This is a genomic window from Ensifer adhaerens (assembly GCF_028993555.1).
GTDB lineage: Bacteria > Pseudomonadota > Alphaproteobacteria > Rhizobiales > Rhizobiaceae > Ensifer > Ensifer adhaerens_I.
In genome coordinates this window covers 1066480-1124150 of record NZ_CP118611.1, presented here as the reverse complement: position 1 = coordinate 1124150, position 57671 = coordinate 1066480, and the positions used below count along the sequence as shown (strand labels likewise).

The 57671-nt window shown below is 60.5% G+C and carries 46 protein-coding genes (2 of these 46 only partly in view); 18 read left to right on the top strand and 28 right to left on the bottom strand.

Features of this window, described 5'->3' with window-relative positions:
* Window positions 1–108 carry the 3' end of a transglutaminase-like cysteine peptidase gene (locus PWG15_RS25360; RefSeq protein WP_275026865.1) on the top strand. The gene continues 819 nt to the left of window position 1, outside the view, so 108 of the gene's 927 nt are visible here — the last part of the coding sequence; the start codon falls outside the window, past its left edge; its stop codon occupies window positions 106–108.
* A gap of 90 nt (window positions 109–198) precedes the next feature.
* On the opposite strand, the gene PWG15_RS25355 is transcribed toward PWG15_RS25360, so the two are convergent.
* The 5 genes from PWG15_RS25355 to PWG15_RS25335 form a co-directional block, all read right to left on the bottom strand.
* On the bottom strand, window positions 199–807 hold the full coding sequence (locus PWG15_RS25355) for a ribbon-helix-helix domain-containing protein (protein ID WP_275026864.1): 609 nt from the start codon (window positions 805–807) through the stop codon (window positions 199–201).
* A gap of 3 nt (window positions 808–810) precedes the next feature.
* A complete protein-coding gene (locus PWG15_RS25350; RefSeq protein WP_275026862.1) occupies window positions 811–2091 on the bottom strand; it encodes an HlyD family type I secretion periplasmic adaptor subunit in 1281 nt (426 codons plus the stop codon).
* Between the two features lie 61 nt (window positions 2092–2152).
* Window positions 2153–4336, bottom strand: coding sequence for a type I secretion system permease/ATPase (locus PWG15_RS25345; RefSeq protein WP_425536815.1), 2184 nt, complete (start codon window positions 4334–4336; stop codon window positions 2153–2155).
* A gap of 27 nt (window positions 4337–4363) precedes the next feature.
* Window positions 4364–5815, bottom strand: coding sequence for a TolC family outer membrane protein (locus PWG15_RS25340; protein WP_425536814.1), 1452 nt, complete (start codon window positions 5813–5815; stop codon window positions 4364–4366).
* A gap of 355 nt (window positions 5816–6170) precedes the next feature.
* Window positions 6171–6932: a GGDEF domain-containing protein gene (locus tag PWG15_RS25335; protein WP_275026861.1), complete on the bottom strand. Its 762-nt coding sequence runs from the start codon at window positions 6930–6932 to the stop codon at window positions 6171–6173.
* Window positions 6933–7824: 892 nt separating this feature from the next.
* On the opposite strand from PWG15_RS25335, the gene PWG15_RS25330 reads away from it, so the two are divergent.
* Entirely contained in the window at window positions 7825–8031 is a 207-nt protein-coding gene (locus PWG15_RS25330) for a hypothetical protein (protein ID WP_275026859.1), read from the top strand.
* 209 nt (window positions 8032–8240) lie between these two features.
* Here PWG15_RS25330 and PWG15_RS25325 read toward each other — a convergent pair whose 3' ends face one another.
* Window positions 8241–8861, bottom strand: a complete 621-nt coding sequence (locus PWG15_RS25325; protein ID WP_275026858.1) for a pentapeptide repeat-containing protein — start codon at window positions 8859–8861, stop codon at window positions 8241–8243.
* A 188-nt stretch (window positions 8862–9049) separates the two neighbouring features.
* Window positions 9050–9259, bottom strand: a complete 210-nt coding sequence (locus tag PWG15_RS25320) for a dodecin (protein ID WP_057249612.1) — start codon at window positions 9257–9259, stop codon at window positions 9050–9052.
* A gap of 332 nt (window positions 9260–9591) precedes the next feature.
* On the opposite strand from PWG15_RS25320, the gene PWG15_RS25315 reads away from it, so the two are divergent.
* The gene (locus tag PWG15_RS25315) at window positions 9592–9921 is read left to right on the top strand and encodes a hypothetical protein (protein ID WP_275026854.1); all 330 of its coding nucleotides are present in this window, start codon (window positions 9592–9594) and stop codon (window positions 9919–9921) included.
* Here PWG15_RS25315 and PWG15_RS25310 read toward each other — a convergent pair.
* The gene (locus PWG15_RS25310) at window positions 9882–10538 is read right to left on the bottom strand and encodes a 5-formyltetrahydrofolate cyclo-ligase (RefSeq protein WP_275026852.1); all 657 of its coding nucleotides are present in this window, start codon (window positions 10536–10538) and stop codon (window positions 9882–9884) included. The genes PWG15_RS25315 and PWG15_RS25310 overlap by 40 nt on opposite strands.
* A 174-nt stretch (window positions 10539–10712) precedes the next feature.
* Between PWG15_RS25310 and PWG15_RS25305 the strand changes: the two genes are divergently transcribed.
* Together PWG15_RS25305 and PWG15_RS25300 are read left to right on the top strand one after the other, a co-directional pair.
* On the top strand, window positions 10713–11624 hold the full coding sequence (locus PWG15_RS25305; RefSeq protein ID WP_275026851.1) for a LysR family transcriptional regulator: 912 nt from the start codon (window positions 10713–10715) through the stop codon (window positions 11622–11624).
* Window positions 11625–11628: 4 nt separating this feature from the next.
* Window positions 11629–12750, top strand: a complete 1122-nt coding sequence (locus PWG15_RS25300; protein WP_275026850.1) for an HPP family protein — start codon at window positions 11629–11631, stop codon at window positions 12748–12750.
* Between the two features lie 68 nt (window positions 12751–12818).
* Here PWG15_RS25300 and PWG15_RS25295 read toward each other — a convergent pair whose 3' ends face one another.
* A complete protein-coding gene (locus PWG15_RS25295; RefSeq protein ID WP_275026849.1) occupies window positions 12819–13076 on the bottom strand; it encodes a DUF6894 family protein in 258 nt (85 codons plus the stop codon).
* A gap of 488 nt (window positions 13077–13564) precedes the next feature.
* Between PWG15_RS25295 and ric the strand changes: the two genes are divergently transcribed.
* The 3 genes from ric (at window position 13565) to PWG15_RS25280 (ending at window position 17877) form a co-directional block, all read left to right on the top strand.
* Complete coding sequence (gene ric, locus PWG15_RS25290) at window positions 13565–14236, top strand: iron-sulfur cluster repair di-iron protein (protein WP_275026848.1); 672 nt, start codon at window positions 13565–13567, stop codon at window positions 14234–14236.
* A 5-nt stretch (window positions 14237–14241) separates the two neighbouring features.
* On the top strand, window positions 14242–15420 hold the full coding sequence (locus PWG15_RS25285) for an NnrS family protein (protein ID WP_275026847.1): 1179 nt from the start codon (window positions 14242–14244) through the stop codon (window positions 15418–15420).
* A gap of 144 nt (window positions 15421–15564) precedes the next feature.
* Window positions 15565–17877 carry a PBP1A family penicillin-binding protein gene (locus PWG15_RS25280; protein ID WP_275026845.1) on the top strand — a complete coding sequence of 771 codons (2313 nt, stop codon included), beginning with the start codon at window positions 15565–15567 and terminating at the stop codon, window positions 17875–17877.
* A gap of 124 nt (window positions 17878–18001) precedes the next feature.
* Here the strand turns inward: PWG15_RS25280 and PWG15_RS25275 are convergent, their stop codons facing one another.
* Together PWG15_RS25275 and PWG15_RS25270 are read right to left on the bottom strand one after the other, a co-directional pair.
* On the bottom strand, window positions 18002–21178 hold the full coding sequence (locus tag PWG15_RS25275; RefSeq protein ID WP_275026844.1) for an efflux RND transporter permease subunit: 3177 nt from the start codon (window positions 21176–21178) through the stop codon (window positions 18002–18004).
* A gap of 29 nt (window positions 21179–21207) precedes the next feature.
* Window positions 21208–22371 (bottom strand): efflux RND transporter periplasmic adaptor subunit, encoded by a 1164-nt coding sequence (locus PWG15_RS25270; protein WP_275026843.1) that lies wholly within the window; start codon window positions 22369–22371, stop codon window positions 21208–21210.
* Window positions 22372–23431: 1060 nt separating this feature from the next.
* On the opposite strand from PWG15_RS25270, the gene PWG15_RS25265 reads away from it, so the two are divergent.
* Window positions 23432–23719, top strand: coding sequence for a hypothetical protein (locus PWG15_RS25265; protein WP_275026842.1), 288 nt, complete (start codon window positions 23432–23434; stop codon window positions 23717–23719).
* 18 nt (window positions 23720–23737) lie between these two features.
* On the top strand, window positions 23738–24028 hold the full coding sequence (locus PWG15_RS25260) for a hypothetical protein (RefSeq protein ID WP_275026841.1): 291 nt from the start codon (window positions 23738–23740) through the stop codon (window positions 24026–24028).
* Window positions 24029–24095: 67 nt separating this feature from the next.
* Here the strand turns inward: PWG15_RS25260 and PWG15_RS25255 are convergent, their stop codons facing one another.
* On the bottom strand, window positions 24096–24551 hold the full coding sequence (locus PWG15_RS25255) for a hypothetical protein (RefSeq protein ID WP_275026840.1): 456 nt from the start codon (window positions 24549–24551) through the stop codon (window positions 24096–24098).
* Window positions 24552–24933: 382 nt separating this feature from the next.
* Here PWG15_RS25255 and PWG15_RS25250 point away from each other — a divergent pair, with 382 nt between their 5' ends.
* From PWG15_RS25250 to PWG15_RS25220, 7 genes are all read left to right on the top strand, one after another.
* A complete protein-coding gene (locus tag PWG15_RS25250; protein ID WP_275026839.1) occupies window positions 24934–25248 on the top strand; it encodes a hypothetical protein in 315 nt (104 codons plus the stop codon).
* Between the two features lie 660 nt (window positions 25249–25908).
* Window positions 25909–26373 (top strand): hypothetical protein, encoded by a 465-nt coding sequence (locus PWG15_RS25245; RefSeq protein WP_275026838.1) that lies wholly within the window; start codon window positions 25909–25911, stop codon window positions 26371–26373.
* A gap of 757 nt (window positions 26374–27130) precedes the next feature.
* Complete coding sequence (locus tag PWG15_RS25240) at window positions 27131–27613, top strand: hypothetical protein (protein ID WP_275026837.1); 483 nt, start codon at window positions 27131–27133, stop codon at window positions 27611–27613.
* 155 nt (window positions 27614–27768) lie between these two features.
* Window positions 27769–27984 carry a P-loop NTPase family protein gene (locus PWG15_RS25235; protein ID WP_275026836.1) on the top strand — a complete coding sequence of 72 codons (216 nt, stop codon included), beginning with the start codon at window positions 27769–27771 and terminating at the stop codon, window positions 27982–27984.
* A gap of 336 nt (window positions 27985–28320) precedes the next feature.
* The gene (locus tag PWG15_RS25230) at window positions 28321–29862 is read left to right on the top strand and encodes a sensor histidine kinase (protein ID WP_275026835.1); all 1542 of its coding nucleotides are present in this window, start codon (window positions 28321–28323) and stop codon (window positions 29860–29862) included.
* Window positions 29859–30467, top strand: a complete 609-nt coding sequence (locus PWG15_RS25225; protein ID WP_275026834.1) for a response regulator transcription factor — start codon at window positions 29859–29861, stop codon at window positions 30465–30467. Before PWG15_RS25230 ends, PWG15_RS25225 begins: the two co-directional genes overlap by 4 nt.
* 87 nt (window positions 30468–30554) lie before the next feature.
* Complete coding sequence (locus PWG15_RS25220) at window positions 30555–31037, top strand: GlcG/HbpS family heme-binding protein (RefSeq protein WP_275026833.1); 483 nt, start codon at window positions 30555–30557, stop codon at window positions 31035–31037.
* Between the two features lie 114 nt (window positions 31038–31151).
* On the opposite strand, the gene PWG15_RS25215 is transcribed toward PWG15_RS25220, so the two are convergent.
* From PWG15_RS25215 to cyoA, 6 genes are all read right to left on the bottom strand, one after another.
* Window positions 31152–31691: an autotransporter outer membrane beta-barrel domain-containing protein gene (locus PWG15_RS25215; RefSeq protein ID WP_275026832.1), complete on the bottom strand. Its 540-nt coding sequence runs from the start codon at window positions 31689–31691 to the stop codon at window positions 31152–31154.
* Window positions 31692–32004: 313 nt separating this feature from the next.
* Window positions 32005–32754 (bottom strand): SURF1 family protein, encoded by a 750-nt coding sequence (locus PWG15_RS25210; RefSeq protein WP_425536813.1) that lies wholly within the window; start codon window positions 32752–32754, stop codon window positions 32005–32007.
* 28 nt (window positions 32755–32782) lie between these two features.
* Window positions 32783–33184, bottom strand: a complete 402-nt coding sequence (gene cyoD / locus PWG15_RS25205; protein WP_275026831.1) for a cytochrome o ubiquinol oxidase subunit IV — start codon at window positions 33182–33184, stop codon at window positions 32783–32785.
* Entirely contained in the window at window positions 33181–33801 is a 621-nt protein-coding gene (gene cyoC, locus PWG15_RS25200; protein WP_275026830.1) for a cytochrome o ubiquinol oxidase subunit III, read from the bottom strand. Before cyoC ends, cyoD begins: the two co-directional genes overlap by 4 nt.
* A gap of 4 nt (window positions 33802–33805) precedes the next feature.
* A complete protein-coding gene (gene cyoB / locus PWG15_RS25195) occupies window positions 33806–35809 on the bottom strand; it encodes a cytochrome o ubiquinol oxidase subunit I (protein ID WP_275026829.1) in 2004 nt (667 codons plus the stop codon).
* 79 nt (window positions 35810–35888) lie between these two features.
* Window positions 35889–36974, bottom strand: a complete 1086-nt coding sequence (cyoA, locus tag PWG15_RS25190; protein ID WP_275027205.1) for a ubiquinol oxidase subunit II — start codon at window positions 36972–36974, stop codon at window positions 35889–35891.
* Window positions 36975–37300: 326 nt separating this feature from the next.
* Between cyoA and PWG15_RS25185 the strand changes: the two genes are divergently transcribed.
* Window positions 37301–38626: an MFS transporter gene (locus PWG15_RS25185; protein ID WP_275026827.1), complete on the top strand. Its 1326-nt coding sequence runs from the start codon at window positions 37301–37303 to the stop codon at window positions 38624–38626.
* 36 nt (window positions 38627–38662) lie between these two features.
* Here the strand turns inward: PWG15_RS25185 and PWG15_RS25180 are convergent, their stop codons facing one another.
* The 10 genes from PWG15_RS25180 to PWG15_RS25135 all read right to left on the bottom strand — a co-directional run.
* Window positions 38663–39979, bottom strand: coding sequence for a sensor histidine kinase (locus PWG15_RS25180; protein WP_275026824.1), 1317 nt, complete (start codon window positions 39977–39979; stop codon window positions 38663–38665).
* Between the two features lie 4 nt (window positions 39980–39983).
* On the bottom strand, window positions 39984–40637 hold the full coding sequence (locus PWG15_RS25175) for a response regulator transcription factor (protein ID WP_275026823.1): 654 nt from the start codon (window positions 40635–40637) through the stop codon (window positions 39984–39986).
* A gap of 146 nt (window positions 40638–40783) precedes the next feature.
* Window positions 40784–41518: a methyltransferase family protein gene (locus tag PWG15_RS25170; RefSeq protein ID WP_275026822.1), complete on the bottom strand. Its 735-nt coding sequence runs from the start codon at window positions 41516–41518 to the stop codon at window positions 40784–40786.
* Window positions 41519–41530: 12 nt separating this feature from the next.
* Window positions 41531–42298, bottom strand: coding sequence for a carboxy-S-adenosyl-L-methionine synthase CmoA (gene cmoA, locus PWG15_RS25165; protein ID WP_275026821.1), 768 nt, complete (start codon window positions 42296–42298; stop codon window positions 41531–41533).
* 176 nt (window positions 42299–42474) lie between these two features.
* The gene (locus tag PWG15_RS25160) at window positions 42475–43338 is read right to left on the bottom strand and encodes an efflux RND transporter periplasmic adaptor subunit (protein WP_275026820.1); all 864 of its coding nucleotides are present in this window, start codon (window positions 43336–43338) and stop codon (window positions 42475–42477) included.
* A 4-nt stretch (window positions 43339–43342) separates the two neighbouring features.
* Window positions 43343–45319, bottom strand: coding sequence for a preprotein translocase subunit SecA (locus PWG15_RS25155; protein WP_425536812.1), 1977 nt, complete (start codon window positions 45317–45319; stop codon window positions 43343–43345).
* Between the two features lie 21 nt (window positions 45320–45340).
* On the bottom strand, window positions 45341–46162 hold the full coding sequence (locus PWG15_RS25150) for a SapC family protein (protein WP_275026819.1): 822 nt from the start codon (window positions 46160–46162) through the stop codon (window positions 45341–45343).
* 110 nt (window positions 46163–46272) lie between these two features.
* The gene (locus tag PWG15_RS25145; protein ID WP_275026818.1) at window positions 46273–48420 is read right to left on the bottom strand and encodes an efflux RND transporter periplasmic adaptor subunit; all 2148 of its coding nucleotides are present in this window, start codon (window positions 48418–48420) and stop codon (window positions 46273–46275) included.
* A 10-nt stretch (window positions 48421–48430) separates the two neighbouring features.
* Window positions 48431–50176, bottom strand: a complete 1746-nt coding sequence (locus PWG15_RS25140; RefSeq protein WP_275026817.1) for a GAF domain-containing protein — start codon at window positions 50174–50176, stop codon at window positions 48431–48433.
* Window positions 50177–50340: 164 nt separating this feature from the next.
* Window positions 50341–57671: the end of an LEPR-XLL domain-containing protein gene (locus tag PWG15_RS25135; RefSeq protein WP_275026816.1), read on the bottom strand. 19648 nt of this gene lie beyond the right edge of the window; the window shows 7331 of its 26979 coding nt (coding positions 19649–26979); its start codon lies beyond the right edge, outside the window; the stop codon is at window positions 50341–50343.

Genomic DNA, 57671 nt, shown 5'->3' with positions numbered 1-57671 from the left:
AGCGCCGATCGGTCCTGGATCCATGGCATCAAGACAACCGGTGACAAGGTCGCGTCTGCCGCACCTTTCGCTGATGTCATGCCCGGCGAAGGCATTGCTGTTCGCTGAACGTCGGCTCCAACTGAGACGTCTCAACCGATCAGGCCTATTCACCGGCGCCGCCCTGCCGCCATCGCGGGGGGCGGCGCGTCTGTACGTTCACCCCAGGATAAAGCCGATGATCACGTCCTGGTCGGCAAGCGGAGCCAGTGCGGCGTTAAGCTTGCCGCGCGTCACCTGCCCCTGCACGCCGATCGTGAAGCCCGCAGGCTGCGGCTCGCCTGGAGCGGCCTTCAAGCGGCGAACAAGATCGACGAACTGAACATCGAATGCGAGCCTCAGGCCGCGCGCTGGCTGCGATTGCTGCGACGGCAGCACCCGCGACTGAACAAAGGAGAGGAACGCTGGGTTGAAGGCGACGATGTTCTTGTTTCCGGTGAGCGCAAAGGCAGGCGTCGGGCTGGCGCGAACCTGGCCGGCGACGATCGCCAGATTGCTGCGTTGCCCGGCAATCATAAGCTCGTCGCGCATGTAGCGCGTTGCGACATAGCGCAAGCGCGCCGTGAGATTGCCTTCGCCTTCAAGCTCCCTTTCGCAGGCCGCAACGATGTCGGCAATTTTTTGCCCCTGCCGTGCGGCAAGTTCACCAAGACACTGCCAGTAGATTTCTTCGAGCTTGATCCCGCGACGCTGGCCACCGACGCTGACGACGCGGAACCGCAGCGCGCTCAAGTCCTCAGCGGACGGTGGAAGCTGCGTATCGTTCATCCATCAGCGCTCCCGCAGAGCTTCCTCACGCGCCTTGTTGATCGGCTTCATCAGATAGGTAAGGATCGTCTTCTTGCCCGTCATGATGTCGACAGATGCGATCATGCCCGGCATGATCGCAAATTCCCGTCCGTCCTTCACAAGCGCAGCCGTGTCGGTTTTGACGCGCACGAGATAATAGGTCTCGCCATTGTTCTGGTCGACGAGACTGTCGGCGCTGACGGTTTCGACAATCCCGCCCAGGCCACCATAGATCGAGAAGTCATAGGCGGAGATCTTGATCAAAGCCGGTTGGCCCGCGCGCACGAAGGCGACGTCTCGCGGTGAAAGCCGCGCCTCGACAAGCAGTGTCTCCGATGTCGGCACGACGCCGCCAATCACCGCGCCCGGCGTCACATAGGCGCCGACCGTGTTGACATCCAGCGTGTTGATGATGCCGTCGACCGGAGAACGGATATCGGTGTTGGCGACCCGGCTGCTCGCCCCGCGGATCGTTTCCTCGATCACGGAAAGCTGTGAGAGCGCCTCGGTCTTTTCTGCGAGTGCTTCCTGTTTCAATTGCAAGGAGAGTTCGGTCACCTGCAGCGACGCTTCCTTGAGCGCTGCCTCAAGCTTGCCGACGGACTCCTTCCAGAGTGCGAGCTGGCCCCGCGTGTCGGTCAGTTCCTTTTCGACCCGCAGCAGCTCCGTCTGGGCGATAAGCTTGCGCTTGGCCATCGGCTCAATGAGCCCCTGTTCCCGTTCGGTGACCTTGAGGCTCTCGCTCAGCCGGGTGATGTTGGCCTGCGCTTCCGCCAGTTCCTTCTGGCGCTGGCCTTCGCGTGCCTGCATGACCGAGAGTTTGTTGTTGAAGTTGCCGGCCTTCGCCTGAAGCAGTTGCTCTTCGTTGGCGCAGATTTCAGGTGCGGCCTTGGCGATGTCTTCGGGACAATTGTATTTTGCGTCGTAGGCCCCGGTCTCTTCCAGTTCCAGGCGCGCGATCTGCGCCTGCAGTGACCGTGCTTTGGCCTCGAGTTCGCCCAGCGAGGAACCACTGGCCGTATCGTCTAGCCGCAGGATCAGATCGCCACGGCGGACGACCTGACCGGGCTGCACCGCGATCTCGCGTACGATTCCGGGCTCGCTCGACTGGATAATCTGCGTCTTTGAGACCGGAATGACCTTGCCTTCGCCGCGTGCGATCTCATCGACCTCGGCAATCGCTGCCCAGGCGACGAAGCAGCTGATCAGCAAGCCGATGACAAGCAGCCCAGCGCGCGCAGCAAGCGGCGGTTTCTCAGTCATGCTGGCCCCTCCCCACCGCTTGCGCACCGATATTGCTTCGCCGTCATGTCGAGAGCATGGATCATAGCCCCGCTCCCTCCGCCGGTCCGGTGGGCCCGGAGCGTCGTTGCAACTGTTCGATGACGGCGGCCTTCGGGCCATCGGCGACGAGGCGCCCGCGGTCGAGAACAAGCAGGCGATCGACAAGGCTCAGCATGCTGTGGCGGTGCGTCGAGATCAAAAGGGTTACGTCGCTGCTGAAGACATTGGAGAGCTTGTTGATCAGCTCACGCTCGCTGGCGAGATCCATGGCCCCGGACGGTTCGTCGAGGAACACCACCTTCGGCTTGCGCAACAACAGCCGGGCTATGGCAACCGCCTGTCGTTGCCCGCCCGAAAGCTGGGACCCGCGCTCGCCGACCGGCATGTCGTAGCCGCGCGGATGATGGGAGACGAAGTCGTCGACGCCGGCAAGTCGCGCTGCCGCGACCACCTCTTCATCGCTGGCGGTCGGGTTCGCCATCAGCAGGTTTTCCTTGATGGTGCCGGAAAACAGGTCGGAATTCTGCGATACGAAGGAGACCGCCGAGCGGACGACGGAGGGGTGCAACTGCCGGATGTCGACGCCATCGAGCAGAATACGTCCGGCGCTTGGCGCATAGAGGCCTGCGAGGAGCCGTCCGATCGTGGTCTTGCCCGAACCGATGCGGCCAATGATGCCAACACGCTCGCCCGCTTTTATCGTTACATTCATGCCGCTGACGACTTTGTGGTCGGTCCCCGGATAGGCGAAGTCGAGATTGGTGAAAGTGATGCTGCCGTTGCGGATCTCGCGGTTGACGAAACCGATCGTGTCCGGCCGGTCCTCGGGCTGCTCCATGACCGCATTCAGGATTTTGAGCGACAGAATAGCCTGACGCAGTCGGGCCAGCGTCATTGCGATCTGCCCTAACGGTGCGACGGCCCGGCCGGCAAGCATGCTGGCTGCAATGATCGCACCCGAGGAGATGTTGCCCTCAGTGAATTCGTAGGCGCCGGCGACGACAATGCAGACCGTCACCAATTGCTGCACGAACTGGGTCGCGTGTGAGGCCCAGGAGGAGATTTCCTTGATCTGCTCGGCCGTGTTCGAAGAATGCTTGGCCAGTTCGTTCCAGCGGCGCAAGAGCTGCTTTTCCGAATGCAGCGTCTTCACCGTCTCGATGGCGCTGATCGTCTCGACCAATAGCGCCTGACGCTGGGCAGATTCATTTGAGGCAGCGGCAACTCGGTTGCCGATCTTGTATTGCGCGACGTAACCGATCAGGAGGCTCAAGAGGAACGCAACCGCCGGGATAAGCGCGATCCAGCCTGCGACCGCGTAGACCGCCGCGATGAAAACGAAGACGAAAAGGCTATCGATGAGGGTGCTCAGGGTATTCGACGTGAAGAACTCGCGAACGAATTCATACTGCATCGCTCTGTTGGCGTACTCGCCGGTAGAAGCTGGCCGCGATGCCATCGTCGCATGCAGGATCTTCTCGAACAGCATGTAGGAGAGCTTCAGATCGGCCTTCCGTCCGGCAAAATCGATCAGTGCGGCACGAACCGTCTTCAGCAGGAAGTCAAATAGAATGGCGGTGCTGATGCCGAGCGCCAGCACCCAAAGCGTGGCGATCGCCTTGTTCGGGAGAATCCGGTCGTAGACATTCATCGTAAAGAGCGGAGCGGCCAGCGCCAGCACATTGATGAAAAAGGCGGCGATCGCCACCTGCACATAGGCCTGCCAGAAGGGCTTGACCGTGGCTGTCAGCCAATGCCTGCGGTCGATGTTGCGGGCCTCGCCGACGCCACGGCCGGAAGCCGTATTGAGATAGGTAGCCGAGAAGGACACAGCATAGGCGAGATTGCCGAGCTGCAGTTCAGACAGTCTCACCGCCGCATCGCCGAGTGCCGCGGCTCTGTTCGAAAGGCTCAACGTCCCGTCAGGCGCCTCTTCCAAAAGCGCCATGGCGCTGCCGTCGCGGAAGACGAGCAGCAGCGGGTACACGAAATCACGGTTGCCGATCTCGCGCCCGGAAACGATTTCCGTTTCCAGGCCAACCCGCTCCGCAATGCGTGAAACGTCTTCGGCGCTCGGCAACCGCGCGTCGAAAGGAACGTCGGAATAGAGTACGCTATCCGACGACGGGCGGTTCAAGAAGATGCAGATCTCCTTGAACGCCTCGGAAAAGCCAGTCAAAGACGGGCCGATCTGGAAATGCCTGTCAATGCTTTGCACTACCACCGATTGTGTCCACCCTGACGAGGACTATCATTTCTGCCGGATCGGCGCCAACAAATCGAGCGGCAAGTCGTTCGTCTGGCGCGACGGTACACGGCGATAGGTCTCCGTGGGCGGCGTATCCGGGACATTGAACTCGTTGCGGGCATAGGCTTCGGCCTGGGCCGGCGCCTTGATCTGCATCGTCGACAGGAGCTGGCCGGTCGCCGCAAGCAGGCGGTACTCGGCAAACAGAGCGGCGTACTGCGAGGTTTTCGCCAGAACGCTGACATTGAAACGCGAATTCTGCGCACCGAGCACGTCAAGCAGTGAACGCTGTCCGACCTTGAGCTGTTCACGATAGGATTCGACGAGCTGTACGTTCATCTGCGCCTGCGCGTTCAGCGTACGGGAGATCTCGTACTGGCTGTTGCGGCGTTCCCAGGAAATGCGGACGGCTTCCTCGACTTCGCGATGCGCCTGGTGGAAGACCAGCCGCTGCTCGCTTGCACGGCGCATCTGCTCCTGCTCGTTGGCGATGTCGATACCGCCACGATAGAGGTTCCACTTCGCCACGATCCGCGCCTGAGCATCCCAGCTGTTGCCGGTCTCGCCGCCGATATCGTTGCCCGTGCGCACGCGCCCTTCCGCGAAGACTTCCGGAAGCATGTTCGAGCGCGCAGCCTTCACCTGCGAGTCGGCAGCGCTGATGTCGGAATCGGCGGCCTTGATGCGCGGGTTGTTGCCGCGGGCAATACCGATTGCCGTCTCCAGCGTCTTTGGCAGGACGCCGGCCACCGACTTCGGCATGGACGGCTTCGTGATCGGCTGGCCGACCAGGCGGTTGAAGCTGATCTTGACGGTTTCGAGCGCTTCCTCCGCTTCCTGCAGACGCGCCTTGGCCGACAACAGGCGTTCACTCGCCTGTTGTCGGTCGGCATCGGTCAGCGCGCCGCCTGAGATCAGCGAACTGATATCCGACAGGATCGACTGGTGCACGCCGACGTTCTTGCGTGCTTCGGCGACGATTTGCTGCTGGAGAATATACTCGAAATATTCGCGGACGATCTGCAGACCGATCGTTTCTGACCGTTCGAGAACGCGGAAGGAGGCGCTGTCGACGCGCGCCGCCTGACGCTCCAGCTCAGCGCGACGACCACCGCCGTCGAACAGCTTCTGCGTGATGGTCAGGCCGACGTCGGAAGGATAGAGCGGATCATTCTCGATTGAACCAAGGCGGCGGGCCTCGTCCTCGAGATGTTGAACACCCGTCGAAGCTTCGACGTCGATGCTCGGCAGATAGAGACCGCGCGCCTGCCGCAGTTCAAATTCGATTGCCTCGCGATTCTCGATCGACTGCCCGATTTCCGGATTCGATTCCATCGCAATCTGAAGCGCTTCCCTCAGCGTCATCGCTTCCGCGGCGCCACTTGCAAATACGGTTGTCGCGAGCAGAACGGAAAAAAGCCCGCCCTTAAAATTCTTCCCCACTTTCAATGCCATCCCCCTCGCAATCAGTACGTCATGCTGGTTAATCCGAGCGTGCGCTAGAACTGCCTAAATTTATTGATAGATAATACAGAGGTAATATATGGCGGTCACCAATTTTGGGGTGGTTCCGTAGCGTCCCAAGCTTTCGCACGGCTATGTTGCAAAAATGGAACATCCGTACGCCAGTCAACGAAACCGTAACCTATTGAAATAAATAAATCGGCGGCAAGTGCTCTGGGCCGCAAGAAGTATCAGGCGACTGCAACGTTGCCGACGACTCAACGTCTGCGCGATACAATAGTTTAGCCTCAGCCGCTGCGAGCGGAGATTACCCGTCTTTTCGGCACTGACCCTGGCGCCCGCCAAATCAGGCGGAGGGGAGCCGGACGAAATCGACGGTTTGGGTTCCCTCGCCGGCAACCAGGACAGTCTCGGATGCTGCCGCACGGCGCAACCGTTCGAGGTCGACGCTGCCGTCGAACAATGCGCCGCCGACGCTGAGGGCCAGATCGACCTTGCTGCCGTCTGCCGAGAAGTGTGCCGAAGCCAAAGCCTTCGTCAGGCGGATGGAGACCTGCTCGGCATCTTGTTCGCTGGCGCCGACCAAAAGGACGTCGAAGCTCGCAGGGCCGGTTCGCGCAACGATGTCGTCGCGCCGCACCGAGGTGCTGATCGTGGACGCGACGAACTGGAGCAGTTCCTCGCTCCAGGCCGGGCCGAAAGCCGCACCGACATCATCGAGGTTGTTGATCCTGAGATGGATGAGTGCTCCGTGGAGCTCTTCGCCGGCGCGTTGCCGGCGGCGCTCGAGGCCGTTGACCTGCTGGACCAGCCCGCGGCCGGTTACGCAGCCCGTCGTGGCGTCGTGGGCGACGACATGATTGATCTGGTTGCGAAGGCGCTGTGCCCGGCGAAACTGGGTCGCCGCCACGACGATCAGCGGCACGCCCATCAACAGGGAGATCAACGCGGCGCCAACTACGGCGGCGGCATAGGGCCGATCAACGAGAGCGACGAGGCTGAGATAGACCAAAACCTGGGCGAGTACGGCGAAACCAATAATGCCACCGATGACATATTGCGCGATTCGCCAGTCCCTTTGCCCGTTGAATTGCACTTCTCTTCGCATCCACCGCTCCCGATTCACCAATGTCGATCGGTCTAGCGCGAGTTTATGGATATTCCATTTCCTGGGTACCTACAACTTTATGCAGTGGACGAGCTTTCCAAGAAAAATGCTCCAAATCGGGATAGCCGGTTCGCCGACAGCAGCTTTCCGGTCCATCTCGTGGCCATCAGCGCGCCGCCAACAACCGCCGCCGAAAAGAAGCGATTCGATACCGGATGTCACCCTGTCGATGAGACACACGCGCAGCAGCGCTTCCCAAGCAGTCGCCGGCGCTGATTGATCCTTTGGTCCTCAACAGACGAAAGCAAGGCCGACCTGATGGGGCGCGGCCGGTCTCGAGTGCCCGATGGCCCCCTGTTTCCGTTCAATTACGGCGGGTCGGGAACCCTCCCCGTCGTTCGGCGTTCCTACTGCGCGGGGCGCCATCGCCCGATGCTGAAGCGCCATGAAAGGAACCGATGATGTATGACAGGGAGCGTTGGCCGGAACAAAGGGCATCAACCGGACTGCCGGTCGGAATCATGCTCCTTTCAGCCTTAGCCTTAACCGCCTATCTCGCCGTCGGGGGCGCATTTTCGGACGGTGGTGATCGGGTTGTCGTTTACATCCCACAGGCAATCGGAAAGTGACGCACGCGGCCGGGTGGCGAACCCCTCAACTTGGGCTAGGCGGTGCTGATCTCGGTGTCGCAGTTTGTGCCTATTGGTTGGTTGTGCGATCGCCCGTTCTCCGTCCTTGAGACGACGGAGTGCCGACTGCCCTGCTTCTTCTCGGCCGAAATGATCACGTCGTGGCGAGACGGATGTGGATCTTTCGAACCGGCCCCTGCGCGCGGCCCCAATGTTTGCTAGATCGGCTATAAGTCATTCACTCAATCCAATCAGGAGAAATCATGGAAACCGTCGAGATCAGCGGTCGCAGCGACTTCGCACTCTGGGCAATCCAGCGCGCCCAGGAAATTGTTACGGCCGAGGGCGCCGCCTTTGCTATGGCAGCGCGCGACATGAATGAGCAAACGCTCGGCGAAACGGCGGCCGCGCTCGGCAAAGCGATTAGCGATGCCATGCTCGAAGTTTTTGACGGCCTGACCGAGGAGTGACCTGAGCCGCCGGGGTGCTGCCGGTTTCGCGAGAACGGCGTGCGCCGCATATTTAAATGAAGGGTGATTGCTCGCGATCCGCCGCAGATCTGGCATGTGGTTCGCGGCCTGAAGGGCCCACCTTACGCCTGCCACAAATCGGCCTTCACGTCGGCCTGAACGCAAGTGTTCGCACCAGTCCTCCATCAACGCATCCAGTGTTGGCAGGCTCATTTCCTTCGCACGTCGAGGCCCAATGCTTCGGCGATGGTGATGGTTTGGTCGATTGTGATGATCGCGCCTTTGAGGTGCACGTTCTCCGGTTCGATCGCACTGAGGTCGCTGCCCCTGAGGTCACAGGCTGAAAAATCGACACCGTGCAGCCACGCGCCGGAGAGATCGGCGTCTCTCAGCGAGCCACCCTTGCAGGAGGCACCGGTTAGGTCTGCCTCCCGCAAGCGGGTTTCCTTGAAGGATGCGCGGCCGAGACCGGCGCCGGGCAAACCCACGAAAGACCAGTCGCCGCCTGACACCTGCATCTGGTCGAGGTCGCATGCATCGAACATGCTGCCGACGAACTTGCACTCGGTAAACCGGCTGTCGAAGAATTTGCAGGACACGAAGGTGCAGTTTACGAAGGCCCCCGCCTGATGCGACGAGGCATTGAAACGCGCCCGCCGGAAAGTGCATTCTTGAAAGACGATGCCAACGGTCTGCGCTTCGGTCAGGTCAAGATCGACGAACAGAGTGTTCTGATGACGCTCGCGATCGATCTGCCGGCCGTACCAGTCCGCACCGGCAATCGTAATCTCTGTCTTCGGCGGCGCTTCGCCGTATCGTCGTTCAGCCATCTTCATCCATCCATGGAGCGCGTTTGACCGCGGACGGCTTCCATTCCGTCATCCTGTTCGACCGGGCAACAATTCACGACACCGGCACGACCTCGTTTCGGGCGAGCGCCAACGCGTTGTCCGACCCGATTAGCAGAGTCGACAGATCCAAGTAACTGGCAAGCGCCGCAGACCAGCCCGGTCGTGGGTCAGTCGTCGATCCGGAAACCGACCTTCATGACCACCTGGTAGTGGGCCACTTCGCCATCCTTGATGTGGCCCCGGATCTGATCGACCTCGAACCATTCGAGATTTCTCATGGTTTTCGAAGCCCGCGCGATCGCCGTTTCGATCGCCTCCGTGACGGAAGACTTTGAACTGCCGACAAGTTCCACCTTCTTGTAGACATGGTCACTCATGACACCCTCCCGGTTGCCTCTAGAAGCGAACCACAAGCCTACACGCAAAACACGAAAACAGCACCTGACCCTTGCATCGAGCGCGACGCTGAACTGCAGGTATCGCCACGACTTGCTTCGCATGTCCGTCTGACGGCAAGGCGGGCGTGACCAAAAGCGGATCATGTCCGGACCGCCGCGCCAGCTTGATTTGCACAACGAACGTGCAGTTTGCCTGGGAATGCCCGGTCTTTGCCGCAGATCGGGCGCGCGGTCGCGCAAATGCAACGCCATTTCAGATGGCCCAACTCTTGCTTCACATCGTCTGAAACATCCAACCAGGGGAATGTCGAATGATGTTGAGTGGGGTGCTGCTATCGCTGCTGCTGAGCGTTTCAATGGCCTTCAGCCTGACGGAGCTGAGTTTCGCGCGCATTGACCGCAGCCAGCAATCGGGCGGCGATGCGGTGCGAATGACGCTCGCGATGTCAGCTGGATTGACCGCTCTAGGATTGGCTTTCAGTCATCAGGGGCCATCGCTCGGTGCAATGGCAGTCATTGTCGGCATAGCGCTCTCATGGCTGGCGGCGCGGTTCGCCTCACGAAGCGTTGCGCTTGCCGTCGCTATCCTTTCGCTCGGCATCTATCTGCAGTTCGCAGAACTCGCACCGTCGGGCGTTTGAGCTCGGGCGCATGAAACCGTTCGTCCTTCGGTCACGATCGCATCCATCGCGATGTCGTGCCATTGCGGTCTGATGCTCTCCATTCTTTGCTGTTCGAAGCCGACACCGATCACGAACGGCTTCGGCTGAAGGACGGCGAGTGTGCGATCGTAATAGCCGCCGCCATAACCCAAGCGATAACCGCTTTCATCGAAACCGACGACGGGTGCGATGACGATCGTTGGCCGAACATCCCGCCCCTTCGACGGAAAGGGGATCCCCCAAACCCCTCGCTCAATCGCTTCGCCCGCGCGCCAGGATCTAAAGCCGAGAGGCTTGCCCTTGGCGAGGACCAGCGGCAACGCGCAGTCAGCGCCCCGGGCAATAAGCGTGTTCATCCAGGCGCGTAGATCCGGCTCCCCACGGAACGGCCAGTATAGCGAGATCGTTTCGCCTCGAACGTTGGCCAGAAGTTGGTCGAGCGCAGAGACGATCGCGTCTGTCCGTGCGGACCGTTCTACACTCGGAATGCCCTGTCGCGCGGGTATCAATCTCTTTCTTTCCTGCTCCCGCCACTGCGCGATCGAGAGCGCCTCCGGAAACGCCAGCCCCATATAGGCTGGATCCACCTCGTGCATCAGGCACGGCGGTGACGAAAAGCGTGGGGGAATATCATCCTCATCAGACGTGCACATGGTCGATGGCCCTTCTCCGTTTCGGGAAATGTTTCGAACGCAGTTTCACGACCTCACCTTGATTATCATTTCCTATTCGAGAACAATAACGCAGCTTCATTCCCTATAGTAGATGAAATGGACTTCACGAGCCTTGAGATCTTCCTGCTGGTAGCCGAGCGCACCAGCGTGACCCATACCGCCGCCGAAATTGGCCGTGCGCCGTCCAACGTCACCAACCGTATTCGCGCACTTGAGGAAGAACTGGGCGTCGGCCTGTTCAACCGCGACGGCAAGAAGATGACGCTGACGCGCGAGGGACGTGTTTTCCGCTCCTATGCCACCCGGCTGGTGGCGCTCCGTGACGAAGCCTGCAACGCGCTGAAGCCGACGACGGTGCCTGAAGCCTTGCGGCTTGGCAGCATGGAGAGTACCGCTGCCAGCCGCCTTCCGCCGGTCCTGCAGACGATCAATCGAACGCACCCGGAATTGGCGCTGAGGCTCACCATAGGTTCGACGGCGGAACTGACCCGGGCAGTGCTTGCGGAGGAGATCGACTGTGCGCTGATCGCTCGTTTGCCAAGCGATCTTGCGATCCCGCGACCCGAGCTGGTCGCCGACCTCGATGGCGAAGCGATTTACCGCGAAGACATATTGATCGTCTTGCCCGCGTCGCATCCGCCGATCACAACGGCACTGGACGTGCGCGTGAACTGGCTAGCGGCGCTTGAACCTGGATGCACCTATCGTCGTGTCGCGGAACAGTGGGCTCGTCCTTCGCCAACGATTGCGACCAAAGAGGTTTCCTCCTATCACGCCATACTGGCGAGCGTTGCCGCGGGTGATGCAATCGGTGTAGTGCCACGCTCCGTGTTCGAACTGATGGACTGGCCAGGCTCCCCCCAAACCCATTCGTTGGGTGAAATTCAGACACTGCTCATCTATCGTAGGGCGGCCAGCTCCCCTGCGATCGAAATCCTGCGCCACGCATTGCTCGCTGACGCCGGGTCCACTGAGAATTCTAAGCTACGCACTGCCAAGCACAGGTGACTGCATGACCAATTCGCCCAATCAGCCGCCGCCGCAACCGACGGGCCGTCGTTTCTTCGCGCCGATCCTGGCTGGTGCGACATTGAGGGAGCGCCTGATTGCGTGTCTCGGTGCATTGGTTGGTATCCTCCTGACCGGCATGATCAGCGGTAGCATCTTTGGCGGCGGTCCCAGCCTCCCCTTGATCGTCGCGCCGATGGGCGCGTCCGCGGTTTTACTATTTGCTGTTCCCGCAAGCCCGCTCGCCCAGCCGTGGTCAATCGTCGGCGGCAATACGATCTCCGCTTTCGTGGGTGTGCTTTCAGCGATGTTCGTACCGGATCCGCTGATCGCAACCGGTATCGCCGTGGGGCTGGCGATTGCGGCGATGTCTTTCACCCGCTGTCTGCATCCGCCCGGCGGCGCTGCTGCGTTGACGGCAGTGCTGGGCGGCCCGGTCGTGGCGAGTTGGGGCCTGCTCTTCCCGCTGGTACCCGTCGCACTCAATTCATGCCTGCTGGTGGCCCTCGGGATCCTTTTTCACAAGCTCGCGAGACGCAACTACCCTCACGTCGTCGCTCCGCCCGCAAACACGCACGCGACCATTGATCCGCCCGCCAGTCGTCGGGTCGGCTTTACTGGCGCGGATGTCGATGCTGCGCTCGAGGCGTTGGATGAAACGTTCGATATCAGCCGGGAGGATCTTGATCGCGTGCTGCGCCAGGTGGAATTGCAGGCCGCAATACGGGCGACACCCCACATCCTGTGCCGGGATATCATGTCGCGCGACGTCATCTGCGTCCATCAGGACGACAGCAGCGAGGTCGCGCGCGCCTTGCTTCTCAAGCACAATATCCGGACCATACCTGTAAAGGATGGGAACGAGAGGCTTGTCGGTACTGTCGGCCTGAGGGAGTTGACTGAACCCGGCGCCACCGTCGGGGGCGACGTTGCGACGCCAGTGGTTGCGCGCCAAGACGACCGGGCGATGAGCCTGCTCCCGGCGCTGACCAGCGGATCAATTCACGCAGTCATCATTGTCGACGACGATGATCGCGTTCTGGGGCTGATTTCGCAAACGGATCTGCTGGCCGCGGCAGCACGGACGTTGTTCGATCACAACTCAGGCCGCGAACAGGCTGCGTAAGCTCTACTTCGCCCCACCCGGGATCAAGCCACGGTGTCCGTCCCGGGGACGAAAAGATCAGCGCTGGCTCAATGCAGCGAAACCTGTCGCGTCGGTTGCCCCACATGATACACGAGCGGTGCTTCGCTCGAGATCAGTCGCGCAACCAGACGCCCCGACGCCGTGATCACATCGATGACGGCGTCGCGATAATCGTCGTCCTTGGTCAGTTCGTCGACGATCCTTTGACCATAGGCAACTGCGGGTCCGTCTGATGGGTATTTCCGGCCAACTTCGTCGCGGCTAACGACGCCTGCTGCATAGATATTGAACAGATAGCGGCGCATGATATTCCACTCCATACGGGATGCCGTGTCGGCGCTGGCCATGCTGAAGGAAGCGAAGGCGCTGTGAGCGGCATTGCAGGGTTTGAAATGACCCTGCAGCCTAGCGCGACCTCGTCTGCTTGTCGCGTGACCCGAGCGTGACAGTTGCTCTATGTTAAGCATCATCACTGTTCACCGCGCTGGTGCCAACCAGACAGACACGATTTCGACCTGGCTTTGCCGGCCTCGTGGATGCCTGACGCCTGCGCCTAAGAGGCAGTCAGATCACGACGGAAGCACGCGCGGTTCTGGTTGTTTGCGCAAGCACAAAGACCAAAATCCTCCCCTCGCCTAGTCAAGAAAGATCCCAGCACTGCACGGCAGTCCGGAGGTCGCCGGCGCCGGGGCGACCGTCATGCGTTGCGCTCAATTCTAGTCGGTTCAATGCGTCCGACTTTTTCCAGGCGCCGCGTGGATCCCGTCTGCAAGCATCCAACAAGGAACAGATGATGACCAACCTCAGCCTCGAAAGCACAGTCGCAACGATCGCAGCCGAATTGCCGGGAGCCGCGGAACTCTTCCGCCGCTACGGCATCAGCTTCTGTTGCGGCGGCAAGATGTTGCTGTCGGAAGCCGCGCTCAAGGCTGGCATCGTCCCTTCGGCCTTGTTGACAGAACTGGAAACGCTGGAGCGGGCCGCAAGTCGAGATGCACCCGAGGAGACTGCCGACCTTATCGCCCATCTCCTCCACAGGTACCACCAGACGCACCGTGCCGAACTCACATGGTTGATCCCGCTGGCTCAGAAGGTGGAACGTGTGCACGGCGGCCATCCGTCGGCGCCGGTTGGGCTTTCTCAAGCCCTGGAAGCGCTCCGGGAGGAGCTCGAAAGCCACATGCTGAAGGAAGAGCTTGTGCTGTTCCCGATGATGCAGCGCGGCGACGACGCGACGATTTCCTATCCGATCGCGCAGATGCGCCGGGAGCACGACGACGAGGTGGAACATCTGAGAAAGATCGAGCATCTCACCCACGGACTTTCCTTGCCCGAAGGCGCCTGCGGTTCGTGGACAGCACTCTATACCGGGTTGCGTAAGCTCACCGACGACCTTGTCACTCATATGCATCTTGAAAATGCCGTATTGTTTCCGCGCTTCGAGGCCGGCCTCCAGACGGTTTGACGATCGTGGCGCCAAAGGCCTGGGCAGCAATCTGGGAGGCGCCGCATCGACCTCTGTTCTTTCTGGCGGGCCTATGGGCACTGGTTGCGCCTGCTGTCTGGTTTCTGCCCGAGGGCATGGGGCCGGGCAAAATTGCCTGGCATCGCCATGAGCTTCTGTTCGGCATGGCCGGGGCGGCTGCAGGAGGGTACCTGCTGACCGCCCTGCCCGCCTGGACAAAGAAGGGCCCGGTCTCTCCTGATGTCACCATGTTCGCGACCGCTCTGTGGTGTTTGGCCCGGTTGACGACGGCAATTTCGACGCGCCTGCCGCTCGCCGCTGCCGCGATCGGGATGTCCGCCTATTTCGTGTTCATCGCGGTTGTTCTTGCCCATGGGGTTGCGTCAAGCAGAGCGGGACGCCGCCTGTGGGCACCGCTTGCCATGGCGCTGATCGGCATGCTCAGCCTCTCGTGGCTACGCGGAGAGACGGGCTACGCCGACGAAGCGCCGCGGGTCTTCCTCGTCCTGATTACCCTGATCGGCGGGCGTGCCGTGCCCGCTTTCACACGCTCCTGGCTCGAACGAACTGGTGACGCCGATTTCGTTCGGGACCGGCCCGGGTTTTCCTACCTGGCGATCGCTGGCATGGTTGCAGCCGCCTGGTTTAACGCTTCCGAACAATCGAATGCAGAGGGTCTCGCCCTCGTAGTGTCCGGCTTGGCCCTTGTGCTACAACTGAGAGGCTGGCAATGCCTCAGGGCCCATCGCTACCCGGCGCTCGTCATTCTGCATCTCGCTTATTTCTGGACGCCGGCGGCTCTCCTGCTCATCGGCTTCGCGACCATGTCTCCAGACCATCTGTCACCTGCGACGGCCGTGCATGCAGCGACCATGGGGGCAATGGGAACAATGATGGCCGCGCTCATGATGCGCGCGGCGATGGCCCGCGACGAAGGCCTGCTCGTACTCGGCCGGATCATGGCATGCGCCTTTGCGCTCATCTGTCTCGCAGCAATGATCCGCATTCTGGCCGAATGGCTCGCTAACACATATTTCGATCCGATCGTTGCCGCAGCGACGTGCTGGATGTCGGCATGGGCACTGTTTCTCATCGCCTACATACCAGCACTACGCGGCCCTGTTCCCAGACCGGTCCTGAGTGCCGACAGGGCACGATTGGCGCTGAACGAACATAAGCTTTAGTCTTTTCGCGCGCGGTAGACTTCAATCAGGCGCCGAAGGCGATTTCTGTTGGTAAGTGCGCGCCGGTCACTAGGCAATGACTCATGAACATTTTCAGGTCACAAGGTCGCGCTAGCTTCTGGAAGATCCTTTTAGCGGTAGCCGATGCCACGCCCTCCCAAGACCTCGCCTCACAATGCCAACACCTCCAGTCATGGGGCCAATCTCCCGGAATTTGCGGGATCGGCTGCCGAGCCCCAGGCGTCCGCTTCGGACCCGTCGGAAGGGGCTGGACAATCCACGGAGCCACCACCGTCCCAAAGGCTGTTCGGCAAAAGCAGACAGGCAGCTCGCCATCTGCTGCAGGCGCTCGGTCACGATCTGACAGCAGGTTTCACCTTAGCTCGCATCAGAGCCAAGCATGCTGCATCTCACCTGAAAACGAAACTTAGGCCCTCGAATGAAGGCGACGGTACGTCAACTGTCGACCATCTCCGTGGGCGGTCCGTCGCCGCTTTCACCAAAGTCGGAGGCCGCCTTCGCGCTCTGCGTAAGACGCCCGCCGAAGATCACGAGCGCACGTTCACAAGGCCAGGCTGGTGGAAGTTTGCCATAGGGGTGGCGCTCCTCGCCTGCGTCCTTCTACCGGGCAGCGTACTCGTGTGGGCGCTGAAGGATGTCCCCTGGAGCGAGATCCGCGACGGAACGCTGAAGCCTATCGTGGTGTTGGAAACGGCAGACGGAGGACCGCTGGTAAGGCAGGGCCCCTATCAAGGGCCTTACGCGCAGTACGACCAATTTCCGCCGCAGCTGATCGATGCCGTGTTGTCGATCGAAGACCGCCGTTTCATGGACCATTTCGGCGTCGATGTCAGAGGGATCGGACGGGCGCTCGTGCGCAACTTCGAGGCCGGTTCGGTGGTCGAGGGCGGCAGCACCATCACCCAGCAGCTGATCAAGCTGCAATATCTCGACAGCGACCGAACGATAAAGCGAAAGATCCAGGAATTCGTGATCGCCCTGTGGCTGGAGTGGAAGCTCGGCAAGCAGGAAATACTGACGCGTTACCTCAACAGCGCCTATCTCGGCGCCGGCGCAACCGGTATGCCGGCAGCCGCGCGGATCTATTTCAACAAGGACATCGGCGCACTCAACCTGCAGGAATCGGCTATGCTGGCGGGGTCGCTGCGGGCGCCGAGCCAGTGGAACCCGATCGACAATTTTGAAGGTGCGCGGCAACGCACGTCGGTCGTCCTCGACACGATGGTAGCCAATGGCAAGATCACCGCGCCAGAGGCCGCACAAGTCAAGGCGAGCTTCGCGAAGCTCCACCCGACGACGCCGACGCCCAGGTCCGGAAGCTGGTTCGCCGACTGGATCTCGCCGCAGGCGAGTGAAATCGCCGGCGCATCCCCGGGTTCGACCACGGTTCGCACGACACTTTCCCCACAGCTGCAACAGATCGCTGAACGGGTTGTGAGGAATGCCCTGGACACTGAAGGAAAGAAGGTAGGCGCTTCCCAGGCTGCCTTGGTTGCGATGACGCCGGATGGCGCAGTCGTCGCCATGGTCGGCGGTCGCGATTACAAGCAAAGCCAGTTCAACCGCGCGGTCACGGCGAAGCGGCAACCGGGCTCCACTTTCAAGCTGTTCGTCTACTATGCGGCCCTGAAGGCCGGGCTCAACCTGAACGACCAGGTCCTGGACGCGCCGATCGATATAGACGGCTGGTCGCCGGAGAACTCCAGCGGCGGCTATCGCGGCTGGGTCACACTTGCGGAAGCCTTCGCCCGATCGCTGAATGCGCCGACGGTGGCGCTTGCCCAGGAGGTCGGGCTCGACAATGTGATCGCCGCTGCGCGCGAACTGGGCATAAACGCGCCGCTAGCCAATACGCCTTCCCTGGCCCTTGGCACTTCGGAGGTCAACTTGCTTGACCTCACCAGCGCCTATGCCTCCGTCCATTTCGGCAAGGCGCCCGTCGAGCCCTGGGGCATCATCGATTTTCAGGCAGCCGGGCAGTCGGAGGCGTTTCGGGTTGGCTCTCAAGCCGCGCCGACCGTCGATCTTTCAGCCTATCAGCAGGATCTTGTTGGCCTTCTGCAGTTGGTGGTCGAGCGCGGAACCGGACGCGGGGCTGCTCCCGGCGCATTTGCGGCCGGCAAGACGGGAACCAGCCAAAACAATCGTGATGCCTGGTTCGTCGGTTTCACAGAGCCGCTCGTCGCCGGCGTATGGGTGGGCAATGACGACGACACGCCGATGAAGGGGGTCACCGGCGGTGCGTTGCCAGCACATATTTGGCGGGACTTCATGCGGGAAGCGATGGCGGCGCCTGCGGCAGGGACGCTTGTTGAAAGCCCGGCCGCGCCGCAGTCCTGCAATATCACGGCCTGCTCGCGCAGCTATCGCTCCTTCCGACCGTCGGACTGCACCTATCAGCCCCACTTCGGCGGACGGCGGCTTTGCGAAAAGTGAACTCGGTTTGAGCCAAGCCAGCTGTGCGGCGTCAACCAACAACCGCAAGGCTCGCATTTGGCCCGACACCGCCACCTTCGAAACACCGGGACCGATGCCTGATTGCCGGAACGCGTTCGAGCGGTCATTTGTCTGTCCGGGAAACCGCAGGATCAGCGACAGCTTGGCGGACGCTAGTCGGCGGTTCTTCATGTCTCGTTGCCAGCAACCCGCCGCGAACCAGATTTGAGACCCACCGCCTCAGGTCCTCCATGTAGAGATAGATCACAGGCGTCACGAAGAGTGTGACGATCTGCGATACCAGCAGGCCACCGACCACCGCGATACCAAGCGGCTGCCGCAATTCCGCGCTCGCGCCACTGCCGACCGCGATCGGCAATGTGCTCATGATCGCCGCCGCGGACGTCATCATGATCGGGCGGAAACGCATCAGGCACGCCCTTTCGATTGCCTCTCGGGCCGAGCTGCCGGAGCGCTGCAGCGCGAGTGCCACATCGATCATCATGATCGCGTTTTTCTTGACGATGCCGATCAGCATCAGCACGCCGACGATAGCGATGACGGAGAGATCGAAGCCGCAGAAATAGATCGCGAGAAGCGCCCCGGAAATGGCCGACGGCAGACCGGAGAGCACGGTCAGCGGATGGATGAGGCTTTCGTAGAGCACGCCGAGCACGAGATAGATCGTCACGATCGCCGCAAGGACAAGCAGCCCCTGGTTGGCGGCGGCATCCTCGAAGAGCTGCGTGGTGCCGTAGTTTCGTGTAGTGATCTGCGAGGGCATCCCGATCTCCGTCTTGAGGCGAGCGGCCTCCGCAAGTGCGTTGCCAAGAGCGACCTGGGCCGGCAGGTTGAAGGAAATGGTGACTGCGGGCAGTTGGCCCAGCTGATTGATGGTGAGTGGCCCTGACACCGTTTCGACGCGGGCGAAGGCACCGAGGGGCACGAGCGCGCCATTCGCGCCGCCGACGCGCAGTTCCGAGAACCTATCGGCAGACCACTCGATGCTCTGGTCGAGCTCCATGATGACCTCGTAGCTGTCGCCCGCCGTGTAGATCGTGGAGATCTGCTCTGCGCCAAAGCCGCCATAGAGTGTCGTCCGCACTTGACTGGCATCGACCCCCAGTGTCGCGGCCTTGTCGAGATCGACGACCAGGCGCGTTTGGGGCGCGTTGATCTGAAGGTCGCTGTTGACGTCGGTGAAGAAGGCGCGATCGGAGCTCATCGCATCGCTGAGCTTTTGTGCCCACTCGTTCATCATCGGCTGATCGAGGCTCTGGAGCACCAGCTGATACTGACTGGCGGAGGCGCGCGACCCGACGGAAAGGTTCTGGATCGGCGACATATACGCCTGGATGCCGGGAACGGCCGCAAGTTCCCGCCGGAGTTCGGCAAGAACCGTTTCAAGCGGCGGGCGGTCGCGCTTGGGCTTGAGCTCCACGAAGAGACGCCCGGTGTTGAGCGCGGTCGATGCGCCGCCCGAACCGATCGTGCTTGCCACGTGAGCAACATAGGGCGATTTGGCAAAGACCGCCTCCACCTTGTTCTGAAGCTCCGACATCGCGGCAAAGGAGATATCTTCGCGCGCCTGGGTGGTGATTTGGAGCTGGCTGATATCCTCCTGAGGGAAGAAGCCCTTCGGGATCGTCGTGATCTGATAGGCCGTGATCGCGATGGTGAGCACGAAGAGAAGAAGCACCAGGCGACGCTGCCGGATACAGACCGAAAGCAGCCGTTCATATGCATTCAGGACGCTAGCGAAGCCGCGCTCGAACGCAAGGTCCAGCCGCGCCAGCACGCCGTCGCCTGGCGCGTCGTCCCTGCCGGCCGGCAGTCGCGCGGCGAGCATCGGCGTCAGTGTGAGCGAGACGAAGGCGGAGGCGAGGATCGCCACGGTGACGACCACCGCGAACTCGTGAAGGATGCGGCCGATGACGCCACCCATCAACAGAACCGGGATGAAAACTGCGACCAGCGACAGCGAGATTGCAACGATGGTGAAGCCGATTTCCTTCGAACCGGCAAGCGCGGCGGAAAAGGCGTCGATGCCCTCCTCTTCCATGTGCCGAACGATGTTTTCCAGCATCACGATCGCATCATCCACCACGAGACCGACGGACAGCGTCAGCGCCATCAGCGAGATGTTGTCGATCGAGAAGCCGAGCGGGTACATCGCGGCAAATGTGGCGATGATCGAGATCGGTACGGCCAACGCCGGAATGAGCGTTGCCCAGAGACGGCGGACGAAGACGAAGATAACGAGGATCACAAGACCGACGGTGAGCGCGAGAGTAAATTGGACATCGTGCACCGCACCGCGCACCGAAACCGAGCGATCGTTGAGTGTTTCGATGGTGGCCGACGCAGGAAGTGACTGGCGCAGCGACGGCAGGAGCGCCTGCACCCGGTCGACGACTTCTACCGTATTTGCATCCGGCTGGCGCTGGATTGCCAGGATTATGGCCCGCGACCCATCATGCCAGCTCGCCGTCTGATCGTTGGCGACGGAATCGATCACCGTCGCAACATCGCCCAGCCGCACAGGCTTGCCGTTGTCGCTCTTGATGATGATGTTTGCGAAGCTCGCAGCGTTCATCCGCTGCGTATCGGCGACGATCGCCACCTGGCGGCCTTTCGTTTGCGCGGTACCGAGCGGCGAATTGTCGTTCGCCGCAGCAACCGCTGTCTTCAGCGCGTCCACGGAGATGCCACGCGCTGTAAGCGCATCCGGATGCATCTGAATGCGCACGGCGTACTGCTGGCTGCCGAAGATGGACACTTCTGCCACCCCGTCGAGTACGGACAAGGTGGGAGAAATCACCTGTTGCGCGATCGCATCGAGGTCGGTGAGAGGCACGGTATCGCTCTTCAATGCCAGCAGCAGTACCGGTGCATCGGCCGGGTTGACCTTGCGATAGCTTGGCGGCGCCGGCATATCCTGCGGCAGGAGCCTCAGTGTCCTGGTGATCGCCGCCTGCACGTCGGCCGCGGCGGCATCGATGTTGCGCCCGAGCACGAACTCGATGGAGATCGACGTGGAACCTAGCGCGTTGGTCGTCGAGATCGTGTCGATCCCGGCAATGGTCGCGAACTGCTTGATCAGCGGCGTCGCAACCGAAGTTGCCATCGTGTCCGGTGCCGCGCCCGGCAACGAGGCCGAGACGTTGATAACAGGGAAGTCGGTGCGCGGCAGGGCCGCAATCGGCAGGACGAGATAGCTGAAGGCACCCGCAAGGATAAGCGCGACCGACAGCAGCGCGGTGGCGATCGGACGGCGAATGCTGAACTCGGACAGTGGCATCTCGTTCACTCCCGGTATATCGCGGGACATCAATCCGTCAGCGGTTGTGTGCCCGGAGGCACCGCCTTTACGGTGTCGCCCGGTTTCAGGCGGGATTGTCCCTCGACCACGACGCTATCGCCTGGCGCGAGCCCCGATGCGATCACGGCCAGTTTGCCGTCGTCGAACAGAGGCTTTACGGCCAGCGTTTCCACTGTGTTGTCATTCTTCACATGGAAGACGAAGGGTCCGTTCTGGCCCGGCTGAACGGCAACGCTCGGGATCACCGGCACCTGATGCAATTGCTCCCGTTCGATATCGATGTCGACGAACTGTCCGGGCCAGAGCTTCTGCGCGCCATTTTGGAAGGTTGCCCGCATGGCGATCGTGCCGGAGGCGGCGTCGACGGAGGAGTCGATGAAATCGAGCACGCCCTCGCCTATGGCCGTGTCCTCGCCGCTAGGCTTGGCACGCACGCGCGGCGGTTTGCCCTCATCAAGCAGTGTCTTGAACGTCTGCAATTGTTCTTCAGGCAAATGGAACGTGACCTCGATCGGGTCTATCGCCGTAATCGTCACCAGGTTGGTCGAAGTGGCTCCGGTCTCACCGACAAGATCGCCAAGCGCGACCTGAACTATGCCGAGGCGTCCATCGATCGGAGCAGTGATCCGCGTCAGGCTCAGCGCAACCTGATCGGCCTCGACGGTTGCCCGATCGGCGTCGAGGGTTGCCTGCGCCGACTGTTCGACCGAGAGGGCGGTGTCATAGGTTTGCTGCGTGCCCGTCTTGTCGTCGCGCAAGGTTTTTGCGCGCTCCAGTTCCGTTTTCGCGTCCGAAAGCTGGGCGGTGTCTTTGACAACGATGGCCGTGTCACGTGCGAGTTGTGCCTGTATCGCGCGGTCGTCCAGCGTGAAAAGCAGATCTCCCGCCCTGACCATCTGCCCGTCCTTTACGTGGATGGCAGTGATCTGGCTTGCGATACGGGCACCGACCTCCACGGTATCGGGCGCCTGGACATTGCCCAGGGCATGGACGATGACAGGCACGTCCTGAAGTGTAACCGTGGCGGTTTGAATCGATACGATGCCCCCATGCCTGCCGCTTGTGGGTTTTGCGTCGGCAGGTACCATCTTGCGCGTGATACCGAACCCCGCAACGGCAACGCCAAGTAGGACCGCAACAATCAGGATCGTGATGTTTGAGCGACGGGCCATCTGCACCTCGACAATCCTCGATCGGCACCGACCCCAGCCGGGGCGTGCATTCCGACGACTTGGAGCCAAAAGCGTGTCCACGCAGCCAGCATCATCCGTTTCCCGGAATGCGTGCGTACGGTGGAGTACCGGCCCGGTTCAATCCATTGAGGCGGCGCTGGTTCCTGGGAACGTTCGCGTCGTGCCAACGCTTCCAAAATTGGGCGTGAATCTGGCCGCTTCAATGACGCAACACGCTGGAAAACAATTAAAAATTGTTCATGTTCGAAGGCACGCGCAGTGCACCTAGCAAAACCTGGTGCTTGTTGGGACCCCTAGGCAGGCTTCGCCAAATGTCCCCGCGGTGAGGTCAGATACAGTCATCTGGCCTCGTCGCCACGACGGGGCCATTTCTTCCGAGGAATCTTCCCCAGCACACGCGCGCTGTTCTGCTCGCCAATGATCCAAAATCCCTTGGGATCAAGGTAGAGATCAATCGACATTCGGGCGGACGTAGAGCTCTTTGCAGGGCACACTCATTCTCGTGTTCTGATACTACAACTTCTAAAATATACGCGAACGAGTGCGGAACGCGCGCTGCACGAAAGAGGTCCGTACGACTTGCCTTTACCTAAGTGGGTGAGGAACAAAGGCGAACGCGGGGAAACGGCAAACCTGGGACCTAAGTCTGATGTCCATAGAAAAAGGTCTGGGTCGCATTGCCAACTTTAAACTACCTTGCCATTGCTAGTTGAGCGTCAACCGCACCATTGACGCTAGTGATCCCAGGGCGCGACCCGCCCCAAGCACTGCCGCGCTCTGGGGTCCGTTGCAAGCCTCCCAGCTAAACTGCTCCCTGTTCGACGTTTCGAGTTGGAGGTGGAAAAACCCCGGACTTAGGTCCGGTGCATAGCCGCAAAGGTCCTAGTCAGATTGTTCAATCGAACGACACCCGCCATGGTAGTTGCGCACCAATGAGCAGCGGACAGCCCTCCGTCATTGGCGCTAGTGACCCCAGAGCGCACGCCCCAGTCCCATCGACTCGCGCTCTGGGGTCCACCCCCCCAAAAAAAAGGAGATAGTGAAGGCGATCCGCATTAATCATCGGATAGAGCGGTACGGGGCAACAGTGCCGGAAGCCGAAGTCATCGACTTACTGGCCGAGGAGCTGTGGAGCGTGCCCGTGGCGACCACGAAGGAACTCGTCGGCATTGACGCCAACAAGCGGGACGCCGCCAAACGAACGATCACCAACGTGCTGCTGGCCGCCCTCACCTCCGGATATGAATGCACTTTCTTTAGGCCCGAATACCGCGGGATGGGTCCATCATCTCATTCGCAGGACAGAAACATTGACGCTGAACGGTGACGCGATACCGTGCTCAACATGTCTCTGACCACCGCCTTCATCTCCGAGCTCGTCTGGGCGGCCAACCAAGTCGAACACCTGACCAACTTCGAAAAGCGCCGACTTCTCGAGCGCGCGGTCGTCACAATCCGCGAGATGCGCGACCTGGTTGGCATTCCTGAGAGTAAGACTGAAGCAGACACTGTCATCAATCTTCAGACCACCGCGGCCGGCATCGAACGGCGGACTGCCGACCAGATAAAGACCGCGCTTCTCGACGCGGCCGATATGATCCGGATTTTGCGGATTATTCTTGATGGGAAGGAGTGAGCGTCTCGGCACGCAGCTGCCGGCAAGCGGTGGCGCGCTCGCCGGCAGGTTTCGGCAAAAGCGCGCTTCACTCCCCCTTTTTGTCGGGGAGGAGCGCAGCGATATCAGCGGGCGGATTTGACGTTTCGAGCCACTGGCCAAATCGGGCAAAGGTGTGGGCGGGCTGGCTTGGCTGGGCTTTTTCTCTGCTCATATCAGACAGGATCGCAGCCGCGAGCGCACGTGGCGTCTCGTAAGGGATGGTGGCAACAGGGTTGCCCTCTGGGTTCCATTCTACGCTACGCACAACGGTAGCGATGAAACCCCAATCATATGGGATGCAGACTTGCTGCTCTTCGAGAGACATCGCATGCCACGCACTTAGAGCGACGTCTGCAAGGTCTATGGCAGTTCGACGCAACTCAACGCTGCTGGATTTGTTCCATGCGGCGCGCAGCGAGGGGGATGCGCCGAGGGCGTCGGCCATGTTGGCCCAAACACAGATGGCGGCGTCAGAACGTTCAATATATTCAGTCTCATGCATTAACAGGGCGCTCCTATTTGATTGCCCTCCCGGTGTCTTCTGCGCGCCCCTGATTCGTCAACATTAAGTTGCATTTTGAAGTAATTTACCAACAACCAGAAGCGTGCTCCGATATCTGCTTCAGACTTAGGTCCGGTGTGACCACGCAAAGGTCCTAGCAGCGTTGCCGAATCTGAATTGCCCCGCCATTGCTGCCTAAGCACCAACGGTTCGGAGGCCCCCGCCGTTGGCGCCAGTGATCCCAGAGCGCGACCCCAGCCCCAAGCGACCCAGCGCTCTGGGGTCCACCTCAGGGCTAGGTTCCGCAACGGTCGAGCGCGCGGCGCTTCATCTGAGGTTCACGCTTGAGGAACCAAGCTGAGACCTTGAGAGGATGCATCAAATGAAAAAGCTATTCCCCACCCTCGCAGCCATGGTCCTAGCGGCATCTTTCGCGCTACCGCTAAACGCCGCACCGATCTTCGTGCCGAAACCCGAACAAGTGCAGGCCGGCGATGTAGAGCAGGTAAAACACTGGAAGCATCGTCATGAGCACGCGGATCGCCACTGGAAACGGCAGTACGCCCACCGTCCGTGCGATTACTACGGCCGGTGCTATTCCCGGTATTACGGCTATCGCGATCGTTACCGGTACGGCTATCGTGACTATTATCGCTACGAACGGCGGCAAGGCGTAACAGTGTACTTTGGTTACTAGCCGGCAGCGCCCTGTTTGACCAGCACACTCTTTCCTAGCCCCACGTGATGGCGGGGCCATTTCTTTGTCTGGATGAAGGGGAAGAGGCTCCGGACTTAAGTCTGGCACGCTCCGGCAAAGGTCCTAGCTGCGTTGCTCAATCCGTATCTGCCCGTCATGCTGTTTGCGCGCCAAAAGAGCATCGGTCTGCCCTCCGTCATTTGGCGCTAGTGACCCCAGAGTGCACGCCCCAGTCCCACAGACTACGCGCTCTGGGGTCCACCCGCCCTCCCCAAAATCTTAGGGTGCATTTCTGCGCCTATCGGCCCGCCGCACCCTGGCCTAGCCTCCTCACTCAAAGGAGAACAGGGGTGGCCGAGTACAAGCGATGAGAGAGCCTTGTCGGTTGCGATAACGCTTTCGGTTCCGAAGTCACCATCGGCCCCGAACATGGGGAGTGAAAAGTGCCAAGCGCGATCAATCGCCGCTGTAGTGCCTGCACGTTCATAATCATGTTGCGACCTTTTGGTATGAGTAACAGTTAACCCTTTGGGCGGCGCCTGAAGGCGAAAACGCCGGTTTCCGATAAGATCGGACGCCTCACAGTGCGATTGCTCAGCTCCGGTGGCAGCTTTCAAGCACTCAGGTTCTTTCGTTCCCTCCAACATTTGAGGGCAACCGATGAAACAGCAGATATATTTTCACGTGGTCGCCTGGACGCGGCAGAGTACTGAGGATCCGATTTTTCTGTTCGGCGACCTGAGCGAGACGCAGCTCAAGCGACAATTTGTCAGGCCTTACCGTATCGGAGGAAAACTCCATCTCGGGCAGAGGGTCCTGAACGCCGCAGAACTTACGCGGGTCATGATAATCGAAACACTTGAGCCAAAGGCCGAGGTTCTCAAGGCTTTACAGGAGCGCAGTCTGAGACAGATTGAGGAGGTTAACCTCCATACAAGTTGGGAATACTGGGTTTCGACCGGCTATGGCTGGGACGATGATGACATTACATATGCCGGCAACGACGTCACTGCCCGCTATGTTAGGGGTAGGCCTGGTTCCCCTAGCCTACTGTACCAGATCGCTCATAGTCACTGGCTCCGCGTCGTGGGTGCCGGGCTTGTGCTCCTCGCGATTTCTGCCTGATCTAGCTTTGAGATCAGGGTTATCCGGGGAGTGTCATTGGGATGACGCACGCGGGCGTCGGGAGCGCGGCGTCATGCGTAGCGAAGCCCGTCAGACTTCGCAGTGTGGTTCATTTTGGTCTCCGTCAATCGCTGTCGATCAGTGAAGCTCAACCCCGCGATCTTGCGGCAGATTGAGACGTTTGCGGATAAACGAGATTTCAGGAACCTATCACGTGCAGGTGTTCTCGGCTCGTGTCGACCCGCGCCAAGGCATGTTCGAAATCGCGTTCAACGGTAAGACTCTGCGCGCGTGTGCGATTTACGAGGCCGTAGGTGAGACCGATGTTTCTAGTGGTCAGCGAAGGTTAGTGGCTGCAACTGATCCAATCTGGGTTACTGCCACAACCCCTCGGTCAGCAATTGACGCCTTCTTCCAGGCACTCATCGAGCAGTCCGAAGATGCTTGATCCAGCGTATACTTGCAACATCTTCACCGGCTGGAGCTATTCAGCGGCAATCGGTAGGTCATGATTTAGCTCATTGTTAGGACGACTAGACACCATCCAGCGTTGTGGCATGATGCCAACGGGAGGAGCATGATTGGTTATGACTGGGACGGCGCGCGCAGGCGCCGTATGAAGATTGCGCGATTTGGAACTGCAGTCGCACTAGCTGCTCTGTTGGCTTCACTAACCGCACAGGTTGTATCAAAGGCACTCTGAGCATCTACTTAAATCGTCGATTCAACTCGACTTTTTCCCCCTCTGAGACGACCGATGAAAAAAATCGAGCAGCGATACTTCCACGTCATCGCTTGGACCACGCAGAGTGGTGACGAGCCGAGATTTCTCTTGGGCGATCTCAGTGAGAACCAGCTCAAAAAGCAATTCGTCAAGCCATATCGCACTGGCGGGAAAATCCTTGCCCAACAGAAAATCCTGAACGCCACGGATCTGAAGGCGGTCAAGATCATCGAAACGCCGGTCGTAAAGGACGAAGCCCTCAAGGCTATGCAAGATCGCAGCTTGGTGCGGATCGAGGAGTTTAGGCGACAACGAAACTGGACATCCATGACCTTCGCCGGCTACGGCTGGGACGATGTGGACATTGCCTATACCGGTAACGAGGTCACCACTCACTATGTCAATGGTAAGCCTGGTTCCCCTAGCCTACTGAACCAGATCATTCATAATCATTTGCTCCGCGTCGTTGGTGCCGGACTTATACTTCTCGCGCTCCTCGCCTGGCTAACGACTTGAGGCGCCGGAAGAACGACCGCATTCCGCCTTCGGCTTCAAGCGCGATCACCCACCGGCTTCCACCATTTGTCGAATACCTGCATTTTTCCATCCGCTCATATTCTTGAGCAAATGGGGCAGCATGGGTTCTAACCTATGTGTTTCAGGGGGCATTTATGGAGCACGACGATACAACGATCAGCGCGCAGTTTTTGGGTAGCGGTGTCAGCCTGATATCGAGGGATCCGCTTTTGGGGAGCTTCGAGTTGGTCTCATCGACGGGCGCTACGATCGAAGTTTCGCTAGACCGTCCCAGTGCGGAGGCACTGCTGTCAGCGCTCGTCCAGTTCCTCTCGCAGGGGCAGGCTGCGGAATTTGATGATGGGATGTGACTGAGAATGGCCGACGCGGACGCCGCATGAAGATCGCGCGATTCTGGACCGCCGTCGCTCTGACGGCTTTGCTGGTGTCAGGCCTTCGATCGCTGCAACGATCCCGTTTCTGAGCGCACACCCAACCAATCGTGATCGGGCATGCCCGTCGCATCCTTTACTCGGTTCACGTAACGGGTGAACCGCCTGACCATGGCTTCTTCGTCCGCCATCCTTGTCGGTGCTTGCGGCTCGATGGATTGACAGAGCGCATTTCACCGGAGAGATGATCGAGGCGAACATGATCGCGGCTGGCCCAAGATCGCTTTCTGCCAAAGGAACAAGACCGCCAAACCGATGATGCACAGCAATCGCTCGATCTTCGAACGCCCCTTCTATCTGGTCATCCTTTGGTGTGTCCTCCTGCTTGTCGCAGCAGGCATGCTGGCGGGCTGGGAACGGCAGGCGCTGGTTGGTGAACTTGAGCAAGAGAGCAAGCTCCTCCATAGCCTGGCCTCCCAGCGCGTCGACCAGCACGATGCCCACCTGACCGCGCTGTCGGCCGTTGCCGTCGCATCCGAAGGACGCAGGCACGACCTGTTCCTGGAAGTCGCCCGCACGATTGCACGCTTCTTTCCACGGATCGATGAGGTTCAGCTCGTACCTCTCGATCCAAATGCGGAACCTGTCGGGACCGATCCACTCGATATCAAGTCCGCAGAGCTCATCCGGGCCGCTGCCATTGCTTCGGACGGGCGCATCGCTCTCCTGCCCCATCCGCAACGCGCCCACCACTACATCATGGTCAAGCGCAGCCCGAACACCGCCGAGGCGCGCTATGGTTTGATGCTTGGTATAGACGCGGCAAAACTGATCGGAGATGGCGGGCCATTCTGGTCTCGCCCGGGCGTCGCGGTTCGCCTATCTCTGCCGGACGGACACCTCCTGCTTCAGCCGGTCGCCCTGCCTGAGGCAATCCGTTTTTCGAAGCCACTGAGCAGCGTGTCGCAGCCGTTGCGGCTGGAAACGGGCATGGAGATCGGGTTCGCGGACATGTTCCCGCCCGTGCAGACCGGATTAGCGCTTTTGTTGGTCAGCCTCGCCTACCTCGCAGGTTTGGCCGCATTGCGCCAGCGTGCGCGTACGCGCACTGCAGAACAGCAGGCAACGCTCAGCGCGCTGGAATCGCGCCTCACGCACGCCTCGCGCGTCAATGCGCTTGGCGAAATGGCGAGCGGCATGGCACATGAACTGACCCAGCCGCTGACCGCAATCCTGGCGCAGGCGCAGGCCGGGCGGCGGCTGCTCAGTCACGGGCAAGACACAGCACTTGGTCCGGTACTCGAAGACACCGTCAGCCAGGCGCGCCGGGCATCGGCCATATTGGAAAGGTTCCGCAACTGGTCGCACCCCCATGCCGCGCCGGTTGTGACCTTCGATCTGCGTGACGCGCTCGCAAATGTTGAAGCACTCCTTCAGCCGGACGCGAGATCCCGCGGAATTCAGCTTGATTTTCAGGTTCCGGAAACGCCGGTTTCCGTCGTTGCCGATCCGGTAGAGATCGAGCAGGTCGCGTTCAATCTGGTCCGCAACGCCTTTGAGGCATTGGTCCCACAAGCAGGCGATGCCGGACGCGTGACCGTTACCTTGAACGAAGACGATAGCACAGTGGTTTTCGAGGTCACCGACAACGGTCCCGGCGTTCCGGAAACGCTTCGCCCACGGCTGTTCACGCCATTCGTGACGACCCGCGCCGGTGGTACCGGGCTCGGACTGGCGCTGAGCCAGCGACTGGTGGAACGCGCCGGCGGTGAAATCGCCCTGGTTGAGAGTGACCGTGGCGCCACCTTCCGGGTGACCCTGCCCCGTGCCCGGCGAACCGAGGAGCCGTTGCGATGACCCTCCCCGTCTATCTCGTTGACGACGATGATGCGGTGCGTCGCGCACTGAGCCTGTTGCTCTCGACGGTCGGCATCAAGGTGACGGGGTTTTCCGATCCGCAGGCATTTCTGGCCCAGGTTTCGCGCCTTGCTCCCGGATGCCTGGTGCTCGATATCCGCATGCCCGCCATCTCTGGGCTGAAGCTGCAGGAAAGACTGACGGAGCAAGGGGTAGCCTGGCCGACGATCGTCATCTCGGGTCACGGCGATATCGAGGCCTGCCGTCGTGCCTTTCACAATGGCGCAATCGACTTTCTCTCCAAGCCCGTGGACGAGCAGGATTTGATCGACGCGATCCACAAGGGTCACGAGCTGTTGGAGCGTACGTTGCGCGTGGATGCCGAGAAGGCAGAGACGCTTGCCTTGCTGGCGATGCTCACACAGCGGGAGCGCGAGGTTCTCGACCGTATCGCTGCGGGTTTCACCACCCGCCAGATCGCCGAAGGTCTTGGCCTTTCGCCGCGCACCGTCGAAAGCCACCGCGCCGCAATCGGCGCCAAGCTCGGCAGTACCTCGCAAGCGGAGATGACGCGCATCTGGCTCGATGGGACGAAGACTCCGTAGAACTACGGATCCGCGCGCAAGGCCTACGAATACCCGCGATGTCAGATGCCGGGTAACCTTTCCACATCAACAGGAAAGGAACCTATGATGATCCGCAATATCGTGCTCGCAGCCGCGCTTCTCGCTCCCGTCGCCGCCACGGCGCAGGAATTGCCGACCGCGGCCTACCTGCCGCTCGACATGGCCGTCAAGGCTGCGGAAGCCGCAGTGAAGGCTTGCGCAGCGGAAGGCCACAATGTGAGCGTTGCTGTGGTTGGCCGCGATGGCGCAACCAAGGTGCTGCTGAAGGCCGACAATTCCGGTCCGCACACCGGCAATAGCGCGCAGGGCAAGGCCTTCACCTCCGCAGCCATGGGCCGCGACACCGCTGGCCTGGGCGACTTCATTGCCTCCAAGCCGGCGAATGACGGCCTTCGCGACATGGATGCCCGCATGGTGATCCAGGCTGGCGGCGTGCCGATCAAATTCGGCAAGGCCCTGGTGGGCGGCATCGGCGTCGGCGGTGCGCCGTCGGGCGATATCGACGCGAACTGCGCGACGGCCGGCCTTCAGGCTATCGGCGCCAAGTAATCCGCTGAGCATCACGAGTGGCTCTCACAGAGGGCCACTTTCGGCTGGAGACTCTGCTGGTGCCTCAATGATCCGTAAGGCGCGAAAAAGCCCCTGCGGATCACTTTCACCCTGTCAGAAGCGGACCCGGGCGCCGACCTTGGCGCCGGCCGCCTGCGACCCGTCGCCCTCGATGTTGAACAGCAGCGAGAAGTCGAGGTCCCAGTTGTCGTTGTTCGACAGCGCCAAGCCGGCGGAGACCCGGCCGAACACACCTTCGCCATCGAGCGAAGCGAAGCCAATATCGGCGCCGACCGTCGGCGACAAAGTTAGCCCGTTCTCCAGCTCCAGCGTCCGTTCGACATCAAACCCAATACTGAAGCGCGCCTGCTCCTCGATGAAGCCCTTGAGATCGATCGCCTCGCCGAGCGCGTTCTTCACCGTGTAGTCATCGGTTTCTTCGTTGAAATAGACCGCTCTGAGCTTCGGCGTCAGAACGGTGATTTCGTCGAGTTGCCATTCACCCGTCACCTTCACGTCCGCCATCCAGCGGGTTGTGTCGAAGCTGCCCTTGAAGAGCCCCGTGTCGATGTCGTTCGATGAGCCGCCATAGAGCAGGTTCGCTTCGAGGAACACGGATTCGCTGGCCCCGCGCAGCACGAAAGCGAATTGCAACTTTTAGAAGTGCCGCAGTATCCCAAACGGTCGACTCGTCAATCAGGCAAATATGGATGCTCGAAACGGGCCCGCACCATTCCCTTGAAATTCCCGGCGGCCACTCCATCTATGGCGCATCACCCGTTTCGAGAGCTTGTCATCAGCGATGCTATCAGCATGCGATGACGGCACTCCGGGTTCGAACAGGGCGCTCCCCGGGATACGGGTCGAGCGCCTTGTGTCGTTTAGCGCGGGCGTAAGGGATGTGACGGCGATGTCCTAGATGGCCGGGATCGGCCGCCCAGAAAAAGACCGAGCCTGGTTGGCGCTATCAGTCTGCCTTTATCCGCTGCCGATAGACGAAATACGCACCGGCGGCGCTCATGGCTGCAAGTGCAAACCACGTCAGCGCATAGACCAGATGGCTGTTGCGGAAGCGGACGATCGTAAGGCCGCCGATCGGCAGCGCACCGGGATTGGGTGTTGCATCCGCATCGATAAAATAGGGCGCCACCTTGTGCAGGCCCTTGGCCGCGGCGATCGCGGCGACGTCTCGCGAAAACCACCGATCGCTTGGCGGGTCATTTGACCGCAGGAAGGCGCCGCCAGGTTCGGAGATGCGCAGAAGCCCGGTGACCATGGTGGTTACGTCGGTCTCGCTCGGAGTGCGTGTGATAGCATCGCGGCGATCGGTTGGCACGAAACCGCGGTTGACCAGCACCGTCGAGCCATCGTCGCGGCGCAGCGGGGTCAAAACCCAAAATCCGGCGCCAAGCTCCGTGACGGCCTGTACCAGCGCGGTCTTGTCGTGAGCAAACGTACCGGTGGCGGTGACGCGGCGATATTCGTCCTTCTCCCGGTTGACTGCATCCCAATCGGATTGCGGTGGCGCCGCCACCGCGGGCGCCCCGACGCGCGCCTCTACTCGTGCGATGAGATCGAGTTTCCAATAGAGCCGTTGCACCTGCCAGGTGCCAAGTGCCAGGAACACCGCGACGAGGAAGAGCAAGGCACCCGTCATCAGCAGACGGGCGCGGGAAGATGCGAGGCCCCTCCCCGTTGCCTTGTCGTCGGTATTCATCGTCCTGTCCGCCTGCCCCGTCCCACGCTCAGGGCATGTTCTTCATCATCTCGTGGGTCATCGGCATCATGTTGGTGTTGAGATGATGCATGACCCAGAGCGAACCCGCGAGCGCGATGCCGACGATGACGATCGTGAAGATCAACGCCATCAGTGTCCAGCCGCCCTCCGAGCGGGCATTCATGTGCAGGAAGAAGATGACGTGCACGACGATCTGAACGACGCCGATGCCCATGACGATGACGGCCGTCAAAAGCCTGCTGTCCAGCACACCGCCCATGACCAGCCAGAACGGAATGGCCGTGAGGATGACCGACAGGATGAAGCCCGTCATGTAGCTCTTGAACGAACCGTGACCGGCCGCATCGCCGTGATGGCTGTGCGCGTGGTGAGGTTCGAACGCGCTTTCGTGGTCGGAATGTGCGCTCATCCGAGAACTCCCAGGAGATAGACGAGGGAGAAGACGCCGATCCAGATGACGTCGAGGAAGTGCCAGAACATCGAAAGGCACATCAGACGGCGACGGTTTTCAAGGATCAGCCCGTGTTTGCTGACCTGCACCATCAGCGTGATCAGCCAAATGATGCCGAAGGTAACGTGCAGGCCGTGTGTGCCGACCAGCGTAAAGAACGACGACAGGAATGCCGATCGCGTCGGGCCGGCACCTTCGTGAATGAGGTGATAGAACTCATAGAGCTCCACTGCCAGGAAGATCGCGCCGAAGACGCCGGTGACGCCGAGCCAGAAGAGCGTTTCCATCTTGGCGTTGCGCTCCATCTGGAGCATGGCAAAGCCGTAGGTGATCGACGACAGAAGCAGCATCGCCGTGTTGAAGGCAACGAGGCCGAGGTCGAACAGGTCGGCCGGTGACGGTCCTGCCGCGTAGTTGCGGCCGACGACGCCGTAGGTGGCGAACAGCACGGCGAAGATCAGGCAGTCGCTCATCAGGTAGAGCCAGAAGCCCAGCATGGTGCTGTGCTCCGGGTGATGCTCTTCCGTGATGTAGAACTGCGGCTTCTCGTTATCTTGGACTTGCGTTTGGCTCATCGTCTCAGGTCCGTTCCGTGAGCAGCTTGGAGCGAGCATCTTCCGTCGCCGCGACAGTCTCTGCGGGGATGAAGAAATCTCGCTGATAGTTGAAGGTATGGCCAATCGCGACGGCAATCAGCGCGACGAAGGACACGGCCACCAGCCACCAGATGTACCAGATCAGCGCGAGGCCCAGCACGACGCTGATGCCGGCGAGAATGATGCCCGTGCCGGTGTTCTTCGGCATATGGATCGGCTTGAAGCCTTCGAGCGGACGCTCATAGCCGCGGCTTTTCATGTCGTACCAGCTATCATGGTCATGCACGACCGGCGTGAAGGCAAAGTTGTAGTCCGGCGGCGGCGACGACGTCGACCATTCAAGCGTGCGGCCATCCCAGGCGTCGCCGGATGTTTCGCGCAGTTGGTCGCGGCGCAGGAAGCTGACGATCAACTGGATGATGAAGGACGCGATGCCGATCGCGATCAGGACGGCCCCGAAGGCGGCGATGATGAACCAGATCTGCAGCGACGGATCTTCGAACTGGCTGACACGGCGGGTCACACCCATCAGGCCCAGCACATAGAGCGGCATGAAGGCGAAGAAGAAGCCGATCTGCCAGAACCAGAAGCTCATCTTGCCCCAGAACGGATCGAGCTTGTAGCCGAAGGCCTTCGGCCACCAGTAGACGAGCCCGGCCATCAATCCGAACAGCACGCCGCCGATGATGACGTTGTGGAAGTGGGCGATCAGGAACAGCGAGTTGTGCAGCACGAAATCGGCCGGCGGAATTGCCAGCATAACGCCGGTCATGCCGCCGATGACGAAAGTGACCATGAAGCCGATGGTCCACAGCATCGGCAGTTCGTAGCGAATGCGGCCGCGATACATGGTGAAGAGCCAGTTGAACATCTTGGCGCCCGTCGGGATCGAGATGATCATCGTGGTGATGCCGAAGAAGGCATTGACCGAGGCGCCCGACCCCATCGTGAAGAAGTGGTGCAGCCACACCAGGTATGACAGGATCATGATCACGCAGGTGGCGTAGACCATTGAGGTGTAGCCGAAGAGACGCTTTCCGCAGAAGGTCGCGACAACCTCGGAGAAGATGCCGAAGGCTGGCAGGACGAGGATGTAGACCTCCGGATGGCCCCAGATCCAGATGAGGTTGATGTACATCATCGGATTGCCGCCAAGGTCATTGGTGAAGAAGTTCATGCCGAGGTAGCGGTCAAGCGAAAGCAGCGCCAACGTGGCCGTCAGGATCGGGAAGGTTGCGACGATCAGGATGTTGGTGCAGAGCGACGTCCAGGTGAAGACCGGCATCTTCATGAAGGTCATGCCCGGAGCACGCATCTTCACGATCGTGGCGATCAGGTTGATGCCCGATAACGTAGTGCCGACGCCGGCCACCTGTAGCCCCCAGATGTAATAGTCGACCCCGACTCCGGGACTGTAGTCCGCGCCCGAGAGCGGCGGATAGGCAAGCCAGCCGGTACGCGCGAACTCGCCGACGAACAGCGACATCATGATGATGACAGCGCCGCCGGCGGTCATCCAGAAGGAGAAGTTGTTGAGGAAGGGGAAGGAGACGTCGCGTGCGCCGATCTGCAGCGGCACGACATAGTTCATGAAGCCAGTGACGAAGGGCATCGCCACGAAGAAGATCATGATCACGCCGTGGGCGGTGAAGATCTGGTCGTAGTGATGCGGGTTGAGGTAGCCCTCATTGCCGTTGAAGGCGATCGCCTGCTGCAGGCGCATCATCAGCGCATCGGCAAAGCCGCGCAAAAGCATGATGATCGCCAGAATGATGTACATGATGCCGATCTTCTTGTGATCGACGCTTGTGAACCACTCGTGCCAGAGGTAGCCCCAGAGCTTGTATTTCGTGATCAGGCCGACCACCGCCAGACCGACCACCGCCACGACCGCGAAGGTCACGACGAGGATGGGTTCATGATAGGGGATCGCTTCTAGCGTAAGCCGCCCGAAGATGAGTTGCGTGAGGCTGGTGTCACCAAACATGGGTCTTCCAATATGTCTCGAATTGCGGCCCAAGGGCCCTGGCGCTCGCTGGATGAGAGCCGGCGAGCGCGCGAAATTCCTAATGCGCTTTGTGCATGTCGTGGTTCATGGGCTCAGCCGCCGGCTGCTCTTCCTTGAGGCCCTCTGCCGGTTCCTCGCTTTTGGCGGGATTGCCGGTTTCGGGGAAGGTCGCTGCAGGTGCGGAAGCTTCCGTCGCACCGCCCGCGTGGCGGTTGTCATGCTCGAGCTTGGCGCGGTTCTCATGGCTTTCGACGCCCGCTCCGCCCATCGTGTCGATGTGCATCATGTCCTTCATGCACATCTGCCCTTCCCGGACGCACATGTTGAGCACCGCCTCAAAAAGGCCGTCCTCAACCGACGCGTAATAGCGCACCGGTTCCTTGATGCTCGGCTTTTCGAGCTTCAGATAGGCATCGCGGTTAAGCATCGTGCCGGTCTGCTTCACCCGGGCGACCCACTGGTCGAAGCCCGCCTGGTCCACGCCGTGGAACTTGAAGCGCATATGGGAGAAGCCGTCGCCGCTATAGTTGGATGAGAGCCCTTCGTATTCGCCTGCCTTGTTGATGACGGCGTGCAGCTTGGTCTGCATCCCGGGCATGGCGTAGATCATGCCGGCAAGCGCCGGAACATAGAAGGAGTTCATCACCGAGGAGGCGGTGATCTTGAAATTGATCGGTACGTCCACCGGCGCGGCCATCTCGTTGACCGTTGCGATGCCATACTCCGGATAGAAGAACAGCCATTTCCAGTCGAGCGCGACGACCTCGACCGTGATCGGTTTCATCTCTTCGGTCACTGGGCGCGCCGCATCGATCCGGTCGAGCGGTCGGTAGGGATCGAGCTTGTGTGTGCTCACCCAGGTGATCGCGCCGAGCGCGATGATGATCGCCAGCGGAGCCGACCAGATGATGACTTCGAGACCGGTGGAATGGTGCCATTCCGGATCATACCTGGCGGCCGTGTTTGACTGGCGGTAGCGCCAGGCAAAGAACAGCGTCAAGAAAATGACGGGTACGATGATCAGCAGCATCAGGACCGTCGAAATGACGATCAGATCCCTCTGCTGTGCGGCGATATCGCCGGATGGCGACATCACCACCATGTTGCATCCCGTGAGTGTCGAGAGCAACAGGACTGATATCATCGATCGTCCGGCTAGATTGAATGGCTTCGGCATTGCGGCCTCAACTTGCGTTTTGTCTAGTCGGCATTACTCGGGCATGATCGCGCATGGAAGTGAGGTCCATCGTCGCAGCGCAGCATTTTGCCGCAGTGCAGTGACGGGCATATGGCTCTATGCGCGTTTGTACGGGCGCAAAGGCTATTGTCGGTTCGACGCCAGTTGTTCCAGCGAACGTTGGGCACGAACTCAAATGAGGCATGTGCGCATGTACGTGTACGGCATTCTTGATATCAGACGCCAATTGGTCAACACTCTAGCGACAAGACGTTCGTTCGTCGGAGAAATTCATGGTTTCGGTCTCTCACCCCACATCGTCTGGTCTCGAGCGGGATGCACGTCGCATTCATGAAGACGACAAGCCTCTGTCGCCCGGAAGCATCGCCATTGGGGTGGTCATCGGACGAACCTCCGAATTCTTCGATTTCTTCGTCTACGGTCTCGGTTCGATCCTTGTCTTCCCGAAGCTGATCTTTCCGTTCGCGTCCAATGCGGTGACCGCGACGCTGATGTCATTCGCGTTGTTTCCCCTCGCCTTCCTCGCCCGCCCCGTCGGTTCCTTCGTCTTCATGTGGATCGACCGGAACTACGGGCGCGGCACGAAACTTACCATCGCCCTCATCATTCTTGGTGGCTCGACGGCATCGATCGCTTTCCTGCCTGGCTACGACACGATCGGTTACTGGGCGGTGGCGCTCTTGGCCTTGTTCCGGCTTGGGCAGGGTTTTGCCCTTGGCGGCGCCTGGGACGGCCTGGCGTCGTTGTTGAACCTCAACGCGCCACCGAACCGCCGTGGCTGGTATGCGATGATCCCGCAGCTCGGAGCCCCCATCGGCTTCGCCCTCGCCAGCATCATCTTCTGCTATTTTGTCGCCAATCTTTCCGAGGAGGATTTCCTCTCCTGGGGTTGGCGCTATCCGTTCTTCGTCGCATTCGCGATCAACGTTGTGGCGCTGTTTGCCCGCCTGCGTATCGTCGCCAGCAAGGAGTTTGGCGCGGCAATGGAAGCACAGGAGCTGCAGGCCCGGCCGGTGTTCGAGATGCTGAGCAAACATGCGCAGGACGTGGTACTCGGCGCCTTTGTGCCACTGGCGAGCTTCGCGATGTTCCATCTGGTGACGATCTTCCCGCTCAGCTGGGTCATTCTCAACGGCGGGCAGTCGGCCGCCCGGTTCCTCTTGGTACAGGTCGCAGGCGCGGCCGTCGGCGCGATCGGCATTGTCGTGTCGGGCGTGATTGCCGACCGCGTCGGGCGCCGCAACGAGCTGATGATCGGCGCGACCCTGATCGCGATCTTCAGTTTCTCCGCCCCCTTCCTTCTTGATGCCGGCGGAGCCGGGCAGGATGCCTATATCCTGATCGGCTTTGCCGTTCTTGGCCTCACCTTCGGCCAGGCCTCAGGCGCCGTATCCTCGCGCTTCACGAAGTATTACCGCTACACCGGTGCGGCGCTGACGTCGGATCTCGCCTGGCTTATCGGTGCGGCCTTCGCGCCGCTCGTCGCGCTCGGCCTTGCCACCAGCTTCGGCATCATCTTCATCGGCGGATATCTGATTTCCGGCGCAATCTGCACGATCGCCGCCCTCAGCCTGACCCGCGCGCTTCATCAGCAATAAGGGGGTGGCAAGGCGGCAACGCCTGGCCTGACACCGTCAGAGACGAATCTCTACATGGAAGCCCCGGTCCATGCCCGGGGCCGGCGAAGCAATGAGCAGTCGTCCGTGCATCTGTTCCACCAGCCGCTGTACGATCGCAAGGCCGAGGCCGGAGCCGGACGCTTCCGTCGGCCCGCGATTAAAGCGCTTGGTCAGGCCATTCAAGGTGTCCGCGTCGATGACGGCACTGTCGTTGATGACACGGACGCCCTGCGCATCGACGCTGACCCTGACCGGGCTGCCGGAAGGGCTATGGATAAGCGCATTTTCCAGGAGATTGCGCAGGACGATGGCAAAGGCATCGGGGAGAATCGGACGCACCAGTTCTGCGCCTTCGGCGACATGGACCTTGAGGCGGCTTGCGCCGAGTGATGATCGCTCCATGTCTTCGAGGACAAGAGCGACCACCGGCAACAGGTCCGTGCTTTCGTCCGAGATGGCGATCCCGGCTTCGGCGCGCGACATCTGCAACAGTTTCTCCGCCAGTCGTCCGAGGTGAAGCAGCGCGCGTTCGATCTGGCTGGTTCGCTGCCGAAAGGCCGGCGGTACTTCGCTCGCCAGCCGCTGCGTTTGCGCGAGTGCACCTGCGATCGGGGTTCTTAGTTCATGGGCGCTGTTCGACGTGAACTCCCGCTCCGCCTCGAGCGCCGCCTTCAGTCGCGTCAGCAAAAGGTTCACCGAACGGGCAATCGCGCGCAACTCTTTCGGGAGGGCTGCTTCGTCGAGCGGGGCCATGTTGCCGCTGTCCTTGGTGAGGATCTCCTCACGCAGCTGTTCGACCGGGGCAAGCGCGCGGCGCGCAACAAGAATAATGGCGATTATGCTGGCTGGAATCAGCATGAGTAGCGGCAACAGAAGCGCCGTGCCGCCCTCAAGCAGAGCCTCGGTGCGATGCTCGAAGGCGTCGGCTACCTGGACAAAGAGGGAGCCGTCGGGTGTGCCAGCCGTATAGATCCGGTGCGTTGCCGTTTGCGAGAAACCGACTTCGAGCGGAACGGCAAAAGGTTCCGGCGCTCCGTCGTCAAACAGTACCCTGCCGCCGCGATCGCGGACCTGGTAGATCAGATACTGTGAATTCAGCGCTGGCGCGATGCGGCCGACGGCAGGCTTGCCATCGGCACGGTCGCGGGCGATGTCATCGACCACGATGTGGAGCAGCCGTTCGGCCGTCTCCTGGACGCCGCTGTCGAAAATCTCGGTGAATTCGTCCTGCATGACATAAACGCCAAGGCCGAGCGCAACGAACCAGAAGATGGCAACCACGCTCGTCAGCGCGATGGTCAGTCTGCGGGTCATGCTTGCGACGCGCGACATCCGGTCACCTGATGCTGTAGCCGAGGCCCCGCACGGTCTCGATCCTGTCGGAGCCGATCTTCTTGCGCAGGCGGCTGATGTAGACCTCAACCGTATTGCTCTCGATTTCGGCGCCAAAGGCATAGAGCGCGTCGTGGAGTTGCTCTTTCGATACCAGCGCGCCGGGATGGGCGACGAGCTTGTCGAGCACGGCCCATTCCCTCGCGCTGAGGTTCTGGCTTTCACCTTCGACCAGCACCTTGCGGTGGACCTGGTCGATCTCGATGCCGGGAAGCCTGACCGTTGGCGTTGCATTGCCGACATAGCGTCTGGAAACGGCCAGCATGCGGGCACTCAATTCACCGAGATCAAACGGCTTGACCAGATAGTCGTCGGCCCCGCTGTTCAATCCTTCGATGCGATCGGAGATCTGGTCGTGCGCCGTCAGAATGATGACGGGCGTGCCGTCGCCTCGCATCCGCAGCGAGCGCAACAACGACAGTCCCGAACCGTCAGGCAATCGAAGGTCGAGCAGGATCAAACCGTAGAGAACCGTCTCGGTCGCTGCCGTGGCATCGACAATGCGCGTAAACCAATCAACGGCGTGGCCAGCCGCCGCCACGTGGTCGCGCAGCGCCTCCCCCAGAACCTGATCGTCTTCGACTAGTAGGACTCTCAAGATATCACCGGACACTTGTTCGTCCTTGCCTATGTTCGATGGGGGATGGGCGTCAAGCCCCCGAAGCGTTGCGCATCACTTGTCTGCATCGGCACGGCCGACGCAGAAGTGGTCGCGATCGCGGAACGGTGGGCGCTGGCGGGTTGTCAGGATGCGGCGCGTTCGCGAAACGCACCGCGCCTTTTCAGATAGCTGATGATCGCCGTGGCAATACCGACGAGCGCCATCAGAACGCCGAGTGCCGTGAGTGCACCGGTATTGTGTTCGATGGGGGCATTGCTCGCGAACTTGTACATTTCCGTGGCGAGGATTGCGATCATCGCGGCCGAGGCGGTCGAGTAGTCCTTGCCGATGACGCGCTTGACGTTGAACGACATTCCCTCGGTAGACTGTGCAAAGTTCCGCATTCGCAATGCCCACCGCGGCACGTCGCGGCAATAGGCCTGGTAGGCTTCGCCGAACGTTCTGTCGAGGAAGGCTTCTTCGGCATAGACGATGCACTGATACATGAAGGCGAAGAGCCCGATGCCGAAGACGACGAGGAACGGGTTGCCGTGCAACAGGAAGACACCTGAATAGAGCAGCATGTTTCCAACGTAGAGCGGGTTACGGCAGACGCCGAACATGCCTTCCGTAACGAGATCCTTGGCATAGACCTTTTTCTTCAGGCCGCCGCGCTGGATGTATTTGTAGCCGACCACGGTCGCACGCAAGGCGAGGCCGGCCAGGATAATCAGCACGGCGGCCAGGTCCTTGACGAGCGTCAGCGCCGGGCTCCCCAGCACGAGAGCCGGAGGTGGCGCCAGCAAAAACAGAACAATGATGATGGCCGGAAACAGCAGGTTGCGGAAACGGAAAAGAAAATTGCCGATCGTGATCATGGCCCGACTATCCTACTTGATCGCGATGATGCCGCAGAAATTGTACCAGCGGAAAAAGACCTCGACGCTGCGGAAGCCAGCTTCCTTGAGGAGCTGCAAGTTCTCGTCCAGACGATAGGGGATGAGCACGTTCTCCAGAGCTTCGCGCTTTTTGGCGATTTCGATATCGGAGTAGCCGTTGCGGCGTTTGTAGTCGTAGTAGTGCTCGATGAACAGGCGGTTGAAGGTCGAGTCCTCGCTGGTGAGCTTTTCGACCAAAAGCAGGGCACCGCGTTCGTTGAGCCCATTATAGATCGTGCGCATGATCCGCTCGCGATGGAGCGGACGCACGAACTGCAGCGTCAGCAGCATCATCACGACGCTAGCGTCGTGGATATCGATGCCCTGGTGAAGGTCTCCGACCCTCAGGTCGATCGATCGGTTGGTGTTGGCTTCGACGATCTTCTCTCTTGCCTTCTCGATCATGTCCGGCGCGTTGTCGATGCCAACAAAGCGGACGGAGGGATCGACCATGGTGTCGAGGCCGAGCAGTGTCGTGGCCGTTGAACAGCCGATATCGTAGAGACAGCTACCCGGTTCAGCGAAGTCTCCGGCGAGCTCGCAGGCCATGCGCTGGATCTCACCGTAATAGGGCACCGATCGGCTGACCATGTCGTCGAAGACGGCGGCAACAGTCGCATTGAACGCGAAGTCGCCGACCGGCTGGTCTGGCGCCGCGAAAACCTCGTCTCGCCTGTTGTTGTTCTCGTGCACCTGCAGGTGCGGTACCTTGCTAGCCATTCGCAGGTTCCCTTGTCCATCCAAAGTACATCCGGCACGGGGGCCGATTTGGTGGCTAGAGGGCCATCGAAACCTGACATGAACCTGAAAGGGGGCGCCAAAGAACACGTCACTTCTGGAGTGCCGGTGTAACACGCTGGTTTGATGAACTTCTATGCGGACTGTGCGAATGCCGGCTATTCGAGATCTGGTGCCACGCCCTCGAAAGTCACGGTGCAGCGATGACCGGCCGGTATGGAGTTGCCCGGATTGGGCAGCTCAATCCGCAAGCCAAATGTCCCACTTGCTGCGTCGAGAACCTGATCGATCACCTTGATCTTGCCAATGAAGCTGCCTTGGATCGGAGCATTCGGAACCACCTGCGCGTCCATTCCCACATGCATCTTTCCGAACGCGCTGACCGGGATGAAAGCTTCGACAAACAGGGGGTCGAGCTTGGCGATCGTCGCCAACTTGCCGTCCTGGTCCAGGTACTCTCCATTGAAAAGTGAACGTTCAAGGACGACGCCGCTGATCGGGCTGCGGATGGTTCTTTGTTCAAGCACCGTCTGTGCCCTTTGCAATTCCAATTCGGCGCTACGCTTGCGGGTTTCGGCGGTCGCGAGCTCTTTTTGGATGACCTCCATTTCGGCAACGGCCTCTTCGAGCTTGTCGGTCGAGGTGACATTACGCGCCAAAAGCGCCTCCGCGCGTTTCATGCGGTTTCGAGCAAGCTCCAGCCGCGCCTTTTGTGCCTCGATCTCGGAGGTGCTCGCGGCCTGCTCGGACATCAGCTCCACGGTCGCCTGCTCGGTATCGGAATGGAGCCTGGCTATGACCTGGTTTTCTTTCACACGGTCGCCGCGTGCGATCAGGACCTCTTTCAAAAGTCCGGGAACCGGGCTGCCGACGCGTACGACGATAGAAGGGTCAATGACGCAATCGAAAGCTTGCGCCGAAACCGGCAAAAGCGCGCAAGGCACAAGGAGTGCGGCAAGCTTCTGCCGCACCTTCGTGCGCCTAGCCACAATCCTGCCTTTTGTCATTGCATCAATTGTCATCGCATCACTCCGGCAGGCCCGAAAAGGCCAGTAATGTGCCCAGGCGTTGATCTTGAGCCAACAGATTCTTTCGGTCCTTGGCATGGGTGCGCTCGGCCCGCTGCTGGGCCATGTGGAAAAGCCATAGTCGGGCGCGCTTTCCGCAGCGTCCGAGCAACCGCAGCGGCTGCCAGGGAATGAGGTCGAGCAGCGGATCTTCCAGAGATAGTACCGCTTCCGTGCTTCCCGGGTCTCCCTTGCGGGCAGTTCGCCCCTCCATCTGCCTGTCGATGCGCCCAGCGTCATGGCGTTCGCTGAGCAAGACGTGAAGGCCACCCAGAGCGAGAGCCTCGGGGTCGACCGGGATGTCGACGCCACGTCCCGCCATGTTGGTGGCGACCGTCACGCGGCCGACGCCACCGGCCTTGGCAATAATGTCGGCCTCCTCCAAACTCTGTTCGGCATTAAGGACGCGATGCACAATCCCCTCCTTCTGGAGTACGGCGCTGACTGCCTCGGAGGCCGAGACCGAGCGCGTCGCGATCAGGACCGGCCGCCCGGCGGTTTGCAGTTCCTGGACCCGTTGCACGATGGTCAGCCATTTGGCGTCAAGTGTGGGACAAATCGTTGGAGGCAAGTTCGTTCGCCGCGAGGGTGCGTTGGGGGGAATACGCATGACCTGTAAACCGTAGACATGCCTAAGCTCGTCAGTGATTTCGCGGGCGGTTCCCGTCATTCCAGCCAGATGGAGATATCGGCGGAAGAACCGCTGGTAAGTCATTCGCGCCATTGTTAGCTTGCGGCTTGTGATCACACAGCCTTCTTTGCCCTCGACCAGTTGATGCAGTCCATCGCTCCAGGCGCGATCAGGCATCACGCGGCCGGTATATTCATCGATGATCTGGACCTTGCCGTCGCTGACGAGATAGTGCTCGCCCTTCCTGAAGAGCAACAGTGCGACAAGTGCTTGGCTTGCAGCCTCCTCGCGCCGGATGCGATTGCGCCAAATACCGCCGGCCACTTCGGCACGTTCTGAAAGTTTGGCCTTTCCGGCTTCCGTTAACTCGAGCCTGCGCTCGTCGACGAGCAGGCGATAATCGGTCGGCTGTTTGAAGCCGTCGATCAGCGCAAAGGTCTGTTCGACCCATTGCCGCTCGCCGTTGGCGTCCGTTTCCTGGGAAATGATGAGCGGCGTTCTTGCCTCGTCCACAAGCACGCTGTCGGCTTCATCGACGATGGCGAAGTGCAGTCCACGCATGACAAAAGGTGGCTCCTGGCCGCGGCGCTCCTCCAGAATGCGGCCCACCTTCGCATGAATAGGCCTTGGCTGGCCGTTGAATGTGATGCGGTCACGCAGATAGTCGAAGGCGATTTCCTTGTTGCTGGCATAGACGATGTCGCAGGCGTAGGCTGCCGGGCGCTCCGATTTTGGTACAGTACTGTTGACCAGACCAGTCGTCAGTCCAAGAAAATCGTAGATGGGGCGAAGTATATCTCGATCGCGTTCCGCCAAGTAATCGTTGACGGTGATGACGTGAACTGGAAGCCCTGCAAGCGCCGCGATCGACGCCGGCAGGCCGGCAGTCAAGGTCTTGCCCTCACCCGTATCCATCTCCGCCACGCGCCCTTTCAGCATCGCAAGCCCGGCGAGGATTTGAACGTCGAGGTGGCGCAATCCGATCGTGCGTTGGGAGACTTCGCGAACGATTGCAAAGCCGAGGCATATGTTGGCGTCGGTGAGGCCATGGCACCGCAAGGCCGCACGGACTTCGCTGATACGCATCGCGAGGCCCTGCCCGGTTTCGCCACGCAGGGTGGCTTCCGCCGCATTAATCCTCTGGACGAGTTCCCTCAGATGGCGCCGGTGCAAACGACCGGCAACCATCTGCGGAACGCTGGTCACAATCTTCTCGATACCGTCAAGCCAGTGTTCCTGCCGGTCCTGACGTTCGGCATATGTGACCAGCGGAGGCGGCGACCAGTGCGCAACGATCGTATTCATGGCCGCTCTGCCTTATCCGGCTTAGGCGCTTGCTTCCTCGACGTGGGCATCTTGGCCGTTCCTGTAGCCCTTCGGCTGTTTTGGTACGGCGGGCGGGGCGTCGCCTTTGCCGGCAGCATCTGCCGCTTCAGGCATGCGCTCCAGCATACTCGAGAAATGTCTGAGCGAGTGAAGATGCAAGTACGTGCATTCCAGCTCGTCATTGGTGAACATTGATTGAAGGTCTTCGTTCGCCAGCGCCTTCAGCTTTTCTCGGTTGACCGTCATGAAGCCGGAGAGCGACCGCCGTTCACCGCTGTTGAGGTTGAACTGCGCCTGCATCGGCTGCAGCAGTCCCAGTGATTTCAGCCGCTCGCAATACTGGCGGGTCCGCTGGTGCCTGGCCTGATAGTCCTGCAGGAAGCCAAGCACGCTCTTCAGATATTGGGTCTGCTGACCCTCACTGTCGAACAGGCGCTCGCCGCGCCCTTCGCGATTGAAGCCGTCGAAGCTTTCGTCGATGTGAAGGATGTATGTCTTGCCGCTGCGATCTGTTGAGAACACGAACGGATAGCGACGCACGAACGCTGGCACATATTTACCGAGCCAGGCGCCGTCGTCATCGACGAAGAGGTTTTGGGTCTGCTGGGCGCCGAGAACCACCGCCGGCGTCACCGTGTCATCCGTGCCGGCAAAGACGATCGGATATTCGGCGGCGGCCTGGGCAAACTCGATGGCCGTCACCGGAACCGAGTTCACTTCCTTCGCAAACTTGTACGAAGTTCCCGTTTTGATGGAAACATCCTTGTGGCGATCGGCCGAGACCGGATGCACGTCCTGATAGAAGAGAAGCTGCGCTGCCATGATGTTTTCCCTCTAGTATCTTGTAAGATTTACTCAGGTATTCTAGGAGACAAGCGCCGGATATGTACTCAGGCTAATTCATCGAACACTTTATTAGACTTCGTGTCCAGTCAAACTTTAAATAAACGAAGGAATATTTGCCGTGTTGAGCGATAAATTCTACTTGCCATAGGCGAGGACCCGTGTGTGAACCTCACAAAGACGCGTCCGCCTATGCGAGGCACGGTCGGGCTCTCAGTCAGCATCAGATCGAGATGCAAAAGATTGGCAAGCACGCGTCGCTGGGACGTGTCGCGTGGGTCGAGCGCAATTGTGCCGCCGCCGGCGGTACTAAGCGCGGCATTGGGCAATGTGTCGGTCAACGCCGGAACCTCACGGACAACGGCCGCCCTGTAGACCTTCGAAGTATCCTCGACGAAGCGCAGGCTTACCTCCCGTGTTTGTGAGCGGACAAGGTCGGCATCCTCCTCAGGAACGATGACGCGAATGGTCGGCCTGTCGAAGTGTGCAACGTAGGCGACTACTTTCCCACGCTGCACGAACTTGCCAGGCAGGTCGTGATCGTCGGGCAGGATCAGGGTGCCGCTCGATTGCGCCCGCACGATCAGGTTCGCTTGCCTGTGGCGTGCCAGGTCGAGATCGGCGCGAGCAAGCCGCAGTTCCTCCTTGACCATGCGCGCATGGGCAAGGTCCGACAAATCCTGCTTGGTGAGACGATGTTGGAGCTCGGCGACACGCAGTTCAAGCAGTTCGACGCGCGCCGCCAGCAACGGATCCTCCAGCCGGATCAGCGGATCGCCAGCCTTGACCTCTGAGGCGGGTACGGCAGCGATGTCATCGACCGTACCCTCGGCCTGAACATGGACGATCGCGTCGCCTGGCAACCAAACGATTCCCTGCACGACAGTTGCGTGGGGGATGGGCACCACGAAGACCACCAGCGCGATTGCGATGAGGGCCGATCCGACAACCGCGAATGCGCGGCCCCGGCTTCGTCGCAGGAGCGGGCTCGTAAACAGGAACCAGAAAGCCTTTGCAAGCGGCACCGCGAGCATCAGAATGAGTGCCCAGATGGCGAGCAGCGTGCCTATGATGAAAAACTTCTGGCTGACGAGCGCTATGATCGCGCCGGTGACCACAAGGCGGTAGAAGAACGCCGAAACGCCATAGAGGACGAACCAGAATTCCTCTCCGGGTGCCGTCGCCGGCGAGTTGATCGAGCCAACCTTGAAGGCATAACGCTGAACCAGATAGGCGAGATATTTATTGGCGCGGCTCGCGAGGTTGGGTATCTCCAGAAGGTCGCTCAAAACGTAGTACCCGTCGAAGCGCAGAAGAGGGTTGCCGTTGAAGAGCAAGGTTGACACGCCACCGATCAGCATGACGTTGAAGGCGAAGGCCCGCATAAGCCCCTCCTCCGCATTGACCCAGACAATGAGGGCGACCGCAGCGAGCGTCATTTCGACGAAAATGCCGGCAGCACCGACGAGGGCACGCTGCCACTTGCTGGCAAAGGCCAGGCTGTCTGATGCATCGACATAAGGGACAGGCATGAAGACCAGCATCATGGCGCCGACCTCGTGCACGTCGCCGCCCCATCGCTTGACTGCGTAGGCGTGGCCGAGTTCATGAAGGGTCTTGATGAGCGGATAGGCGATCAGCATCAGGAAGAGGTTCGACGTTGACAGCACACGGTCGGTCACATTGGCGATCAAAGCGTTCCAGTTCATGCCGGCAAGAACGGCGGCGTAGGCGACAAGACAGATGAAGACGAGCGCGCCGAACCATGAGAACAGCGCCCGCCCGACAACGCCGGTGGCGTTCAGAAACTCGTTCGGGTCGAGAAGGCCGAAGCGAATGGCGAGGGGGTTGCCGAAACTCATCAAAAGCTTGCGATTGCGCGCCTTCTTGCCCCGCTCGGCGATTTCATTGATGTCGGGCGGAACATTCCCGAACAGGACGTCGGCGGCGTGCAACTGCCCGAGAAGCTGGATGACCTCATCTTGGGTCACGACCTTGTCGTTGAGCTTGTCGCAGGCGATGTCCCAGATCGCCTGCATTGTCCGCTGGCCGTCCATTAGGCTGATGATGAAGTAGGTCTCGGGCGTGAAACGGTGGAAGCGGCCGGATGTCCTGTCTTGCAGCACGTACCAGAGCTGCCCGCGAAAGACCGTGCGATGGATGCGAACATGACCGCGCAGTTTTAGCCTCAGTTGGGCGACGCGGTACCAGGACGAGCTGAAATAGGACCGTTCCATCTCCGCGCCCTCACGGCATCCAACGCCACGCGGCAAGATAGGCCCATTGCACCATCTTGTCGGTGTAAACGCGGATTAGGAGTCGTTCGTCCACGGCCGTCTTGGCAATGCCCTCCATGCCAGGCCGAAGCCGATCGCTGACATGATCGAGCGCTGCTTCGACCTTGAAGAAATTGTGCCCCTCCTTCTGGGTGGAAATCGCGGTGATCTGTTCGATCCGGTAGGTGAGCGGCTCCTGCGGAAGCGCAGAAACCCGAAGAACTCCTTTGCGACCAATCTCGATATCGTCAATGTCGCTTTCATCCACTTCGATGATGACCCGGTAGGACTCAAGTGGTGCGATCGTGAAGAGCTCTTGCCCACGCTCGACCGCAGCGCCGATTGACTGGCTGAGGTCGCCATTGACCACATACCCGTCAAAGGGGGCGAGCAGCCGGGTGCGTTTGAGCTGTTCGTCGATCAAGGCGAGTTGGGCATCGGCCTGATCGATCTGCGCCTTGACGATGAGCGCTTCGGCCCGTTCGTGCTGCATCAGCGCCCGGTCGTATTCGGTCGTCTTCTGCTGCCGAGTGGTCGTTAGCCGAAGCCGTTCCAGGGTCAGATCCTGGTCGTCGAGCTGCGCGAGGATCTGGCCCTGTTTGACCACTTCGCCGGCCCTTGCCGACTGATTGGATACATAGCCGTTGAACGGAGCTACGACCGTTCGCTGAATTGTACCGCGAACGACGGCCGAGGACGTGACGGAATATTCTGTCGTGGCCATGCTGAAATAGGTCGCGAGGACGACGGCAATCAATGTCGCAAGCTTGCGACCGAAATATCCCGGGCCTAGTAGGCGCCGCAACTGGTTGCCGGCGGCCTCCCAGAGCTTCACCAAGACGTTCCGGTCGTTGCGGCGCTTTTCCTCAAGAACCGGTCCGACGACCGCTGCCACCGCATCGCACAGGTCGACGGTCGTCTCGTCGAAGGTACTGCCGCGTGGGCGCTGCAGCGTCAGAGCGCCGACGATCTGGTTCCCGGATTGCAAGGGGATGGTCAGCACCCCCCCGCACTTATGCGTCTCGACCAGTTCCTCATGTGCCCGGACGACCCGATACTCCCAGTGCTCTTGCGGCGGGTAAAGAACAATTGCGCGTTGATCGACGGCCTCGTCCATCGCCGCGCCGATGTCGCGAATGATGTTGACCTTATTGCCGAAACCTGCCGCGTGCGAGACGGTCGCGACACGGCATCGCCGCCCGCGCACGAAACCGACGCTGACTGGGTCGCAGGCAAGCCGCATCGCGAGTTCTGTCACGAGCGCTGTGGCCGCCTCGACGAAACCCTTTGCCTCAAGCACCGCGGCAAGCATATCGAAGGCGAGCCTGTTTCGTTCACTGATTTCTTCGTTTTCGACTTGCAGCTGTCGCCTGAGCAGGACCTCGATCCAGCCAGACGCCCATTGCACTTTGCGCATCACTTCGTGGATGGCAGATGGCTCGACGGAAAGCGAAAGGGCGCAGGCGCCATACAGGCGCTCGTTGACGATCAACGGCGAGGCGATGAGTTGCGCCATCCGGCTACCGGTCGCACCGGTGGAGATGCCCTGGCGTTGGCTCAGCGCCTTCTCGGCGGCTGCCGTCAGTCCATCGTCCGCAAGCTTTTCCGGCCAGAAGGCGACGGGCGCATAGGGGCCGGTGTCCGGCTCCCCGAGCATGATCATGCCGTTGGAGACGCCTGAGATCTGACGGCAGAGTATGGCGAGCCACGTCTCCATGAATTCGTCTGGCTTGCTCGCATTGCGGAACTTTTGCCAGAGCGCTTGGTCCAAAATAGCGTACTTCACCGCCCCCGAGGCTTCGATCGGGGGCGGTGGGGCATATTCCCTGGCAATGTGATCAGTCATGCCGGCACGCGATGGCCAGACAGGTTATTCCCACGCTAACGTCCTCCAAAGAGACTGACCAACCGAGAAAGCAGTCCCTTTCGGGCCTCCCACTCGATCATGCCGTTCAACACGTCCTGCTCACTTGCATCGCCATCATTCGCGCCGCCGCCTGACGTCTCGGCGGCGTGATCGCTGACCTCAGCCGTCCAGGCGGTGGGATCGACAAACATGCCGGTCGCATCGTCGAAGACCCATGCCTTCGCGCCGTTGTTTCCGACGCGCGCCATGCTATGTCCCCCACCGGTTGACGGTTGCCAGGCGGTCGCCAGAGCATCTCGCCCATTTTCGGTCCACCCGGATGCCACGGCGGCAACCTCATGAACCTCGCCAACCCCTGAGATCTGGAGATCCGAGGCGCTGATACCGGCAAGTTTCATCAGCCGTCGCTCAGTCGGGGTCACGAACATTCCCAGTTCTTCATCGAACACCTGGCCGTCGTTCCACGCTTCGGGTTGGTTTGCCGTCTGCGGCAACCGGCGCTCGCCGACGTCGAGCGCTTCGGTCATGATGTCGCCGACCGCATCGTTGGCAGAGTGTCCCAACCCGGCCTCGTGACCCATTTCATGGAGCAGCACCGAGAGTAGATCGAAGCGTCCCTCCGCTGGCCCGCCGGCGATCGCCTGCCACATGCCGTCGATCAAGCGGTACTCTTCGTTATCTTGAGGCGTGAGATCGACGAACCAGCCTCTCCCGGCGGCGTTGCGGTCCAGCCTGATTGCGCCAAACACGGCTTCGGCCAATCGGTCGCCCTCTAGATCGACGACCTGCAGGTCGATCGTGCCAAGGCGCGCCAGGGTTGTTGCATCGAGCAGTCCCGATTTCGCCCAAAGAGCGATGGCATCATCGAGAACTGAGAGTGCCTGTCCCCTGGTGACCTCGCCACCAGCGACGACCGTGTCGCCGGTCGCCGCCAACAGATTGGCCGACGTGTTGAAGGAGGGATCGTTTGTGCGGATCAGGTAGCGATCGAACGAGCTTGATCCGACACGCGACATTGTGCCGAAGCCACCATCGACCAGGGCGGCATTGAAGCCATAGGTGCCGACGAGGCCGCCATTCACTTGAATGCTGACCGCAGCGCCCTTGAAGATCACCTTCAGCGTATAGTCGACGCCTGCATCAAGGACACGACTGAAGGACTGATCGACCTTGTAGCCACCCTTGGCGCTGACGTGGCCGACAAGCACCTTGTCGCTGGCAACATCGAGGGCGACGAACTTGTAGTCGTTTGGACCGTAGCTGTCGAAGACAATGCCGCCAATGCCCGGGGTCGAGAGCTTGGCTTCCAGCTCAAGGTAGGAATCGGCCCTGAGCTTGGTGCCGAGGTTGAACGTGTTGATGGCAGCGCCCGCCGCGCCAGTAAGCCGGCCACCGGTGACAGTCCAGCCTGTAGCGGCCGTTCCCGTCATCGGGAAGCGCCCCGTTCCGTCGAAGTTGTCGGTATAGTCGAGCGACAGGTTCGGCGGCAGAATCTGAACCGAGAAATTGTCGATCTTCGATTTGGAGCCGTCATTACCGACGCCGACCATGCCGCGATTGAGCCCGACTGGCGCCCCGTCCTCGATCCTCGGCGTAAAGGTGTAACCGAACCAGTTCACACCTGCGACAGTGACAGTCACGTTGGTGCCGTTAACGGCGACCAGCAGGTCATAGGTTATGCCGGCCTTCAGTTGAACGGGCTTGTTCGACTTGACGACCTGATGCCAGCCGCTTGCATCGCGGTACCCCATCTCGATCTGATCGTTCGAGACGTTGATGCCAGCCCATTTGAAGTCCGTCGGCGAACGGTAGTCGAAGATGACGTAGGAGTTCGCTTTCCAGCCTGCCAACGGCTTCTGCGCTGTGATCTTGGCCGAGATCTCGAAATAGATCGGCAGGTATTGGTCGGCGTAGAAGACCGCCGCCGCCTGCCCCCACGAGGTCTCGGACTCGACCGACATCATGCCGCTGGAAACCGCGAACTTGCCCTCGTCGGCGGCAAAGACGTCGAGCGTACCGTCGTTGAAGTCGGCTGTGCGCAGCACGTCGCGCTTGCCGCCGGGAATGTTACCTGCCTGCGGATCCGTCGGACCGCCTGTCTGGTCTTGCCAGATGCCGTGATCCTTCTGGGTGACGAGGCCGAGCTCGCCTTCGACGCCACCCTGGAATTGCGACACATGGCTGTACTTGTCGCTGCCGTTGACGTTGCCGGTGTCCGCAGTACGGGTGATGTCGACGCCGTCGCTGAAAGCTTGGGCATAGAGGAAGTCAAAGAGCTGCGGCGGCACCTGCCGGCTGACCGTCGCGATGCCGAACGGAGCAAACGGCACCAGATAACTGTTGAATTCACCGACCCAGTCGATCAGGCGGTCGCCGCCCGTATTGCCGATCAGGATATCAAGCCCGGCACCGCCGAAGACGCGATCCTCGTAGACCGGATGCGTCTCCGGCTGATCGTTCATCCAGCCGTTGGTGCTGAGCACGTCGTCGGCATTCATCAGGTCGTTGCCCCAACCGCCATAGATGTGGTCGCGGCCGGTTCCGCCGACGATCCAATCATTGCCGAGGTCACCGAAGATCGCATCATTGCCGTCGGTGTTGCGGTCGGCGAAGGCCGTCGGCGTGCCGTTGGGTGAGAACGCAATTGCACCGTTGACCAGTGGGCCTTCATTGTCGACGAGATTAAGGAAATACTGGAACTGCGTTGGTGCAGCACCCGACTTCCAGACGCTTCCGTCCGCATTGAACAGAATGGCTCGACGCGGATCGTATTCGTCGTAGAGGAAGAATTCGCCGAGTTTGCTCTGCACTGGCTTCGGTGCATTCCAGGGGTCGGTGTCGGCGCCGAAGCGCAAAACGTCCCCCGGGTTCCATGGCCGGGTGAAATCGGTGCGTACCAGTCCAACCACCACGCCGTTTACGAAGCGCTGGGTATAGCTGAGCGGCAAAGCCTCGCCGCCGCCGACGGCATCGTCGCCGGCGCCGCCATGAATGAAGTCGTCTCCAAGGCCACCGAAGATGATGTCGTCGACGACATTGGCGTCGAACAGAGGATCATCCGCGCCCTGGGCATTCGGCCTCAGGTTATAGGGGGTAAGATCAACGGACTTCTTCAACTGTCCGCCGATGTTGATCGTTTCGGTCTGTACCTGCCCGGGCGTGAAGATGAACTCATTGAGCACGTCACCCTGGCTGGTGCGGGTGTCGGGATCAGTGGCAAGGAGAGCCAGGACGCCGTAGAGCGGCTCAGCATAGGTGGCACTGTTGCGGCTCGTGAAGATGCGGCCGTCATCACCGAGAATGCCGTCCTGGCCGGTACCGCCAGAGATCCAGTCATTACCCCAACCGCCGATCAGATCGTCGTTCTCGGCGTCGCCGAACATCCGGTCGTGCCCGCCGCCGCCATAGGCGACGTCATCGCCGGTTTCGCCATGGAATTCGTCATGGCCACCGATGTCATTCTTCGCCCATAGACCGAATTCGTTTCGATAGGCAGGATCGTTCGGGTTCGTGCGCGAGAACAGGTCGGGACGGAAATCCGGGCCGCCCGGCGTGTAGTCGAGGAGATGCACGCCGCGCACCACGATGCGTTCGGCGCCGGAGCGAGTCGGATCGTTCAAATCATAGTTGAACTGGACGTAGAGCTGCTGGTTTGCGAGCCCATTCGGGTTGATGTCGACGCCATTGACCCCGACGATACGCACGATGTTGCCGTTGTCACCGACCATGGTGTCGGCATCGCGAGCATAGCGTGCAGCCGCAAGGGTGCCGTCGCCCGGAAGGTCGAGGTCGTTGCGGTCGATCTCTCCGCCCGTGCCGCCGAAGATGTAGTCGTCGCCGTCGGGTCGTGAATTCGCATCCGTCAAGCTAAAGAACGACGAAGAGCCGCCGATCAGATCGTCCTGTCCTAGACCACCAAAGAGCTGATCATCTCCGCCGCCGCCTTCGATGTAGTCCTGGCCGTCACTTGCGGCGGCGAAGGATGTGATCACCGTCAACGGGCCGATCGGGTCGGAAGCGCCGCCCGAAGTTCTGGAGGCGCCCACATGCGAAGTGCCGGCAAAGGCAAGCTCTATGCCGCCGTCGCCCTGGATGACATCGTTACCGAGCTGGCCGAAGATTTCGTCATGGCCCTGACTGCCGGCGATATAGTCGTTGCCGAAGCTGCCGACGCCGGCAGTACGATGGTCGAAGGCGAACGTGTGAAGGGTCGCGTAGTCGACCGCATACTCACTCCACCATGCGGCACCGTCCGGATCGCGGTAACGGCGTGCGATACCGTCGACCAGAAGGAGACCGCTGTTGTCGCCGGTGACGGTGCCAAAGCCTGCCGGGATCGGCCGATCGGTGCGGCTGTAGAGCAGCGCGCCGGCCAAAGTCTGGAAGCGCTTGCTGAACGTGTCGTCGACCAGATTGCCGTCTGCGCCTCCCTGGCGGCTGAGATAGACGTTGTCGCCGAAGATGCGGTCGTCCTGCTGATCGCCGTCAAGCATGTCATGGCCGGCACCACCGACGATCACGTCGCGGTCAAGCCCGCCGAACACGATATCGTCGGCGCCGTTCTGCAGTTCGGCCGACTTGATCGCCGTCACGAGCACAAGCTCGGTCGTCTGGATTCGCTGCTTGAGTCCGGACGGCAGGTTGGGATCGTCGACGAACATCTCGATCACGCCGTGGTCGGCAAAGATGATGTCGTCGAAATCGCCGAGTACGCCGGCGGCGGCAACTGCGCTGGAGCCGTAGCCAAGATGCGAAGCGCCGTCACCGAAAATCAGGTCACGACCAGCCTGCATGAGATCGCGGACCGAAGATTTAACCGGCTTGATCGTGGTGCCGTTGGTGTCGGTGTTCGGGTTGGCGGAAGGCAGCGGGCTGTTATCGACCGTGTCGATAAAGAGTTGACGCGTGAAGATATTCACGTTCACGCCACTGTCGCCATAGATATGGTCAACGCCGCGATTGCCGATAATGAGGTCGTCGCCGGAGCCGCCGGCGAGATGATCGCCGGCCTGGCTGCCATAGATCGTGTCGTTGCCTGCGCCGCCGTAGATGGTCAGGCCGACACTGGGCAGATTTCCCGCTGGAACATTGGCAAACAGTGCACTGGCATCGATAATGTCGTTGCCGGCGAGCTTGTAGGGGTTGGCGAGCGGGAAGACCCATTCATCGTCTTCGTTCTCACCATCCTGCAATTGCGGGAAGGGATCGAACGGTTTTTCACCGAATTCCATGCCGAGCACATTGTGGGCCTGGCCGGAATACCAGATGCCGTCCTGGCTGGTGTCGCCATAGATGACGAGCGGTGAGTTCGGACCGGCACCACCATTGACCTTGATGTAATCCCCGCCGACGCGCTTGCCGCCATCGAGCGTTACATCATAGCCGAAGACGGTAAGCTGGACACCGCTTGCCGGTGTCAGTGCCACGTTCTGCAGCGTCATGATGGCAGCGTTCAGCGCCTGGATCGTAAACGGTCCTGCATAGCCGCTGACATAGACCTTCTGGCCGACATAGAAGCCATCCGCCAGCCAGCTCCCAGAGCTGCGGGTTAGGCTGTTGGTAGCAACGTTCATCGTGCCGGAAGCCGTGATCGTGCGTGCTTCAGCGACATGCAGAGAGCGTTCGGCATAGCTGTTGAACGCATCGGCCGGTAGCGTGACGCCGGCCCCCTGCCCGACGTGGGTGTTTGGCGCGCTCAGCACCAGGGCACTGAGATCGCCCCAGGTCAGAGCAGAATTCGGCGGCGGCGGGAGCGTTGCATCGACGATGGCAAGGATCGTCCGGGTGTAGGTCTCACCCTCCAACTGGATGACCTGGCCAACCTGGTACCTGTCTTCCGACCAGTCGCGCCCGTCGAGGCGGGTCACGACGATTGAGCCACCGCCGGCACTGGCAATGTTCATCTTGCCAGCGCTTTCGAGATACATGTTGCCGCCGCCGTGCACGAGCGTCAGGCCACCATGCGCACCCTGCACATAGAAGCTCTTGACCGCATCATTCTGGGTGGCGAGCAGCACGCCTTCGAGTTTCAGCGAGAAGCCGTCATCGGAGATTTCGATGATGCGGAAGTCTCGCTTGCCGTTTTCATCGATCATGGTGATGAGGTGACCGGCAAGATAGCCCTCGGCGGCCCACTTGATACCGTCCTGACGGGTGACGATGCCGCCGGTATAGGTCGGGTCGATGCTGACGTCGGTGACCACCGTTTGCAGGATCGCATTGGTGACCGGGTTGATACGGTTGATCGTCCTCGGCGCATCGCTGACCAACGCGAGCTGACCGCCGACGACACGCATGGTCGAACCCGAAATCGAGATGATCTGGTATTCGCCCTTCGCGAAATCTTCGTTGATGCTGATGAAGTCGCCGACCGCGAAGCCGGTCCATGCACCGCCGTCGGTACGCACGATGATCCCGCCGGCAATCGTCTGGGCGACGTCGACGGATTTGTTGACGGTAATCACGTCCTTGTCGATCGCGGTGATGGTCAGCGAGCCGGTGGCAACGCCGGCAAGCGACGAGCCGCTAAGAACCAGGATCGAATTGTCGTTCGGATCAGCGCCTTCCTCCGGGTGCAGCGGATCGATAAGGGCGTCGTTGATCGCGACAACGGTCCAGGTGCCTGCCTGCCCGGCAATCTGCACGGTCTGTCCAACGAGGAAGCCCATGGCCTTCCAATCGAAGCCTGCGCGGACGATCGTGCCGCCATTGGTGCCGTTCGCGGTTACCGTAAAGGTATTGGTGACCTGAACGGAGGGGGCCGGATCAAGCGTGCCCTGAATGACGAGGCCGTCGTTGCCCTCGCCGAGCATAAGGTTGACGACCTCGATTGTGCTCTTTGTGGTGTTGGTGCCGAACTGACCGTCGGCGCCGACGCTGATCTTGCCGAAGCTGATACCGCCTGGGAAAAAGCCGGATTCACCGAATGCCGGGTCGCCGGTGACACCGAGGCCGAGGCTCAGATCGTCAGCCATGTTGAAGCCGGTCAGCGTCGTCTGCGTCATAACGCCGTCGACATCTTCCTTGCTCGTGTCGTTGAAGATGTTGAGGACGTCGATCTGTTGCGATTCCGGCGGTTGGGCACCGATCGCGATCAGGAAGTCGTCGGCTTCACCCGGCAGTTTCAGGCCGTTTTCCAGGGAACGGTCGGCACCCGTCGGGCCGCCTTCGACAGCCAGCGGTCCGCGCAGCTTAGAGAGATAGTGGCCCGAGACCGGGAAGACCTTCACGCCTTCGCGCGTGACGGGGATGTCGTAGTTATCGTCCGCCTGCAGCACCACCGTCTGCTGGACAGAGTAGTTCCCCGGATTGAACGTTGCGACCGCAGCAGTCCGCAGAACCTTGA

What these genes read in the sequence shown, in the direction of transcription:
- PWG15_RS25355 (WP_275026864.1), bottom strand. Translation starts at nt 807, where the DNA reads ATGAACGATACGCAGCTTCCACCGTCCGCTGAGGACTTGAGCGCGCTG.
- PWG15_RS25350 (WP_275026862.1), bottom strand. Translation starts at nt 2,091, where the DNA reads ATGACTGAGAAACCGCCGCTTGCTGCGCGCGCTGGGCTGCTTGTCATC.
- PWG15_RS25340 (WP_425536814.1), bottom strand. Translation starts at nt 5,815, where the DNA reads ATGGCATTGAAAGTGGGGAAGAATTTTAAGGGCGGGCTTTTTTCCGTT.
- PWG15_RS25335 (WP_275026861.1), bottom strand. Translation starts at nt 6,932, where the DNA reads ATGCGAAGAGAAGTGCAATTCAACGGGCAAAGGGACTGGCGAATCGCG.
- PWG15_RS25330 (WP_275026859.1), top strand. Translation starts at nt 7,825, where the DNA reads ATGGAAACCGTCGAGATCAGCGGTCGCAGCGACTTCGCACTCTGGGCA.
- PWG15_RS25325 (WP_275026858.1), bottom strand. Translation starts at nt 8,861, where the DNA reads ATGGCTGAACGACGATACGGCGAAGCGCCGCCGAAGACAGAGATTACG.
- PWG15_RS25320 (WP_057249612.1), bottom strand. Translation starts at nt 9,259, where the DNA reads ATGAGTGACCATGTCTACAAGAAGGTGGAACTTGTCGGCAGTTCAAAG.
- PWG15_RS25315 (WP_275026854.1), top strand. Translation starts at nt 9,592, where the DNA reads ATGATGTTGAGTGGGGTGCTGCTATCGCTGCTGCTGAGCGTTTCAATG.
- PWG15_RS25310 (WP_275026852.1), bottom strand. Translation starts at nt 10,538, where the DNA reads ATGCACGAGGTGGATCCAGCCTATATGGGGCTGGCGTTTCCGGAGGCG.
- PWG15_RS25305 (WP_275026851.1), top strand. Translation starts at nt 10,713, where the DNA reads ATGGACTTCACGAGCCTTGAGATCTTCCTGCTGGTAGCCGAGCGCACC.
- PWG15_RS25300 (WP_275026850.1), top strand. Translation starts at nt 11,629, where the DNA reads ATGACCAATTCGCCCAATCAGCCGCCGCCGCAACCGACGGGCCGTCGT.
- PWG15_RS25295 (WP_275026849.1), bottom strand. Translation starts at nt 13,076, where the DNA reads ATGCGCCGCTATCTGTTCAATATCTATGCAGCAGGCGTCGTTAGCCGC.
- ric (WP_275026848.1), top strand. Translation starts at nt 13,565, where the DNA reads ATGACCAACCTCAGCCTCGAAAGCACAGTCGCAACGATCGCAGCCGAA.
- PWG15_RS25280 (WP_275026845.1), top strand. Translation starts at nt 15,565, where the DNA reads ATGCCACGCCCTCCCAAGACCTCGCCTCACAATGCCAACACCTCCAGT.
- PWG15_RS25275 (WP_275026844.1), bottom strand. Translation starts at nt 21,178, where the DNA reads ATGCCACTGTCCGAGTTCAGCATTCGCCGTCCGATCGCCACCGCGCTG.
- PWG15_RS25270 (WP_275026843.1), bottom strand. Translation starts at nt 22,371, where the DNA reads ATGGCCCGTCGCTCAAACATCACGATCCTGATTGTTGCGGTCCTACTT.
- PWG15_RS25260 (WP_275026841.1), top strand. Translation starts at nt 23,738, where the DNA reads ATGTCTCTGACCACCGCCTTCATCTCCGAGCTCGTCTGGGCGGCCAAC.
- PWG15_RS25255 (WP_275026840.1), bottom strand. Translation starts at nt 24,551, where the DNA reads ATGCATGAGACTGAATATATTGAACGTTCTGACGCCGCCATCTGTGTT.
- PWG15_RS25250 (WP_275026839.1), top strand. Translation starts at nt 24,934, where the DNA reads ATGAAAAAGCTATTCCCCACCCTCGCAGCCATGGTCCTAGCGGCATCT.
- PWG15_RS25245 (WP_275026838.1), top strand. Translation starts at nt 25,909, where the DNA reads ATGAAACAGCAGATATATTTTCACGTGGTCGCCTGGACGCGGCAGAGT.
- PWG15_RS25240 (WP_275026837.1), top strand. Translation starts at nt 27,131, where the DNA reads ATGAAAAAAATCGAGCAGCGATACTTCCACGTCATCGCTTGGACCACG.
- PWG15_RS25235 (WP_275026836.1), top strand. Translation starts at nt 27,769, where the DNA reads ATGGAGCACGACGATACAACGATCAGCGCGCAGTTTTTGGGTAGCGGT.
- PWG15_RS25230 (WP_275026835.1), top strand. Translation starts at nt 28,321, where the DNA reads ATGATGCACAGCAATCGCTCGATCTTCGAACGCCCCTTCTATCTGGTC.
- PWG15_RS25225 (WP_275026834.1), top strand. Translation starts at nt 29,859, where the DNA reads ATGACCCTCCCCGTCTATCTCGTTGACGACGATGATGCGGTGCGTCGC.
- PWG15_RS25220 (WP_275026833.1), top strand. Translation starts at nt 30,555, where the DNA reads ATGATCCGCAATATCGTGCTCGCAGCCGCGCTTCTCGCTCCCGTCGCC.
- PWG15_RS25210 (WP_425536813.1), bottom strand. Translation starts at nt 32,754, where the DNA reads ATGAATACCGACGACAAGGCAACGGGGAGGGGCCTCGCATCTTCCCGC.
- cyoD (WP_275026831.1), bottom strand. Translation starts at nt 33,184, where the DNA reads ATGAGCGCACATTCCGACCACGAAAGCGCGTTCGAACCTCACCACGCG.
- cyoC (WP_275026830.1), bottom strand. Translation starts at nt 33,801, where the DNA reads ATGAGCCAAACGCAAGTCCAAGATAACGAGAAGCCGCAGTTCTACATC.
- cyoB (WP_275026829.1), bottom strand. Translation starts at nt 35,809, where the DNA reads ATGTTTGGTGACACCAGCCTCACGCAACTCATCTTCGGGCGGCTTACG.
- cyoA (WP_275027205.1), bottom strand. Translation starts at nt 36,974, where the DNA reads ATGATATCAGTCCTGTTGCTCTCGACACTCACGGGATGCAACATGGTG.
- PWG15_RS25185 (WP_275026827.1), top strand. Translation starts at nt 37,301, where the DNA reads ATGGTTTCGGTCTCTCACCCCACATCGTCTGGTCTCGAGCGGGATGCA.
- PWG15_RS25180 (WP_275026824.1), bottom strand. Translation starts at nt 39,979, where the DNA reads ATGTCGCGCGTCGCAAGCATGACCCGCAGACTGACCATCGCGCTGACG.
- PWG15_RS25170 (WP_275026822.1), bottom strand. Translation starts at nt 41,518, where the DNA reads ATGATCACGATCGGCAATTTTCTTTTCCGTTTCCGCAACCTGCTGTTT.
- cmoA (WP_275026821.1), bottom strand. Translation starts at nt 42,298, where the DNA reads ATGGCTAGCAAGGTACCGCACCTGCAGGTGCACGAGAACAACAACAGG.
- PWG15_RS25160 (WP_275026820.1), bottom strand. Translation starts at nt 43,338, where the DNA reads ATGACAATTGATGCAATGACAAAAGGCAGGATTGTGGCTAGGCGCACG.
- PWG15_RS25155 (WP_425536812.1), bottom strand. Translation starts at nt 45,319, where the DNA reads ATGAATACGATCGTTGCGCACTGGTCGCCGCCTCCGCTGGTCACATAT.
- PWG15_RS25150 (WP_275026819.1), bottom strand. Translation starts at nt 46,162, where the DNA reads ATGGCAGCGCAGCTTCTCTTCTATCAGGACGTGCATCCGGTCTCGGCC.
- PWG15_RS25145 (WP_275026818.1), bottom strand. Translation starts at nt 48,420, where the DNA reads ATGGAACGGTCCTATTTCAGCTCGTCCTGGTACCGCGTCGCCCAACTG.
- PWG15_RS25140 (WP_275026817.1), bottom strand. Translation starts at nt 50,176, where the DNA reads ATGGAGACGTGGCTCGCCATACTCTGCCGTCAGATCTCAGGCGTCTCC.